52 protein-coding genes, 2 tRNA genes, 1 other RNA gene and 3 pseudogenes (2 of these 58 cut by a window edge) are annotated in these 56,280 nt (G+C 61.7%); 29 read left to right on the forward strand and 29 right to left on the reverse strand.

The window, feature by feature from the left end:
* Positions 1 to 538, reverse strand: the beginning of a protein-coding gene (locus ABR989_RS12700; protein ID WP_428129091.1) for a hypothetical protein. It extends 1,196 nt beyond the left edge of the window; the window shows 538 of its 1,734 coding nt (coding positions 1–538); its start codon is at positions 536 to 538; its stop codon lies beyond the left edge, outside the window.
* 226 nt (positions 539 to 764) lie between these two features.
* Complete coding sequence (locus tag ABR989_RS12705; RefSeq protein ID WP_428129093.1) at positions 765 to 1,904, reverse strand: XRE family transcriptional regulator; 1,140 nt, start codon at positions 1,902 to 1,904, stop codon at positions 765 to 767.
* A 42-nt stretch (positions 1,905 to 1,946) separates the two neighbouring features.
* Between ABR989_RS12705 and ABR989_RS12710 the strand changes: the two genes are divergently transcribed.
* Together ABR989_RS12710 and ABR989_RS12715 are read left to right on the forward strand one after the other, a co-directional pair.
* A complete protein-coding gene (locus tag ABR989_RS12710) occupies positions 1,947 to 2,840 on the forward strand; it encodes a hypothetical protein (protein WP_428129096.1) in 894 nt (297 codons plus the stop codon).
* 135 nt (positions 2,841 to 2,975) lie between these two features.
* Positions 2,976 to 3,182 (forward strand): TOBE domain-containing protein, encoded by a 207-nt coding sequence (locus ABR989_RS12715; RefSeq protein WP_428129098.1) that lies wholly within the window; start codon positions 2,976 to 2,978, stop codon positions 3,180 to 3,182.
* Between the two features lie 44 nt (positions 3,183 to 3,226).
* On the opposite strand, the gene ABR989_RS12720 is transcribed toward ABR989_RS12715, so the two are convergent.
* The 3 genes from ABR989_RS12720 to ABR989_RS12730 all read right to left on the reverse strand — a co-directional run bounded on the left by ABR989_RS12720 (position 3,227) and on the right by ABR989_RS12730 (position 5,383).
* Complete coding sequence (locus ABR989_RS12720) at positions 3,227 to 4,465, reverse strand: aldo/keto reductase (RefSeq protein ID WP_428129101.1); 1,239 nt, start codon at positions 4,463 to 4,465, stop codon at positions 3,227 to 3,229.
* 89 nt (positions 4,466 to 4,554) lie between these two features.
* Positions 4,555 to 4,965 carry a hypothetical protein gene (locus ABR989_RS12725; protein WP_428129103.1) on the reverse strand — a complete coding sequence of 137 codons (411 nt, stop codon included), beginning with the start codon at positions 4,963 to 4,965 and terminating at the stop codon, positions 4,555 to 4,557.
* A gap of 22 nt (positions 4,966 to 4,987) precedes the next feature.
* Positions 4,988 to 5,383 carry a hypothetical protein gene (locus tag ABR989_RS12730; RefSeq protein WP_428129104.1) on the reverse strand — a complete coding sequence of 132 codons (396 nt, stop codon included), beginning with the start codon at positions 5,381 to 5,383 and terminating at the stop codon, positions 4,988 to 4,990.
* A gap of 145 nt (positions 5,384 to 5,528) precedes the next feature.
* Between ABR989_RS12730 and ABR989_RS12735 the strand changes: the two genes are divergently transcribed.
* Positions 5,529 to 7,457, forward strand: a complete 1,929-nt coding sequence (locus ABR989_RS12735) for a hypothetical protein (RefSeq protein WP_428129107.1) — start codon at positions 5,529 to 5,531, stop codon at positions 7,455 to 7,457.
* 224 nt (positions 7,458 to 7,681) lie between these two features.
* Here ABR989_RS12735 and ABR989_RS12740 read toward each other — a convergent pair whose 3' ends face one another.
* The gene (locus tag ABR989_RS12740; RefSeq protein WP_428129258.1) at positions 7,682 to 7,936 is read right to left on the reverse strand and encodes a hypothetical protein; all 255 of its coding nucleotides are present in this window, start codon (positions 7,934 to 7,936) and stop codon (positions 7,682 to 7,684) included.
* 16 nt (positions 7,937 to 7,952) lie between these two features.
* Between ABR989_RS12740 and ABR989_RS12745 the strand changes: the two genes are divergently transcribed.
* Positions 7,953 to 8,456: a hypothetical protein gene (locus tag ABR989_RS12745; protein WP_428129261.1), complete on the forward strand. Its 504-nt coding sequence runs from the start codon at positions 7,953 to 7,955 to the stop codon at positions 8,454 to 8,456.
* Positions 8,457 to 9,037: 581 nt separating this feature from the next.
* On the opposite strand, the pseudogene ABR989_RS12750 reads toward ABR989_RS12745, so the two are convergent.
* Positions 9,038 to 10,456: pseudogene (locus ABR989_RS12750) on the reverse strand (thaumatin family protein); the annotation flags it as partial.
* Between the two features lie 142 nt (positions 10,457 to 10,598).
* On the opposite strand from ABR989_RS12750, the gene ABR989_RS12755 reads away from it, so the two are divergent.
* A complete protein-coding gene (locus tag ABR989_RS12755) occupies positions 10,599 to 11,654 on the forward strand; it encodes a phosphotransferase family protein (protein WP_428129109.1) in 1,056 nt (351 codons plus the stop codon).
* 19 nt (positions 11,655 to 11,673) lie between these two features.
* Here ABR989_RS12755 and ABR989_RS12760 read toward each other — a convergent pair whose 3' ends face one another.
* On the reverse strand, positions 11,674 to 12,555 hold the full coding sequence (locus ABR989_RS12760) for an alpha/beta fold hydrolase (RefSeq protein WP_428129111.1): 882 nt from the start codon (positions 12,553 to 12,555) through the stop codon (positions 11,674 to 11,676).
* 294 nt (positions 12,556 to 12,849) lie between these two features.
* On the opposite strand from ABR989_RS12760, the gene ABR989_RS12765 reads away from it, so the two are divergent.
* A complete protein-coding gene (locus ABR989_RS12765; protein WP_428129114.1) occupies positions 12,850 to 13,791 on the forward strand; it encodes a fatty acid desaturase in 942 nt (313 codons plus the stop codon).
* A 180-nt stretch (positions 13,792 to 13,971) separates the two neighbouring features.
* On the opposite strand, the gene ABR989_RS12770 is transcribed toward ABR989_RS12765, so the two are convergent.
* Positions 13,972 to 14,205 carry a hypothetical protein gene (locus tag ABR989_RS12770; protein ID WP_428129116.1) on the reverse strand — a complete coding sequence of 78 codons (234 nt, stop codon included), beginning with the start codon at positions 14,203 to 14,205 and terminating at the stop codon, positions 13,972 to 13,974.
* 251 nt (positions 14,206 to 14,456) lie between these two features.
* Here ABR989_RS12770 and ABR989_RS12775 point away from each other — a divergent pair, with 251 nt between their 5' ends.
* Both ABR989_RS12775 and mscL read left to right on the forward strand, forming a co-directional pair.
* Positions 14,457 to 17,129, forward strand: coding sequence for a S53 family peptidase (locus ABR989_RS12775; RefSeq protein ID WP_428129118.1), 2,673 nt, complete (start codon positions 14,457 to 14,459; stop codon positions 17,127 to 17,129).
* Positions 17,130 to 17,231: 102 nt separating this feature from the next.
* On the forward strand, positions 17,232 to 17,666 hold the full coding sequence (mscL, locus tag ABR989_RS12780) for a large conductance mechanosensitive channel protein MscL (protein ID WP_428129249.1): 435 nt from the start codon (positions 17,232 to 17,234) through the stop codon (positions 17,664 to 17,666).
* 116 nt (positions 17,667 to 17,782) lie between these two features.
* Here mscL and ABR989_RS12785 read toward each other — a convergent pair whose 3' ends face one another.
* From ABR989_RS12785 to zwf, 9 genes and pseudogenes are all read right to left on the reverse strand, one after another.
* The gene (locus ABR989_RS12785; protein ID WP_428129121.1) at positions 17,783 to 19,042 is read right to left on the reverse strand and encodes an aspartate aminotransferase family protein; all 1,260 of its coding nucleotides are present in this window, start codon (positions 19,040 to 19,042) and stop codon (positions 17,783 to 17,785) included.
* Positions 19,043 to 19,259: 217 nt separating this feature from the next.
* Positions 19,260 to 19,361, reverse strand: a pseudogene (locus tag ABR989_RS12790) (DUF190 domain-containing protein); the annotation flags it as partial.
* Positions 19,331 to 19,555, reverse strand: coding sequence for a CrcB family protein (locus tag ABR989_RS12795; RefSeq protein WP_428129251.1), 225 nt, complete (start codon positions 19,553 to 19,555; stop codon positions 19,331 to 19,333). The pseudogene ABR989_RS12790 and the gene ABR989_RS12795, both read right to left, overlap by 31 nt.
* Positions 19,556 to 19,770: 215 nt before the next feature.
* The gene (lpxD, locus tag ABR989_RS12800) at positions 19,771 to 20,790 is read right to left on the reverse strand and encodes a UDP-3-O-(3-hydroxymyristoyl)glucosamine N-acyltransferase (protein ID WP_428129123.1); all 1,020 of its coding nucleotides are present in this window, start codon (positions 20,788 to 20,790) and stop codon (positions 19,771 to 19,773) included.
* Between the two features lie 48 nt (positions 20,791 to 20,838).
* Positions 20,839 to 21,960 (reverse strand): lipopolysaccharide heptosyltransferase II, encoded by a 1,122-nt coding sequence (gene waaF, locus ABR989_RS12805; RefSeq protein ID WP_428129125.1) that lies wholly within the window; start codon positions 21,958 to 21,960, stop codon positions 20,839 to 20,841.
* Between the two features lie 165 nt (positions 21,961 to 22,125).
* Positions 22,126 to 23,037 carry a PhzF family phenazine biosynthesis protein gene (locus ABR989_RS12810; RefSeq protein ID WP_428129128.1) on the reverse strand — a complete coding sequence of 304 codons (912 nt, stop codon included), beginning with the start codon at positions 23,035 to 23,037 and terminating at the stop codon, positions 22,126 to 22,128.
* Positions 23,038 to 23,141: 104 nt separating this feature from the next.
* Entirely contained in the window at positions 23,142 to 24,377 is a 1,236-nt protein-coding gene (locus ABR989_RS12815) for an acetyl-CoA acetyltransferase (protein ID WP_428129130.1), read from the reverse strand.
* A 29-nt stretch (positions 24,378 to 24,406) separates the two neighbouring features.
* Positions 24,407 to 25,693: a 3-hydroxyacyl-CoA dehydrogenase family protein gene (locus ABR989_RS12820; RefSeq protein ID WP_428129133.1), complete on the reverse strand. Its 1,287-nt coding sequence runs from the start codon at positions 25,691 to 25,693 to the stop codon at positions 24,407 to 24,409.
* 261 nt (positions 25,694 to 25,954) lie between these two features.
* On the reverse strand, positions 25,955 to 27,478 hold the full coding sequence (gene zwf, locus ABR989_RS12825; RefSeq protein ID WP_428129135.1) for a glucose-6-phosphate dehydrogenase: 1,524 nt from the start codon (positions 27,476 to 27,478) through the stop codon (positions 25,955 to 25,957).
* A 176-nt stretch (positions 27,479 to 27,654) separates the two neighbouring features.
* Here zwf and ABR989_RS12830 point away from each other — a divergent pair, with 176 nt between their 5' ends.
* On the forward strand, positions 27,655 to 28,095 hold the full coding sequence (locus ABR989_RS12830) for a VanZ family protein (protein ID WP_428129138.1): 441 nt from the start codon (positions 27,655 to 27,657) through the stop codon (positions 28,093 to 28,095).
* Positions 28,096 to 28,234: 139 nt separating this feature from the next.
* Positions 28,235 to 28,702: a VanZ family protein gene (locus ABR989_RS12835; RefSeq protein ID WP_428129141.1), complete on the forward strand. Its 468-nt coding sequence runs from the start codon at positions 28,235 to 28,237 to the stop codon at positions 28,700 to 28,702.
* On the opposite strand, the gene ABR989_RS12840 is transcribed toward ABR989_RS12835, so the two are convergent.
* Together ABR989_RS12840 and ABR989_RS12845 are read right to left on the reverse strand one after the other, a co-directional pair.
* The gene (locus ABR989_RS12840) at positions 28,671 to 29,342 is read right to left on the reverse strand and encodes a glutathione S-transferase family protein (protein ID WP_428129143.1); all 672 of its coding nucleotides are present in this window, start codon (positions 29,340 to 29,342) and stop codon (positions 28,671 to 28,673) included. The two genes, ABR989_RS12835 and ABR989_RS12840, sit on opposite strands and share 32 nt — an antisense overlap.
* Entirely contained in the window at positions 29,342 to 30,031 is a 690-nt protein-coding gene (locus ABR989_RS12845; protein ID WP_428129146.1) for an HAD family hydrolase, read from the reverse strand. Before ABR989_RS12845 ends, ABR989_RS12840 begins: the two co-directional genes overlap by 1 nt.
* Positions 30,032 to 30,204: 173 nt before the next feature.
* Here ABR989_RS12845 and ABR989_RS12850 point away from each other — a divergent pair, with 173 nt between their 5' ends.
* The 3 genes from ABR989_RS12850 to ABR989_RS12860 are packed head-to-tail and all read left to right on the forward strand — an operon-like array spanning position 30,205 to position 31,703.
* Positions 30,205 to 30,378, forward strand: coding sequence for a hypothetical protein (locus ABR989_RS12850; RefSeq protein ID WP_428129149.1), 174 nt, complete (start codon positions 30,205 to 30,207; stop codon positions 30,376 to 30,378).
* A complete protein-coding gene (locus ABR989_RS12855) occupies positions 30,375 to 31,289 on the forward strand; it encodes an exonuclease domain-containing protein (protein ID WP_428129151.1) in 915 nt (304 codons plus the stop codon). The genes ABR989_RS12850 and ABR989_RS12855 overlap by 4 nt, the downstream gene beginning before the upstream one ends.
* A complete protein-coding gene (locus tag ABR989_RS12860; RefSeq protein ID WP_428129154.1) occupies positions 31,290 to 31,703 on the forward strand; it encodes a double zinc ribbon domain-containing protein in 414 nt (137 codons plus the stop codon). It abuts the gene before it with no gap.
* 536 nt (positions 31,704 to 32,239) lie between these two features.
* On the opposite strand, the gene ABR989_RS12865 is transcribed toward ABR989_RS12860, so the two are convergent.
* Complete coding sequence (locus ABR989_RS12865; protein WP_428129156.1) at positions 32,240 to 33,520, reverse strand: TIGR03668 family PPOX class F420-dependent oxidoreductase; 1,281 nt, start codon at positions 33,518 to 33,520, stop codon at positions 32,240 to 32,242.
* Between the two features lie 25 nt (positions 33,521 to 33,545).
* Entirely contained in the window at positions 33,546 to 34,631 is a 1,086-nt protein-coding gene (locus ABR989_RS12870) for a hypothetical protein (RefSeq protein ID WP_428129157.1), read from the reverse strand.
* 227 nt (positions 34,632 to 34,858) lie between these two features.
* Between ABR989_RS12870 and ABR989_RS12875 the strand changes: the two genes are divergently transcribed.
* On the forward strand, positions 34,859 to 35,167 hold the full coding sequence (locus ABR989_RS12875; protein WP_428129160.1) for a hypothetical protein: 309 nt from the start codon (positions 34,859 to 34,861) through the stop codon (positions 35,165 to 35,167).
* A 181-nt stretch (positions 35,168 to 35,348) separates the two neighbouring features.
* Positions 35,349 to 35,690: RNase P RNA component class A (gene rnpB / locus ABR989_RS12880), an RNA gene on the forward strand.
* A 164-nt stretch (positions 35,691 to 35,854) separates the two neighbouring features.
* On the opposite strand, the gene ABR989_RS12885 is transcribed toward rnpB, so the two are convergent.
* Positions 35,855 to 37,111, reverse strand: a complete 1,257-nt coding sequence (locus ABR989_RS12885) for an ArsA family ATPase (RefSeq protein ID WP_428129162.1) — start codon at positions 37,109 to 37,111, stop codon at positions 35,855 to 35,857.
* Between the two features lie 148 nt (positions 37,112 to 37,259).
* On the opposite strand from ABR989_RS12885, the gene ABR989_RS12890 reads away from it, so the two are divergent.
* Complete coding sequence (locus tag ABR989_RS12890; protein ID WP_428129165.1) at positions 37,260 to 38,588, forward strand: DNA recombination protein RmuC; 1,329 nt, start codon at positions 37,260 to 37,262, stop codon at positions 38,586 to 38,588.
* 21 nt (positions 38,589 to 38,609) lie between these two features.
* Here ABR989_RS12890 and ABR989_RS12895 read toward each other — a convergent pair whose 3' ends face one another.
* Complete coding sequence (locus ABR989_RS12895; protein ID WP_428129167.1) at positions 38,610 to 39,800, reverse strand: GNAT family N-acetyltransferase; 1,191 nt, start codon at positions 39,798 to 39,800, stop codon at positions 38,610 to 38,612.
* Positions 39,801 to 39,957: 157 nt separating this feature from the next.
* On the opposite strand from ABR989_RS12895, the gene clpS reads away from it, so the two are divergent.
* The 3 genes from clpS (at position 39,958) to ABR989_RS12910 (ending at position 42,971) form a co-directional block, all read left to right on the forward strand.
* The gene (gene clpS / locus ABR989_RS12900) at positions 39,958 to 40,332 is read left to right on the forward strand and encodes an ATP-dependent Clp protease adapter ClpS (RefSeq protein WP_428129169.1); all 375 of its coding nucleotides are present in this window, start codon (positions 39,958 to 39,960) and stop codon (positions 40,330 to 40,332) included.
* Between the two features lie 40 nt (positions 40,333 to 40,372).
* Positions 40,373 to 42,691 (forward strand): ATP-dependent Clp protease ATP-binding subunit ClpA, encoded by a 2,319-nt coding sequence (gene clpA, locus ABR989_RS12905; RefSeq protein WP_428129254.1) that lies wholly within the window; start codon positions 40,373 to 40,375, stop codon positions 42,689 to 42,691.
* A 73-nt stretch (positions 42,692 to 42,764) separates the two neighbouring features.
* Positions 42,765 to 42,971 carry a type II toxin-antitoxin system HicB family antitoxin gene (locus ABR989_RS12910; RefSeq protein ID WP_428129172.1) on the forward strand — a complete coding sequence of 69 codons (207 nt, stop codon included), beginning with the start codon at positions 42,765 to 42,767 and terminating at the stop codon, positions 42,969 to 42,971.
* Positions 42,972 to 43,134: 163 nt separating this feature from the next.
* Here the strand turns inward: ABR989_RS12910 and ABR989_RS12915 are convergent, their stop codons facing one another.
* Both ABR989_RS12915 and nadB read right to left on the reverse strand, forming a co-directional pair.
* Positions 43,135 to 43,728: a 2-hydroxychromene-2-carboxylate isomerase gene (locus ABR989_RS12915; protein ID WP_428129174.1), complete on the reverse strand. Its 594-nt coding sequence runs from the start codon at positions 43,726 to 43,728 to the stop codon at positions 43,135 to 43,137.
* Positions 43,729 to 43,757: 29 nt separating this feature from the next.
* Positions 43,758 to 45,389 carry an L-aspartate oxidase gene (gene nadB, locus ABR989_RS12920; RefSeq protein ID WP_428129177.1) on the reverse strand — a complete coding sequence of 544 codons (1,632 nt, stop codon included), beginning with the start codon at positions 45,387 to 45,389 and terminating at the stop codon, positions 43,758 to 43,760.
* 236 nt (positions 45,390 to 45,625) lie between these two features.
* Here nadB and pgsA point away from each other — a divergent pair, with 236 nt between their 5' ends.
* The 9 genes and pseudogenes from pgsA to ABR989_RS12965 all read left to right on the forward strand — a co-directional run bounded on the left by pgsA (position 45,626) and on the right by ABR989_RS12965 (position 51,151).
* The gene (pgsA, locus tag ABR989_RS12925; RefSeq protein ID WP_428129179.1) at positions 45,626 to 46,207 is read left to right on the forward strand and encodes a CDP-diacylglycerol--glycerol-3-phosphate 3-phosphatidyltransferase; all 582 of its coding nucleotides are present in this window, start codon (positions 45,626 to 45,628) and stop codon (positions 46,205 to 46,207) included.
* Between the two features lie 52 nt (positions 46,208 to 46,259).
* Positions 46,260 to 46,335: transfer RNA gene (locus ABR989_RS12930), tRNA-Gly, on the forward strand.
* An 85-nt stretch (positions 46,336 to 46,420) separates the two neighbouring features.
* Positions 46,421 to 46,654 (forward strand): annotated as a pseudogene (locus ABR989_RS12935) (phosphoketolase family protein); the annotation flags it as partial.
* A gap of 82 nt (positions 46,655 to 46,736) precedes the next feature.
* Complete coding sequence (pgm, locus tag ABR989_RS12940; protein WP_428129182.1) at positions 46,737 to 48,401, forward strand: phosphoglucomutase (alpha-D-glucose-1,6-bisphosphate-dependent); 1,665 nt, start codon at positions 46,737 to 46,739, stop codon at positions 48,399 to 48,401.
* Between the two features lie 10 nt (positions 48,402 to 48,411).
* Positions 48,412 to 49,590 (forward strand): acetate/propionate family kinase, encoded by a 1,179-nt coding sequence (locus ABR989_RS12945; protein ID WP_428129185.1) that lies wholly within the window; start codon positions 48,412 to 48,414, stop codon positions 49,588 to 49,590.
* Between the two features lie 19 nt (positions 49,591 to 49,609).
* Positions 49,610 to 50,296 (forward strand): SOS response-associated peptidase, encoded by a 687-nt coding sequence (locus ABR989_RS12950; RefSeq protein WP_428129188.1) that lies wholly within the window; start codon positions 49,610 to 49,612, stop codon positions 50,294 to 50,296.
* A 102-nt stretch (positions 50,297 to 50,398) separates the two neighbouring features.
* A tRNA-Cys gene (locus ABR989_RS12955) sits at positions 50,399 to 50,474 on the forward strand.
* Between the two features lie 106 nt (positions 50,475 to 50,580).
* On the forward strand, positions 50,581 to 50,802 hold the full coding sequence (locus tag ABR989_RS12960) for a DUF433 domain-containing protein (RefSeq protein ID WP_428129256.1): 222 nt from the start codon (positions 50,581 to 50,583) through the stop codon (positions 50,800 to 50,802).
* A complete protein-coding gene (locus ABR989_RS12965) occupies positions 50,783 to 51,151 on the forward strand; it encodes a DUF5615 family PIN-like protein (RefSeq protein ID WP_428129191.1) in 369 nt (122 codons plus the stop codon). Before ABR989_RS12960 ends, ABR989_RS12965 begins: the two co-directional genes overlap by 20 nt.
* A gap of 143 nt (positions 51,152 to 51,294) precedes the next feature.
* On the opposite strand, the gene ABR989_RS12970 is transcribed toward ABR989_RS12965, so the two are convergent.
* The gene (locus ABR989_RS12970) at positions 51,295 to 51,777 is read right to left on the reverse strand and encodes a hypothetical protein (protein WP_428129194.1); all 483 of its coding nucleotides are present in this window, start codon (positions 51,775 to 51,777) and stop codon (positions 51,295 to 51,297) included.
* The gene (locus ABR989_RS12975; RefSeq protein ID WP_428129197.1) at positions 51,774 to 53,723 is read right to left on the reverse strand and encodes a methylmalonyl-CoA mutase family protein; all 1,950 of its coding nucleotides are present in this window, start codon (positions 53,721 to 53,723) and stop codon (positions 51,774 to 51,776) included. The genes ABR989_RS12970 and ABR989_RS12975 overlap by 4 nt, the downstream gene beginning before the upstream one ends.
* Before the next feature lie 1,316 nt (positions 53,724 to 55,039).
* Between ABR989_RS12975 and ABR989_RS12980 the strand changes: the two genes are divergently transcribed.
* Positions 55,040 to 55,393, forward strand: a complete 354-nt coding sequence (locus ABR989_RS12980; RefSeq protein WP_428129198.1) for a hypothetical protein — start codon at positions 55,040 to 55,042, stop codon at positions 55,391 to 55,393.
* A gap of 54 nt (positions 55,394 to 55,447) precedes the next feature.
* Here the strand turns inward: ABR989_RS12980 and ABR989_RS12985 are convergent, their stop codons facing one another.
* A protein-coding gene (locus ABR989_RS12985) for an ArsA family ATPase (RefSeq protein WP_428129200.1) crosses the window boundary here: on the reverse strand, positions 55,448 to 56,280 show its 3' portion. The gene runs 133 nt beyond the window's last position; the window shows 833 of its 966 coding nt (coding positions 134–966); the start codon falls outside the window, past its right edge; it ends in the stop codon at positions 55,448 to 55,450.

Consider the following 56,280-nt stretch of genomic DNA (forward strand, 5'->3'; position numbering starts at 1 on the left):
AGGTACGGTTGATGGCAAATTCGTTGAAGGTACTGTTCCCTGGGCCAGGCCACTGCTGGTTGGCGTCCATGAACTGTGGACCGAACCCGGTGTGCGACCAAAAGCCGTAATATCCATACACCAGCGTGCCGATCGAGATCTTCTTGAACCACCGGTCGCCGAACTCGCGCGCGAACGGCTGAATCTCGGAGACCTGCTTGGCCATCTCGGCGTTCCACTGCTGCTGCTGCGCCTGTTTGGCGGCTTGGTCAGCCTGCATAGCGGCGCGTTCCTGATCCAGTTGCGCCTGCGTCTGCTGGGTGACTCGCCGCTCGACCTTGCGCTCGATCTCTTCGGTCGATCCGGCGGGGATGTACTCGCCGAGCTTGACGCAGTGCTTGCATCGCTTGGTGTACACCTGCCCTGTGCCTGGATCGGTGTACAGCGTGATCGTCTGTCCATCCGCGCTCCGCGCCGGCATCGGTGTGATCGCGACGGCGCCGAGCGTCAACGCCGCGCCAAACATCGATAGCGCAACCATTCGTATCGTTTGTCTCATCATCGTCCTCCCTGGACTCTCCTATTCCACGATGCGAAAACTCCCGCCGGCCCGAACCGGTTACGGCGAGAACCTTAGGACGCCAAAGGCCCCCATTCAGTACAGGAAACCGGCGTCCATCCTCCGCGGCAGGCGCAAACTAAAGAGGTGACGTTACGACATGATGAGTCGATTGTTACGGACGCGCGAAATTTAACGCCGCAAGGCGTCAAAGATTAGCGGAAATTCACAGCTCGGGAGCGGAGCGAGCGCGGATAATCTGTCCCATCTGCGCGGTGTCGTACGCGCATAACTGGCTGATTTCGTTCGCAAAGCGCCGCGAATTCAGAGCGTCGAGCATCGCCTTAATCGGCGTCGATTCGGCCTCTCGCTGCATGATCACGAGGTCGTAGCGCTCGTCTCGATGCGGAAGAAAATGCAGTCCGTAGGCATTTGCCCCCAGTCTGATAGTGACTCCGGCGTCCGCCAGTCCCGCCGCGATTGCAGCTGCGACTTCGAGATGGCCGCCGACTTCGAATTGGTATCCTGCGATGCGCTCTGGCTGGAGGCCGAGCTCGCCAAGCGCCTGGTCGAGAGCTGAGCGCGCTCCCGAGCCATCTTCGCGGTTCACGATTCTGAGACCGGGTCTCTCCAGGTCGGCGAACCCGCGGATCGCCAGCGGGTTGCCGGGCGCCGTCGCAAGCCCCAATTCCCACCGGGCAAAGTTCACGACTATCGAACGGCGATGGCCCAAAGCGCGGCTGATCGGCGCCAGGTTGTACTCGCCGCTCTTTTGATCCCGGAGATGCACGCCGGCCACGTGCGCGCGGCCATTGACTACTGCCCGCAAAGCTTCGCGACTCGAGCAGGAAAGGGCCACCGCGTGGACCGGCGACCGCCGGCGCGCGAGCCAGTCCACCAGAATCGCGACCGCCGGATCGCATCCGGCCATCAGGAGTGTCGAGTCAATTTCATCCGGCAGTTGAAACGTGGCGACGTCGGCGCGATGTCGCCTCGCACGCTGCAACACGCCAGCCGCGGGCACGAGCGTGAGATGCGTGGCAGGTTGCGCCACGGCCACGACTCTTCCGCCCACGCGCGCGAGCGCGACACGGGATTGCGAGCGGGCAGGGGGGCGTCGCTGGTCGTCGAACCAGGTGGCGTCGACGAGCGTTGAGGTCTCATCGTCGATTTCGCCGAACAGCGATTCCACGCTTGCGCCGAGCTCGCGCGCAAGGCGAATCGCGATTGCGACACCCGGATGATAGGCGCCCGCCTCGATCGCGCCCAACGCCTGCCGCGAGATTCCCGCGCGCCTCGCCAGTTCGGTCTGCGTGAGATCCCGCGCCATTCGCGCGCGCGCCAGAGCCTTGCCAATCGATGCCATGATACTTGTCAATTCGCTCTTAATATGGCATAAAACCGGACTATGAAAAACCTTGCAACCTGGTTCACCCTGCCGCGTGCGGTCTGTGCAATAATCGTTGTGGCCGTCGCGCTCACCGCGGCGACGCCGTGCCGAGCACAAAGTAGCTCGTCGTTTGGGTCTGCGATAGCGGACTACTTCATAAACTGGTTTCCACGTGTCACTGAAATCCAGAACGAGCAGCCCCACTGGGTAACCCCGCTGGTGACCGTTACCCCGCGGCTCGAAGAGGAGGTGCGCTACGACCAGTTATTCGAGTCGTCGAAAAACGGCGTCGCGACTAACAACTTCGGCAACGGCAAGGGACTGGAGCTCATCCCGTTTCAAGCTACTGAAATCATAGTCGGGATCCCGCCGTACCTGAACCGCAACACGCCGAAGAACACCGACGGCTTCGGCGACTGGCCGTTTCTGGTCAAGGTGCGGCTGCTCTCCTCCAACGAGGAGCACGACAACTACATCGTCACCGCCTTCATGGGGTTCAGCGTGCCGACCGGCTCGAACGTCAACGGCAACGGGCACGGGCTCTTCACGCCGACGCTGGCGGCCGGCAAAGGCTTCGGCGACTTCGATGTCCAATCGACGCTCGGCGTCACCTTCGCCGCCGGCGGTCACGCCACTCTGGACCGGCTGGGGATGCCGGTGGCCTGGAATACCACCTTCCAGTATCGCCTCTTCAAATATTTCTGGCCGGAGTTTGAAACCAACTACACCTGGCAGTCGTACGGCGGCGACACCGGGCACAGCACGCTCTACCTCACGCCTGGGATTTTGATCGGACGGATTCCGATTCACGACCGCGTCGGCCTGACGTTCGGCGCGAGCTACCAGGTCGCGGCGACGTATCATGAGAAATACAACCACAACCTCATTCTGACCGCGCGGATTCCGTTCTGAAATGCGGCGTCCGGATTGGCGAGCGATTTGCAGTGATTGAGCGCCGGCGATAGAGTCCGGCTCCGGCCGACAAACGCATCGAGGCCCCATGCTCACATTGGCAGGGGCCAAAAGTCACGTGAGGAGAAAATTTCTATGGCACTCAGCGCTCGCAACCATCTAAAGGGCGAAATTACCGAGGTAGTTCTTGGGACCGTTACCGCGCTCATCACTGTCAAGGTTGGCGACAATATCATCGAGTCCGTTATTACCAGGAAGAGCGCGGAAGAACTTCACCTGAAGAAGGGCGACAAGGTGGCCGCCGTCATCAAGGCCACGGAGGTCATGATTCAGAAAGGCTAGCGCGGCATTCGTGCGTCGAAAGCATTTGAGAGTCCGTTGAGCGGCTATGCGAGCATGCGATGCGTCGGCGCCAGCAACACTTCGGTCGCGATCCCATGCGGACACGCTCCTGCGCACGGCTTCGCATCGCAACTGAGACACGCTGCGGCGTTCTCAGAGAGCATCGCGTATTCGCTCCGCGCAAGGCGGATATCGCCGTAGTCTCGGGCGTACATCCGCGTGCGCATCACGTCGGCGATCGGCACGCCGTAGGGACATGCATTCGCGCACTCGTTGCACGCGGGACGGCACTGCGAATCACCGTTGAGACTCGCGTAGCGATTCAACAGCCGCAGGTCATCCGCGGCAGTTGCGCGCGCTCCCGACGCGCCCAGGTATTCGTCGATGAGCGGCAGGCTCGTCATCGAGACGATCAGCGCGTCCACGTTGGGATTCGACAATACCCATCGAAACGCCGCCTGCGAGAAGGTGGCGCCGCCGGATTCATACGGGCGCATATCGTTCAGGCGCGCGCCCATCAGGGTCTTCATCACAACCACGCCGACGCCGTGGCGGTTGGCCTTTTCCATCAGGCGCGGCAACTCGGGCTGAATCGCGACGAAATCGAAGTTCCGCGTGAAGCGCTGGTAGAAGCGCGGGTCCTGGCCGAAATTGTGCGCGCACAGGATTACGTCGCAGAGGCCGCTGTCGATCGCGTAGTCGAGGCATTCGGCGAGATTCCCCGCGTGGCCCGACATCCCGGTGAACCGAATCTTGCCCTGGCTGCGCGCCTGGGAGACGAATTCGTGCCACTCGGGATTTTTCAGCCGCGCCGGATCGTTGACCGCATGGTTGAAGTACACGTCGATGTGATCGGTCTGCAGGCGGCGCAGACTTGTTTCGAGCGCGGTCATCATCGAACCGCGGCTGTCGTCCGCGCGCGCCATCGTCTTCGAGGTCAGGAATACCTTGTCGCGCTTGCCCTTGAGCGCGTTGCCTATCGTAGTTTCCGATTCGCCGTCGGTGTACGTATCGGCCGAGTCAAAGTAGTTGATCCCGCAATCAAATGCGTGACGGACCAGGTCTTCCTTTCCGGCGGTCAGGCGGCTGGCGCCGAATGAGATGTCAGAAATCTTGAGACCGGTGCGGCCAAGCGTCGAGTAACGGCGAACGTGCGCAGCCGCCTCGACCGATGCGCTGGCGACGCCGGCCAGCGGCAGGATTGATACGCCCACGCCGGCAAGCACGCCCCGTTTCAGGAATTCGCGTCGTCCAATGATCGATCCGTCGCGCGATCGTTTCATCTGAGCACCTCGCGGAGCCGCGGGGCCGGTCCGTCGCGGCCAGCGCCGATTCTACCGCCAAACTATCGCCTGACGCGAGACGCATTCGCTCATTTGAGGTCGGCTTTGCGGCGGTAAAGAAGAATTGCTGCGCCAGACGACACGCCGATCGCGACGAATGGGTAGGGAACAAGGTAGGCCCACGAGTGCTCCTGCATCACCGCGGTGCCGTCGTACTTCAGTATGAACAGGGGCATGTTGATGATCACGTACGCCGCGTAAAAAATCCCGATCGGCAGCGCAAACTTGCGCATCGCCATGATTCCGTACACGTACACGGCGAGAGTGATCCTGAAAATCCGAGCGACAATCATGTTGGGCAGGCCCGAAAGGCGCGTGCCCAGGAAGACGAAGCCGACGCCGGGATGATCCGAGAATGGCTTGCCGAAATTGGAAATCGCCATCAGGGCGAGCAGCATCGCGAAGATCGTCAGAGTGGCGCCGCGCGACTTTATCGCCACCGTGGATACCTCCATAGGTGATTCATGTGAGATCGGCGCGGCGGCGACGCAGAACGATCGCCGATGCGAGCGGAACGCCAATCCCCACGATGGCGGCGGCAAGGTTGGCAGCGAGCGGCTGCGCGCTTTGGTTCTTGACAGCGAACAGAGTCATGTTGAGCAGCACCCAGAGCAAAAAAATGTACGCGATCGGTAATGCAAACTTCCGCATCGCCCAGATGCCATATACATAGACCAGGAGGAGGAACCCAAAGAGCGGACCCATGATCGCGTTGCCGGTGCCGGTCAGCTTGGTGCCTAGGAAAACGAAGCCCTCATTGGCCTCGAGATGAAATGGTTTGAGGAAGTTGGATATCGCAAGAACTGCGAACAGCAGCGCGAAGATCGTCAGAGCCGCGCCGCGTGGTTTCTTTTCCATCCTGGTACCCCTGGTTTTCGAGCTGGCTGCGCTACATCCTAGTCGGCGGGCGCGTGAAACGCATCAGGTCTTGCATATACATATTGAGACTTGATTGGATGCGCGGGGATCGATAGCCCCTCACGGCATCGGATTCGATCGAGCAATGTGGCGATTCATCGCGGTTGTGGCGCTCGCAGCGTGCGTATCATGGCTCTGGAAGCCAATTTGCGCCTTCGCTGAGACTAATCTGGTAAAGAACGGCGACCTTACCGCCGGCTTCGACGGCGCGCCGGCTGATTGGTACGCGCTGTCTTCCGACAGGAAGCTGAGCAAGTTTTCATGGACCTATACGCCGGCCGAGGGCGGCGCGCTTGGAATCTCCAATCTGAATCCGAACTATGCGAGCTGGCATCAGGCGCTGATACTACGGCCCGGGATTTACGAAATCAGCGCCGAAGTGAGCGTGGAGGGTGCGCAGCCGCATGCAGGCGGCGCGAATATAGCCGTCAGCACCTACGACGGAATCAAACTCATCTCGACACATCTGCACGGCACGACGGGCTGGCAGAAACTCTCATTCTTTCTGAAGGAAGATCGATGGGGCGATTCGACTGAATTGCTCTGCCAGCTCGGTGTGGCGGATTTCCCGGACACGGGCCGCGCGTCATTTCGCAATATCAAAGTGATCGCCGTTGCGAGTCCGCCGGTGAGCCGCGCGCGCGAATTCGATCTCGCCGCAATTCGCCAACATTACAAGGACCAGGCTCTTCAGCCCGATGTGAGAGGCTCGATCCGTGCGATGGGCGTCGTATCCGGCCTGATCCTGCTGGGGATGCTGGGATGGGCGCTCGCCGTAATCTGGCGGCCGGGGCTTGCGGCCGGGCGATCGGCGTGGATGCTCCCTGCCGGCCTCATGCTCGCGATCACCGCGGTCAAGTTTGCCGCGCTATTTCATTTCACCGGCTTCTACTGGGACATCTGGGCGAAGACCAATCGCGCCTTGCTGGCCACCGTTCTGGGCCCCTCACGAATTTACGATCCCGGTCTGCCGGTTGACGCCTATCCGCCCGGGTCGCTGTACCTGCTGTGGCTCTCAGGGTGGATCGGCAGGTTGATCGAGCCGACCGCAAACGGTTTCCGCGTGATCGTCGAGACGCCGCCGTTGATTGCCGATCTTTTCATCGGTCTCACGCTGTACTTTGCGGCGTGGCGCGACGGACGCGGCTTGCGCGCCATCGTGGTAATGATGCTGTTCGCGCTTAACCCGGCGCTTATCTTCGATACGGTGGTATGGGGCCAGAGCGATTCGATCGTCGCGCTGCCGATGATCGCCGCCGCGATCCTGATCCTGACCGGCCGCTATCGGCTGGGATGGAGTGCGGCCGCGATCGCGATCCTGGCCAAGCCGCAAGCGATCGCATTCACGCCGCCGCTGGGACTGTGGACGCTGTGCAACGCGGGAGTCGGCGAATGCGGATGGTCTGCGGGCGCATTCTTCGGCACGGCTGCGATTGGAATCATCCCGTATCAACTCGGACATTCGTGGGATTGGATAATCAACGTATATAAGGATCTCGGCACGCGATTCAGCGACGCTTCGGTGGGCGCGTTCAATTTCATGGGGCTGATCGGCGGGATGAACACGCCCGACACGGACAAAATCTTCGGCGGTGTTTCGTACAGCGCGTTCGGCCTTTCGCTGACGTGCGCCGTTTACCTGATCGCGTCGTATCTGATCTGGCGCGCGCGGTCCGCCGGCGGCGCGATGCTCGCGATTTTCGTCGCGCTATTCGGATTCTTCATGTTCGCGCCCCGGATGCATGAGCGATATCTGTACTACCCGATCGTATTTCTGATTCCGATCGCGCTGGAGAGCGGCTTTCTCACTTCGATCTTCGCCGTCGTAAGCGCGACGTTCCTGTTCAACCTCGTCTACATCAAGCATCTCAGCGACACCTCGTCATATTTTCCCGACCATCCGAACGCCGCGCTGATCGCGGCTGCTTCGATCAACCTGGCGGTCTTCTTCGCGGTGACGGCTTATGGATTGATCCGCACTCCTGCGCCGGCAGGCAGGGGTGAGCAGGGCTGAGCCCTGCACCCGACGTTAAGGCCGCGCCCGCCGTTGGCGGGCGCGGCCCCTTCCAACGGCTTAATACTGCGCTGCCGTCGCCACGGCGTCCCTGTTAGAAGGGTGATGGGGGAAGGGTTCGCCCTTATCTCGCCCGAGTTAGGATGTTGCGTTCCGAGCGACTTCTTGCCCGGTTCTCCTAATCGCGGCGTGGCGCGCGGTTCGCGCCACGCCGAATTTTACCATTAGGGCCGCCCCGTCTCCGCCGGCGGCACTGAAGCGCCGGCCAAAGTCACTGAGACGGTTTGCTTGCAAGTCTTTCCGTTGGAGATGAACTTTCCGGTGATCGTCAATTGCGCTTGCATGGCCTCGGAGCCCTCACCTTTAGGCTCAAAGGTAATCTTATAGGCGCAGGAACGGCTGCCACTTAGTTTAGGATTCGTCGTGCAAGTGCCGGCCTTCTTGCCTTTGTGGACTTTAAAGTCGTCCGCCTGTTTCATTCCACCCGAATTACTGATGGCCGTCGTCAACTTGAGCGTGTCGCTGAGGTTGTTGGTGACGGTAAGAGATTTAGTGGCCGATTGTTTATCGGGGACAGTCCCGAACGCGAGGGTGCCTGCGGGACTGGTGCTTAAGTATATGTTCACTGGGCACTTTTCAGCCGGGGTCGGCGTGGCGGTTGGCGTCTTGGTCGGCGTCGCCGTCTTGGTTGGCTTCGCCGTCGCGGTCTTGGTGGGCGTCGCGGTCCTAGTGGGCTTCGCGGTCTTGGTCGCCGTGGCAGTAGTGGACGGCGTGGGTGACGCGGACGGCGTTGGCGTCGGCGTTGTAGTCACCGTCGGCGTGGCGGTGGCAGTAGGCGTCGGCGTGGGTGTTGCCGTTTCGGTGGGCGATGAGGTCTCGGTTGCGGTAGCAGTCGGACCGGTCCCTGCCGCACAGAAGCCTATGTTCCACGAGGGTCCCGTCGTGTTTCCCGCGGGCGCGGCGCAGCTTTTGCCGCCCGCGGCGTCGTCGTACGCGTAGGCATAGACCGAGGGGCAGGCGTTGTGGAACAACTGATAGTAACCCTCAACACTAAATGAATTGGATGGGCTGCCCGCGGGGCCGGTTTCCCAATCATAGTTATGGGCTAGACAACCACAGGTGCCTTCGCTAACTCCGGTGCAGCATGAATATGGAGTGGCACTGCCGGTACAAGATGAATTGCTAATATTCCAAGACGGACAGCCGCACGTCACGTCAGCCTCCTCAGACGTGCTGGTTAGGTACGATGGGAATTGATTCGCATTGAGGGGTGAATACCCATAGAAACCTGGTAGCACGCATCCGTAGAGGTTGGTCCAAGTTGCGTTTGTAGCACCAGTATTCATGCAGGTGGCGGGGGAGCCGCTGCAGGCGAAGCCGGGCGGGCAGTCACAATTGCCGGTTCCGCTTCCGGTGCAACACGCAAGCGGCGTGGATGCGGCCGTACAGACGCTATTGGAGGTACTGGATGTGCTGCAAACGCACTGGCCGCTCGTGCAGGTCAGAGTTTGCGTCGCCGGGTTTAATTGGTTATAGGGGCATTCGGTAGTCGTCTCGCAAAGGAATGGCACGTTTCCGCCGCAATTAAGCACTGTTGGACCCGTAACGGCACAGGCCTTGTTCGGTGTATAGCAGCCCACCACCTTGCCGTCGAAGACATCCTGCAATTCGGCAGGACAGGATGTATAAAGGCTGTTGAAATTACTGCAATCCGCGCCGGGTGCCGCACATCCGGCCACGGAAGTGCCCGCAACCGGCGCCATCGACATCCCGATGTTGAAACCGGAAACCATGCTTATATCGTAGGAATCCGCGGAGGTATCCGTACCGGTGGCGTACGGCGGCAGCAATGTCATCTCAGCCAGCGTCGAGGGTGGAGGCGGGCCGACGGTGCACTCCACATCGCCCTGGCAGCCCCCGGTCTGGCAGGACAGGCTGGTGCCACCCGAGTAGGTACATCCCGAGCGTCCCCAGAAATTGCCGCCCCATGTGGCCGCGAAGTAGCACTTACAATTGCTTGGAGCCGTGCAGGTGCCTGTCCCCGTCCCGGTGCAACACGACGGAAAAGGGCCGACGCAAGTGCCGGCCCCACTCCCGGTGCAACAGGCATATGGCGAGCCGTTGCCAGTGCATGCTGAGTTATCTGGAGTGTTGGTGCAAAATGAATTTTCCGTGCAGGTGCCCATACCAGTCCCGGTGCAACACGAATAAGGCGTGGCGCTGCCGGTGCACACTGAATTCGGATCGTTGCCTTCGCCAGCAAGGCAAAGGTCGCCTTGTACTTGACTCGGAAACATGCCTGAGGTCGGTCCGCTGCTTTCGCAAGCGTTGCTGATGCAATTCGAGTTTTGGGCGCAGGCGGCCCCAAATGCGTCCGTTCCTCCGGTTGGCCCCGTTCCTCCCGTCGGCGCCTCGGGAACGCAAATTTGGGCTTGTCCGCCATTCGCCGGAAGGTCCCAACCGGAGGGCGGCGCCGGGGTGGCTAGCGGGGTGGGTTGGTAATAATCAAAGAAACACTTGTAAATCGTGTTTCCGCTTTTACCCAGGAATCCGCCATCCACACACGCCTGATTTGGGCCACAGTCGGGAGCATTCTGGGTGCCGCGATCTGAGCAGGTGATTTGGCACAATGTGCTGTTGTCGCAGGTCGTACCCGGAGCGCATCCGTAGTTGTCATTGTACACATTTGTGGGGTCGGGGCAGGTTGGAGGTCCTCCTTGGGCGGCGGAAGGATCCTCGGCGAACCACACGTCATAACTGCAGTTGTTCGTCAAATTCAGCGCGCGGTAACCCGCAGGGCAGGTAGCGGCCGCGGCCGGCTGCGCGAACGCCGTCGTGGAAAGCGCCGCGAAGAGAAACAGGAGCGACAACCCGAGCGCCGCGATCGCGATCGGCCGTCGCCGACAGCTCTCGCGACACGAACGGAGGTCGGTCAGTGATTGTTCGGTCGATACGTAGTCGGATGTACTACGCTGCTGCCGGCAGTCCGTCCCTGGCATGCCCTGTCCTCCCAAGTGACGCAGATGGCTGCTTTTATCGAGTATTCGACCGCGAAACAACCAGTGTCCTCACGGTTGACGGAGCGTAGAACTCGACTAGTGGTCATCGATCGCGCAAGATTGAAATTCAGCAGCGCCGACGATGCCTCAGCGAATTTACGAAACTTCGAAACGGCTCGGACCGATTAGTCACGACCAACTGAGCCGCGCGCTGACCCGGTTCGAGCTGGGCGATTTGCTGACGGTCGCGCCCGTGCCACTCGGCCTTTTCGGGCAAAACCTGTTCGTTACCTCGAGCGTCGGTGAGTTCGTGTTCCGCGGAGCGCCGCTTGGACCTGCCCAGTTTCCGACCGAGCGCTTCTTCACTCGCCTGCTCCACGAGCGGACGAGCGTGCCCGTGCCATGGCCATATCAGATTGATGATTCTTGCGACTTTTTTCCCTGGAGCTACGTGATCATGCCCCGGATGCCGGGGCTGCAGGTCACGGACCGCAAGGTGCGACGCGACCTGACCGGCGCCGAGCTGCGCGCGATTGCGCGGGCGATGGCATACAACCTCGTCGCGATGCAGCAGGTCACAATGCCTTGCTGCGCGCGCTACGATCCGGACCGGGATATTGTCAGACCGGTGCCGGTAAAGGATCACGCCGATTGGCCCTTCAATAACGGCTACGGCGAAGTGATTCAGCCGCCGTCGCATCGCGAGCTCGTCACCGCGCGCATCCGCCGCATCCTCGAACGAGCGCATACCGCGAGCGATCGCACGACAACGGCTGATGTCGAGTGGGCCGAAGAATTGATCGAACGCGCGGACGCCGCGTTAGCAGTGCCTTTTACTCCGTGCTTCACGATGGAGGACTACAAGGAAGGCAATGTAGTACTGAGTCGGACACCCGATGGATGGCAGGTCAGCGGGGCCTTCGACTTCATGGGATGCTATTTCGGCGACGGCGAGACCGATCTGTCGCGGATAACGGCCGAATATTTCGATCAGGATCCGGAGGTGGCGCGCGAGTTTCTGGCCACCTACCTGCAGCTCCGCGCACCGCGATCCGGTTTCCGCGAACGCTTTTCTCTCTACATGCTGCTCGACCGACTGATCATCTGGGAATATATCCAGCGCCACGAGGTCGAAGTCGCGAGCAAGATGGGAACCCTGCGCGACTGGGCCGAACGATATACCCAGGTCGCGGGATGACGACGCAAAAAGTATCCGATCAGGATTTCAGGAACTTGAGCATCAGTTCGTTGACGCGATCGGGGCGCTCCTGATGCACGAAATGCCCGGCGCCCGGCACGACCTCGATCTTCAATCCCTTCGGGAACAGTTTCTCCATCCCGGCGAGCAACTCCGCGCCGATGCATCCGTCGTCGCACCCGTGAAGCATCATCGCGGGCACGTTGATCGGCGGCGCCATCGCGGCCGCCAGCATTTTCGGATCGACCGGCATGCTGAGCACCGGCCCGAGCGTGGCGCGATAGTAGCCGATGGCCGCCTCGAGCGTGCCCTTGGCCCGAAAGCATCGCTTGAGCGCTTCCATGTCGTCGGGTGCCCATTTCCAGCCCGGCGACCAGTCAGCCCAACACTTTTCCAGGAACGCGAAGTCGTTGAAACTCACCGCGGCCTCGGCAATCGCAGTCTGGAAAAAGAACATGTACCAGGAGCGGCGCTGCTGCGCGTAGTCGGTCACGATCGCTTCGAAAAATTTCGAGCCGTACGGGACTGCCGCCGTGACGAGCCGGCTTACGCGATCGGGCGATGCGGCCGCGGCGCCGTATGCCGCCACTGCGCCCCAATCGTGGCCAAACACGATCGCATCCTTGTAGCCGAGGGCGGCTATCAGGGCGAGCGCGTCCTCCGACAGTGCGGGCGAGTCGTAGCGGCCGTCGGGCGCGGGCTCGGTCGGCGAGTAGCCGCGCATGAAGGGCGCGACGCAGTGGAATCCCGCCGAGGCCAGCGCGGGCATCTGATGGCGGAACGAATGAGCAGTGTCCGGGAAGCCGTGCAGGCACAGCACCAGCGGTCCTTCGCCCATCTCGAGCACCGTGAAATTGAGGTTCGACGCGCGTACAACTCGTTGCTTCACTTGTGATGGCATAGCAGCTCGATTCATAGCGCACGCTTTCGCCAATGACAAAGCACGCCTGGCCGTGTTCATGCGATCCGATGTAGCGCAGAGCTTCGATATCCTGTAATATATTGGTTCGCAACGGCCCGCACATGGCGCCCTCTGCCTTACGATCGAGGGCATCCCGGTGAAAAGTGAAAATGTGCTGATGCTGGCGGCATTCAGGAATGCGCCCGCAGGCGCGCCTGTCGCCCGAAGCATCATCATCCGTGGAGCCAAACAGGCGTGTGCGGCGGTGTGGGCGAATATTATTGGGAGAGACGAATGGCAGCAGCTTTCACGAAGACGAGCACAACGGAAACAGAAAAAACCACAAAGATCGCGCCGTGGAAGATGCCATGGTGGCACGCCTCCTCGGCGCGCGACCTTTCGATCCTGTTCTGGATTTGCCTCATTCATATTACCGCCGCGATTGGACTGGTGCTTTATCCGATTCCCGGATGGCGTGTGTTGCTCGGAGCGATAGCGCTCGTATTCATCGGCGGATTGGGCACCACGGTCGGGTACCATCGCGCGATCACGCATCGCTCGCTCACGCTGAATCCATGGGCGCGCGGAGTGCTGATTTTCTTCGCGATGCTCAACGGTTCCGGTGCGCCGACCAGTTGGGCCGCCGGCCATCGCCTGCATCACGCCAAGGCTGACACCCCGGACGACATCTCGAGCCCGATTTGGGGCGGTTTCTGGTGGGCGCATCTACGATGGCTTTGGCAGGCTGACGAGCCGTCGGTCGATCATTACTGTCCCGATCTCAGCGGAGTTTCGTATCGGGCCTGGCGATGGTTCCAGACGCCGATGCTCGCGCTCTCATACCTCGGCGGTTTGTATTTCAGTCCGGCCGCATTTTTCTGGCTGGGCGCGATCCGTTTGTGCTTCGCACTGCACGCGCAATGCTTCGTCAACAGCGTTTGCCACACCGAACCGGGCGTCACGGTGGGCCAGGATTCCAGCCGTAACGTAAAATGGCTCGCGCTGATGCATCTGTTGCAGGGCGAGAACTGGCATCGTAACCATCACGCGCGCCCCGGTTCCGCCCGTCTCGGATGGAACTGGCGCCAGCCCGACGCCGGTTACGTGCTCATCCTGGCGCTCGAGAAGCTCGGCCTCGCCACCGACGTTCGCCATGGCATGCCGAGGGGCAGAGGCAGCCACGCCGACGCGAAAGATCCGCTGGGCAGGGGCGATATCCTTGATCCCGCCGCGTAATCGACAAGCGCAAAGGGTCTTTTTTCGTGTAACCGACGGTTCCGCCGTGCGTATTCCTTGTTAGAGGAATGCATATGAAAACCGCCGGCTTCATCTTTGCCGCGATCCTTTGCGCAGTCATCATGCTTGGGACGGTAATGGCAGCGGCCAACGCAGGCATGACGCAAATTGCGTCATCGTCTATTGTAACGATCCTATAATTTCTTCTTCTTCGCGCGAACTTGCCGCAGGCCACCGCGATTCACGATCCATTTTGAGCAAGCTCCTGAGCCCCGCAGGGATCTGCTCGCCGACGATCAACGAAGGCAGCTCCATCTTCGCTTCCAGATACGAGTAAATAATTCCCCAACCTTCCCCTCCCTTCACCAAATGGTTCAGAACGTCGATATCCCGCTCCGGCGAGTTGTCCTGCACAAGGGCCTGCCGCGCCTTAGCCGTGCGTATTCCTTGTTAGAGTCATAAGCGGACAGTCCGCAGTCAGCGGCGGACAGTCTGCAGTCAGCTTAGGACAGTCCGCAGTCAGGTTAGGACAGATTGCCGCGTATGCCGTAGCGATCGGAAGAATAATCCGATGGCACGCGTGGTGCTTTGTAGGAGGAATGCATATGAAAACCGCCGACTAATAACTTTATAGCTCGAACTTGCAGTCCTAGGGGGGCAAATCAATGAAAGGGCATTTCAAAGGCGTGAGTGTCGTCGCCATCTGCGCCCTGACACTGCTGACGTGCGGCTGGCCCGCCTTCAGTGCCGACTCGCGAATGTCGCCGCTCATCACCGCCGCGATCGACAAGAATGCGCTGATCACGCTCGCGGGCAATACGCGCCCAGAAGCGACGGCGGCCAATGATCGCGGCGCGGTTGCGGACGACGTTGCGATGGAGCACCTGATGCTCCAGTTGCGACGCGCGCCCGAGCAGGAGCAGGCACTCGAAAAATACCTCGATGAACTCGAGGACCCCAAATCGCCGAACTACCACCACTGGTTGACCGCGCAGGAGTTCGGAGAGCGCTACGGACTGGCCGGTCGGGACCTCGCGAAGATTACGGGCTGGCTTCAATCACACGGCCTCACCGTCAATGCGGTGTATCCCAACCGCATCGTGATCGATTTTTCCGGGACGGCTGGCGAGGTGCGGGAGGCCTTCCATACCGGAATTCATCGTCTTGAGGTAAATGGCGCGGCGCATATCGCCAACATGAGCGATCCGCGGATTCCCGCCGCTCTGGCGCCGGCCGTGGTTGGCGTCGTTTCTCTCAACGACTTCAGACCCCGCGCGATGAATCAGCCGCGCCCCGCGTACACCGTCGATAGCGGCACGCAACTGGTCATACCTGCGGACCTGGCCACCATCTATGACTTCAACCCGCTGTTTGCGGCGGGTTATTCGGGCCAGGGACAGACGATCGTGGTCGTCGAAGACAGCGACGTTTACAGCACCGCGGACTGGACGACCTTCCGTACAACATTCGGCCTTGCAAGCGCCTACCCGGAGGGCACCTTCACGCAGGTACATCCGCCTAGCAGCGCGCCGAACAACTGTAGCGACCCGGGCGTCAATGGCGACGACGCTGAGGCGGCCATCGACGTGGAATGGGCGAGCGCCGCGGCTCCCAACGCCGCGATCGAACTGGTCTCGTGCGCCAACACCGCCACCGCGTTCGGCGGGTTCATCGCGCTGCAGAACCTGCTCAACGCCTCAGGAACGCCACCGGCGATCGTGAGCGTCAGCTATGGCGAGTGCGAATCGGAGACCGGCGCGGCGCAAAACGCGTCCATCAATTCGTTGTATCAGCAGGCGGTTGCGGCGGGCGTGTCGGTGTTCGTGTCGTCGGGCGACGAGGGCGCGGCCAGTTGCGACGCCGGCTCGACCAATGCGACCCACGGCATAGGAGTCAGCGGACTCACCTCGACGCCATATAACGTGTCGGTGGGCGGCACCGATTTCGGCGATACGTTCGCCGACACGAACAGCACCTACTGGAGTACGAGCAACGGGATCAACGACGGTTCCGCGCTTTCTTACATTCCGGAAATTCCCTGGAACGATTCGTGCGCCAGCAGACTGATCTCCAGCTTCCTTGGTTATAGCGCCGCCTACGGCTCGAGCGGCTTCTGCAACAGCTGGCGGGGCGAAGAGGATTTCCTGGACATCGTCGCGGGCAGCGGCGGCCCGAGCGGCTGCGCCAGTGGAACGCCGTCGAGCGATGGCGTCGTCGGCGGAAGCTGTGCCGGGTATTCCAAGCCTAGCTGGCAATCGGTGCTCGGCAACCCGAGCGACGGCGTGCGCGATATCCCCGACGTCTCGCTGTTCGCCGCCAACGGAGTCTGGGGCCACTACTATGTGGCTTGCTATTCAGACTTGAGCAATGGCGGTGGTTCCTGCTTGGGTGCGCCCGATACGTGGGCGGGATTCGGCGGAACGTCGTTCTCCGCGCCGATAATGGCCGCGATTCAGGCGCTGATAAACCAAAGGACCGGGAGCCGTCAAGGTAATCCGAATCCCAGCTACTACTCGCTCGCCAATACCGAGTACGGCACGACCGGCAGCGCCTCGTGCAACTCGACGCTCGGCAACGGTGTCGCCAGCTCGTGCATTTTCTACGACGTGACCCAGGGCGATATGGACATGAACTGCACCGGCACACAGAACTGTTACACTCCATCGGGCACCTATGGCGTGCTGTCCACCTCGAACTCGGCGTTTTATCCCGCGTATCCGGCGACAGTTGGATGGAATTTTGCCACCGGGATCGGGACCGTCAATGTCCTAAACCTTGTGATGGCATTCGCCACGACCGCACCGACGCCCACTCCGACTGCCACACGGACTTCGACGGCTACACCGACACGGACATCGACGGCTACACCGACACGGGCATCGACGGCTACCGCGACTGCCACACAGACTTCGACGGCATCTCCGACTGCGACGCCCACTCCGACTGCCACACGGACTTCAACGGCTACACCGACACCCACATCGACGCCAACCAGGGTTCCCGAGTCGCTGAACGTCACACCGTCGGCGAAGAATTTCGGCAAAGTGAAAGTGGGGAAGGTCAAAAGCGTAACGCTGACGCTCAGCAATCCGGCCAAGAAGGGATCGCCGATCGTCTTCGGGAACCCGATGATGACGGTCCCGGCGACCAGCCCGCAGGTATTTGGGTTTCCGGCGAGAGTCACGAACTGCCCCGCGCAGCTGCTGCCGAAGGAAAAGTGCAAGCTCAACGTGCAATTCGCTCCGGCATCGCAGGGTGCGACGTCCTCCGCGGTAACCATCTTTGACAACGCGGGTAACGCGAACCAGGTGATCAAATTGCGGGGTACTGGGGAATGAGCAGGACACGAGCTTGAGCCGTTTTATTTAGGCGTGTCCCTATGCTTTTGTAAGCGAGGCTCCTCACCAATCTGGCGGGCTAATGGAGGACGCATCGTGTCGATACTCTCGGAGTTCAAGCAGTTCGCAATCAAGGGCAACGTGATCGATCTTGCGGTCGGCTTCGTAGTCGGCGCCGCGTTCGGGAAAATCGTTACCTCGTTTACCAACGACATTCTTATGCCGCCGATCGGCCTGGCGCTCGGCGCAGTCGATTTCTCCAACCTGTTCATCAATCTTTCGTCGAAGCATTACCCGACCATCGCGGCAGCGAAGGCTGCGGGCGCACCGACGCTGAACGTCGGATTGTTCATCAACACGATCATCGACTTCCTGATAATCGCGTTCGCAGTCTTTCTACTCGTCAAATGGGTGAATCACCTCGTCGGCGAAAAGCCCGCGCCATCCGCCACCAAGGAATGTCCATATTGCCTGAGCGCGATTGCGCTCGGCGCCACGCGATGTCCCCATTGCACGTCGGAACTGAAGGCGGCGTGAACAGTGAACAACATCTCCCGGCAGTGAAAAAGTGAAAAAGTGAAAAAGTGAAAAATGCGGAGGCGCACGCGGACTTGCCGCGCGCGGCTGCGGCACTGAGACGCCGATATTTGTCGCTACTCGCCGGCCTGCGCGACGTCGGCCATCGCCTTCGCCGCGCGCGCGCAAACCTCGCTCAGGACTTCGTCAGTGATCACGGTCGAGAGCGCGATCATCCCGCGGGGTGCGAGAAACAAACCCTGGTTGAGCGCCGCCAGATGGAAGTTGGCGATCGCGCGGGCGTCCTCGCGCCCGATCGTCGCGAGCGGCGGCTCTTTGAGGAAAAACACGTTCATCAGCGATCCGTAATGCCGCACGGAAAACGGCAGCCCCACCTGACGCGCCGCGCGCGCCAGCTCGGCGGCCAGCCGCTCGGCCTGCTTGGCCATCTTGTCGATTCGCGCCTGCGTCAGCTCGCGCATCGACACGACCCCGGCCGCGCAGGTGACCGGATTGCCGTTGAAAGTGCCCGAATGAACGATCGAGCCGCGATTGCGCGGATCGAACGCCGACATCACTTCTTCGCTGCCGCCGAGCGCTCCGACCGGAAATCCGCCGCCAATGATCTTTCCGAACATCGTCAGGTCCGGCTTGACGTCGAAAATCTGCTGCCCGCCGCCTTCGGCCAGCCTCAGCGTGATCACCTCATCGACGACGAACATCGCACCTGCGCTATGCGCCGCTTCGGCAACGCGCCCGAGAAATTCGGCCGGCGGCTCCACGATGCCCCCTGCGCCGAGAATCGGTTCGAGAAACACCGCCGCAATCTCCGCACCGCGCTCGTACAGCAGCGCCTCGAACACAGTCGCCTCGCCGAAGTCGGCGAGCATCGTGCGCTCGCCGTCCTGGCCGGTCAGCCCGACTTCCAAATCATCGTACGATCCATGATAGCCATAGCGCGCCATCAGGATGAGCTTGCGGCCGGTAAGGCGCCGCGCGACGTGTGTCGCGAGCATCCCGGCCTCCGTCCCTGAATTGCAAAATCGCACGCGATCCACAGATTCGACGCGCTCGCACAGCAGAGTCGCCAGCTCGATCTGCGCCTCCGATCGCGCCGGCCACGAGCTGCCGTCACGAACCGCCTTGCTCGCCGCCTCGACGATCGGCGGGTAAGCGTTGCCGTGAACCAGGCTGGTGGAGTTGCCAAGCAGATCGATGTACTTGTTGCCGTCAACGTCCCAAACGAAAGAACCTTCGCCGCGCTTGAGCGTGAGCGGGTAGGGCCGATGGTAGGCGCTGGTGCGGGTGTCCCCGCCGGGCATCACGCGCTCGGCGCGCTTGGCGAGTTGCGCGGATTTTTCGGTCGCGGCGCGATAGTGTTCCTCGATACTGTTCATGGTCTCTTCCCCCGACTCTTCATCGTCTCATCCCTCTGATGAGATATAACGAGCGTTTGCGCGCCCGCCGGCATTGTATTCCTCCATCATTTGCGGGTATCTCGCTGCCGCGAGTCAAGCTCCCCGCCGCCGGCAACGCCACGGACACACACATTATCGTTTATTCCGGCTGTTCGAGTGCGTCCTTCTCTCCTGGCAGAATGTTGAAAAACTCAGCTCAACTTTTCGATTTCGTGTCGCCGTATTGCAATACCTGTACCTTCTCGACCGTGATCAGCCCCGAGCCCATCATTTTATCGAGCACCGGCATGAATGCGTCGTGTAGCCGCCGCAGATTACCACCATCACGAACTGCCGCGCCGGCGTTCCGACCAGCAGGCGCGAGTCGGGGCCGGTCAGCGTCGCGAAAAATCCGATCACCAGGCATCCCGTGATATTCACGAACATCGTGCCGTACGGAAACGTGCCGCCGGTGAGCGTGGTAATCACTCCCGAAAAGAAATACCGTCCCATCCCGCCGAGCGCACTGCCAATCGCAATCAGGAAATACGCGAGCGCCCAGGAACCTCCAGACACTTACCCGGCCGCCGATTGCGCGAAATGGCCGTCGTTCGCCGAGTCCGTTCACAATCAGATGAAAATAGATGAGTCCGGGGTAAGGATGCCAACGCGATCGTTCCAATTGGTTGTCGCGTCTGCATCTCCACCGCCCCCGCCTCCGCCAAAAGTTACGCCTCGTTGCCGCCGATACCGACGTGATTCTCCAGCGCGCGCACTCGCCGTATTATTTCGGGCAGCCGCGTCAGCGCGGCCGCGTAGCGGCGCCACTTGCGCACGTCCACCGCCGGGATGCCTCCGACGATCGCATCGTCTTTCAAGCTGTTGTGGATCCCGGATTTCGCCACGACCATGACGCGATCGCCGATCGTCACGTGATCGGCGCATCCCGCTTGTCCGCCGAACAGGCACCATTTGCCGATTCGCGTCGAGCCCGAGATTCCCACGTGGCCCGAGAATCGCGAGTACTCGCCGATTTCGCAGTTGTGCCCGATATGCACCTGATCGTCGAGCTTCACGCCGCGATGCAGCACCGTCGCCCCCATCATCGCGCGATCGACCGTCGAATTCGCGCCGATCTCAACATCATCCTCGATTATTACGCCGCCGACCTGCGGAATCTTGATCAAGTCGCCCTTTTCCTCGACGAACCCGAAACCGTCGGCGCCGATTACCGCGCCGTTCAAAATCGTTACCCGATTTCCAATCACCGTGCCTTCGCGAATCGAGGCCTGGCTGTGCGCGGTGAAGCGATCGCCGATGCGCACGTTGGGGTAAATCGTAACGTTCGGATGAATCACCGCATCGCGCCCAATCGTAACGCCCGCACCGATTACCGCCGATGCGCCGATCGCCGCGTCCGGACCGATCATCGCGTCGGGCGCGATCGAAGCCCGCGGATCGATTCCCGGCGCGGGCCGGTACGGCGGGAAGAAAATCTCGAGCACGCGGGCGAAGTCGGCGTATGGATTCGCGCTGACAAGCGTCGCGCACTTCGCGCCCGCCGCAAGCTCGGCAGTTGTGATTGCCGCCGATACGTTGGATTGCAGCGCGGAGGCGTACTTCGTGCTCGCGACGAAGACGATCATGCCGGGACCGGCGGCCTCGATTGGAGCCGGCGCGAAAATCTCCACGCCGCCGTCACCGCGGATTTCGAGTCCCAGCTTCGATGCGAGTTCCTTGAGTTTCATCTTGATGCCCTGGTTTTCCGGTGAATGAAAGTTTTCAGTCTTCGGTATTCAACGCGACGCGCGCGCCGCGAGGATTGCGTCGGCGAGCTCCGCCGGCTCGATTTGCGTCAGGCAGTTGTAATGACCGAAGCGGCAGGTGCGCGCCAGGCACGGACTGCATTCGAGCTTGTGGTAAATCACGCGCGTCTTCGGCCCCAGCGGCCCGGTGCGATTCGGATTGGTCGATCCGAAAATCGCGACGGTCGGGATTCCCAGCGCTCCCGCCAGATGCATGCATCCTGAATCGTTGCCGATGAACCCGTCGCACAGCGACAACAATGCGATCAGCTCGCCGACATTGGTGTGCCCGGCTGCGATCATCGCGCCCGATTTGCTCGCCGCCGCAACTTCTTCGCACTTCGCGCGCTCCGACGACGCGCCAACCAGCACGACTTCGGCGTCCTCGCGATGCGCGATCAAATCGATCAACGCGCCGTAGCTGTCCGCGGGCCATTCCTTGGCCGGTCCGTAGGCCGACGCGGGAGCGATTGCAAAGACCGGACGGCCGGGACGCCTGCGATTCGCCGCGAGCCATTCCCGCATCCGCTCGCGATGCGGTCCGTGGACGTCGATTGCCAAATCATCGGCGCGGGTGTCGGCAACGCAAACGCCCGTCGCGCGCACCATCGCGAGCCAATAATTCACCTGATGGCCGGTAACCGCTTCGGGCGGCGGCGACGCTTTCAGCGTCAGCATCGCGCCGCGCGCATCGGCGACAAATCCGGCGCGCCGCCGGATTCCGGCCATCGCGATCCACAACGCCGACTCGAAACTGTTTGGAAACAACACTCCCAGGTCGAATCGCCGCGAGCGGATTTCTCCGACAATTCTGCGGCGATCGAAAAACCCGGAAAGACCGCGCCCAACCGAGTACGGTATCACCTCGTCGAGCCATCGGGCCCCGTCAAAGAAGCTCGCCAGTTCCTTCTTGATCAGCACCGCGAGATGCGCGCCCGGCCACGCGCGGCGGATTGCTCGAAGCGCGGGCGTGCTCATCACCAAGTCGCCCAGCCAATTGACCTCCTTGACCAGGATGCGGCCCGGCGGAGGCTCGAGCATGAGCGCGGGCGCCGACAGCGCCGGCGCACGCGAATCAAGCGCCTCGTGACGCCGACTATTTTCCGATTCCACGCTAATAATTGCCCGCAGCGCGCGTTCGATCCTGCCAAAGATTTCATCACGCGCGCGCCTCCAAATAAACCCGCGCGAATTCTGGAATCTGGCGGCGCGCACCGCACCGCGAAAACGCCCGCAAAACTGAAGCGGAGCTCGCGTCGAAGTGCGTTCATCGCCGCGCTAGAGGAACATCGCACCTTCGCCGACGATCGCGCATCGGCCGCCGATTCGGATTGCGAATGCGCCGCTGTTTTTGCGCACGACCTCGACGCGAATCTCGCTCGGCCGTCCCATCTCGACGCCTTGTTGGATCAAGAATGAAGCCGAGGGTGCGGGTTTGATCAATCCGTATGTGGCTGCGTACGCGCCGAACGGAGCCGCGGCGCTTCCAGTCGCCGGGTCCTCGGGAACTCCGTCTTGTGGTGCGAACATCCGCGATCGAGCGGAGAACTCGCCCGACTCGTTCGCGACAAACATATAAAAATAAGACGACTGCTCACCCGCCTTGAACAGCGCCGCGAGCGACGCCTCGTTGGGAGCGCATTTCGCGAGCGCGTCGAGGGCACGAAGCGGGACAAAGATGAACGGATTGCCGGTCGAGACACTCTGCATTGGCAGATCGTCGCGAATGTCCGCGGCGGAGATTCCAAGCGCCTTCGCGACACGCCCGCGATCGCGACGCTTCGCGCCGAATTCCGGCTCGCGATGCGCCATCCAGACAAAGTCCGGCTTGCCGCCAGCACTCGCGATCGTGACGGTCACCAGCCCGATTCCGAGTTGCAACGTCGCATCGACATTCGCCGACTCGAGCGCGATCTCGCCGCGACTCGCGAGCACCCATGTGGCGCCGACCGTGGGATGCCCGGCCATCGGAATTTCGCGCCTCGGCGTGAAAATCCTGACGCGCCGCGCGGCGCGGGCAGATTCGGCCGCCATCACGAACGTCGATTCACTGAAGTTCATCTCATGCGCCAGCTCCTGCATCTCGCTCGCGCTGAGCGTTGCCGCGTCGGTGAAGACCGCGAGTTGGTTGCCGCCGAAAGGCCGCGACGTGAAGACATCTACGAGGGTGAACGGAATTTTCCTGGACATCCGGCGATTGTGCCGCGGCGGCGCGCGCGAGCCAATCGGGAATTCAAATGAAAAGCGGCGATCCGTTTGGGGACCGCCGCTTCGACAATTTGAAATCGCCGCGCTTACTTGCCGACGATAAACACGCAGCTGGTGGTGCCGCTGCCGCCGATGTTCAGCATCGCAAATTTCTTCGCACCCTCGACCTGGTAGTCGCCCGCGCTATCCGTTATCTGCCGATGGCAATCGAGCATCTGGCGCACGCCGGTCGCGCCGACCGGATGGCCCGCGCCTATCAGCCCACCGCTCGGATTGATCGGCAGCTTGCCGCCGAGCTCGATCACGCCTTCCTCGACCGCCTTCCACGATTCGCCCGGCTTGGTGATTCCAAAATGATCGATCGCCATGTACTCGGAAGTGGTGAAGCAGTCGTGCGTCTCGATTCCCGAGAGCTCGGCGGCGGACGCGATGCCCGCGCGCTTGAAGGCGTCGAGAATTGCCTGGCGTGTATGCGGCAACACGTAGGCGTTGTCCCTGCTCTCGGCGACCTTGGTGTCGAATTCGATCGGCGCCGTGTGATGGCCCCATCCGAGGATGCGCGGAATGTCGGCGAGCGTCTTGCCGTTGCGTTTGGCCCACGCGCGCGCAAATTTTTCCGACGCGAGGAAAAGCGCGACCGAGCCGTCCGTGACCTGCGAGCAATCGCTCACTTTGATCCGGCCGCCGATGCGCATATTGAATTTGCTTTCGTGCTGCGCGTGACTCTCGCTCATGAACCAGTTGCGGGTCTGCGCGTTCGGATTGCGCTTTGCGTTGGAATAATTCACCGCCGAAATATGCGCGAGGTGTTCATCCTTGAGGCCGTAACGCTTGTCGTACTCGTCGCCGAGCCGGCCAAACAGTTTCGGAAACGGGAATTCGATTCCCTTGGCTTCGCGCTCGTACCACGCCGCGGTGCCCAGGATGTCGCCGCCGGTGGTCGAATCGACGGTCTTCATTTGTTCGACGCCGACCACGCACGCCAGGTCGTAGCGCGCGGCTTCGATATCGGCCGACGCCGCGATCAATGCGATCGAGCCCGACGCACATGCCGCTTCATGACGGCTCGTCGGCAGCCCGGAGAAAACGGGATCGATCTCGAGGAAAAATGCGCCGATATGGCCCTGCTTGGCGTACAGCTCGGCGGCGAAGTTGCCGACGTGAGCAGTTTCAACTTCGCGCGGCTCGATCCGGGTAGCTTCGAGCGCGCCCAAAGTTGCCTCGCGCATCATCGCCACGAAATGCTTTCCTTCTTTCGACCAATTGCGGGCAAAGTCGGTTTGCGCTCCGCCCAATACGTACACCGGCGCTGCTTTTGTCATCGCGCGCTCCTATCGGTCATCGAATTAAATCATCCAACAAAGGTCCGGCCGTATTCGAGTATGCCGCCGGAGAACATTCTAGCACCGCTCGCCGCAGCTTGCTCGACGACCGCCGGGACCGTCAGTTTCAGCTTTTGCAGCATCGCCACCGTGTTCTTCGCGCCGAGCAAATCGACGATCGCCGTGGGCGGCGCCCAGTTGAAGCCGTACGACATGATAGTGTCCACGTCGGCCGAACTCGCGGCCACTTCGCCGACGCGGTTCAGCGCGTAGCTGACGTAACCGAGCACAACGCGGCGGCATACGTCGGCATCCGCGCCCTTGGCTTCGGCGAGGACCTTCAACGCCTCGCCGTAGCGGCCCACGTGATGCAACTGTTTCATCTTTTCGACAAATTCGATCGGTGCGGGTTTCTGGTAGTTCTCGTGCCCGCCGGTCTTCGGATCGAGCACGAAGACTTGCTTGCCCGCGCGGCGGTAGAAGCCGCCCCGCTCGGGCGTCTTGTCGCCGAGGCATCCCTTGTGAAGCGCGACATTCATATACGCGGGCATCGCGAAGGACTCGTGCGCCTCGTCCTCGCAGTTGGCATGGACGTTGTCGACGATCGCCTTGTGCACGTCCCATCCGACCATGTCGACGGTCGCCAGCGGCGCCATCGCGCGCCCGGTATGCGGCCCGATCAAATAGTCTATAAACGCGACGCCGTGTTCTGCGGCCAGTTGCGCCGTTTCATTCAGCACCTTGAAGCCGACCCGATTGCCGACGAACGCGGGCATATCTTTGCTGACGATCACCTTGCGGCCCAGCCGTCTCGTCAGCATCGCGACGACGCCCTTTACCACCGCCGGATCGGTATCGGGTCCTGGAATGACTTCGGTGCCGACGATCACCTGCGGCGGATTGAACAGGTGGACGCCGAGGAAATTGCGGCGAAATGAATCGCTTCGTCCGCGCGCCATTTCCGCGACTGACAGTCCCGAGGAACCGGACGCCACGATCGCGTCGGGACGCCGGCTCTTGTCGATCAGCTCGAAGAATTGTCTTTTGAGCGGCAGATCTTCGGCGAGCGACTCGAAGATAATAGCGGCCTCGCTAACCGCGCGGCTGAGGTCGGTGTCGTACGCGCCCAGCGAGATCCGCTCCGCGATCGCTTCCGCGCGCGCGTCGTTCTGCGCGTCCGCTAATCCTTGGGCTGCTTTGTCGGACCTCCGCGCCAGCAGCGTGACGCTATATCCTCCCCCCGCTAATACGCATCCCGCGCCCGCGCCCATGGTGCCGTTGGCGCCGATAATTACGACCTTGTTGTTGTTGGCCAAGCAGCTCTCCGGTCCTGGCGGAATTATGGTTTCGTCAAGCGGCACTCCTGCCGCCGAGCTCTAATGCGCGCGCGATCATCCGAACTACCGCGCCTCAAAGCGCGGGCGCTCAAAGCGGTGTTGGGTCTCATCGAGGCTGCTTTGCAGCGCTGCGCCGTCGCAGCCGCGGGCCGCAACAGATGCTAGCCGAGGGCGGCTATCCGTGCCAAGCAGCGTGCGGCGGGCGAACGGCGTCCGCTGCTCCGCGAAAAAATTCCTGGGTCAAGGTTCATGCCATACTCGCCCTGCCGTGCCGATCAACTCGTCGGCCTCATTCGGTCCCCAGCTGCCCGCCGGATACTCGGCCATCGGCACGCGCGCGCCGTCGCTCCACGAATCCAATATTTCCTGCACGAACTCCCACGACTTCTCGACGAACTGCGCGCTGGGGAACAGCGTATGGTCGCCGTCCATCACGTCGAGCAGGAGTCGTTCGTATCCGTCGGGCGAGGCGCCGTCGCCGAACGCAGTCTTGTAGCTGAGATTCATCCGCACCGGTTGCAGCACCAGGTCCAGCCCCGGCCGCTTGGTCATCACGTCGAACGAAAAACCCTCGTCGGGCTGAATCCGAATCGTCAGCGCGTTGGCGGGAACCGCCGAATCGCGATTGAACAGAATTTGCGGCACGTCCTTGAACTGCACGTAGATCGAGCTCGCCCGCCGCTTCATCCGCTTGCCGGTCCGGATGAAAAATGGCACCCCCGACCATCGCCAGTTGTCAATATATGTCTTCAGCGCGACGAACGTCTCGGCGCGCGAATTGTCGGGGACGCCCGGCTCATCCATGTAACCGGCCACCGGCTTGCCGTCTGCGTCGATACCCGCGCCATACCGCGCCCGCACCGTAGTCGCGCGCGCATGCTCCGGCGTGATCGGACGCAGCGTGCGCAACACGTTGAGCTTCGCGTCCGTGATCGCCGTCGCGTCGAGCGACACCGGCGCTTCCATCGTCAGCAGCGACAGCGTTTGCAGGATGTGATTCTGCACCATGTCGCGCAGTGCGCCGGCACAATCGTAAAACGCCGCGCGGTTACCCACGCCTTCCGCTTCCGCCACGGTGATTTGCACGTGATCGACGTTGCGGCTGCCCCACAGGCGCTCGAAAATATTATTCGAGAAGCGCAGCACCAGCAGGTTCTGCACGGTTTCCTTGCCGAGGTAGTGATCGATCCGGAAAATCTGCGACTCGTCGAGATGCTTCACCAGCACGCGGTTGATTTCGAGTGCGCTCGGCAGATCGTGGCCGATTGGTTTTTCGACGACGACGCTTGAGAAGTTCGGCGCATCCGGCGGACTGATCAGGCCGGCCTGCGCAAGCCGCTCAACCGACTCGCCAATCGCTTCGGGCGGGATCGCCAGGTAGTAAACGCGATTGGGCGGGAGACCGCGGGCTTTTTCGATAGCTTCAAGTTTCACTTTAAGTTTTGTGAAACCGTCGGGATGGTCGAGCCCGGAGAGATAGTCGAGGCCGTCAGCGAACGTCGCCCAGCAACCCTCATCGACTTTCAGGCGCGAGAACCGGGCGGTCCAATCGTGCGCACTTTTGCGGAACTCGTCGAGCGACATTTCGCGCCGCGCAAATCCGAGCACCGCGCTTTTCGCCGGCATCATGCCCTGGCCGCATGCGACGAGATTGTACAGCGCCGGAATCAGCTTGCGCTTGGCGAGATCGCCCGACGCGCCGAATATTACCACCGTGCACGGCGGCGCCGGTTGGGCTCGTTGCATGGTCAGCAGATTGTCCATCTCGCGGCCCTCCTTATGAGATTGCCAGGCGCGTGGCCCCACTGGTAACTCCAAGCGATGATTGATAAGTGTGACACGTTCCCCATCTTCATGAAAAAGCTGCTCGCCCAGAATCTCCGCATGACTTCCGACTGCAACCCCCGGCGCGCATCGCTCATGAAAACGACAGCCAACTGATGGCGGCAGCGAAATCTTTGTCCGCCGCCTCGGAGCCCGCTCCGCTCGGCCAATGGATCCCGGTAGTTCTGTGGGGCGCGTTGATCTTCACACTCTCGACCTCGGCGTTTACCGCCGCCAACACGGCCAGGATCATCGACCCGATCCTGCGATGGTTGCTTCCCGTAATGACCGCCGCGTCGATTGACGTATGCCACAACCTGATTCGCAAGGCCGCGCATTTTACCGAATACGGAATACTTTTCTGGCTGCTGGTCCGCGGTCCGATGGCGCGGCGGCCCTACCTGGCGTTGTTGCTTTGTGTAGTGTACGCGCTGACCGACGAGGGCCATCAGGCGTTCGTGCCCGGTCGCACCGCGTCGCTATATGATGTCGCACTCGACTCGACCGGCGCGCTCTTCAGCCATTTCCTGACCACCGCAATCGCCGAAATCGCGTAGTAAGCTCTTTGATGACTGATAAGTGTGGCACGTTCCCGATCTTCATGAAAAAGCTGCTCGCCCAAAATCTCCGCATGACTTCCGACTCCACCCCCCGGCGCGCATCGCTCATGAATACGACAGCCAACTGATGCCGGCGGTGAAATCTTTATCAGAGGGCGCCTCGGAGCCCGCTCCGCTCGGCCAATGGATCCCGGTAGTGCTGTGGGGCGCGTTGATCTTCATACTTTCGACCTCGGCGTTTTCCCCCGCCAACACGGCCAAGATCATCCACCCGATGCTGTTGCTTCCCGGAATCACCCCCGCGTCGGTTGACTTTTGCCACAGGCTGCTTCGCAAGGTCGCCCATTTTATCGAATATGGAGTGCTTTTCTGGCTGCTGGTCCGCGGTCCGATGGCGCGGCGGCCCTACCTGGCGTTGTTGCTTTGTGTCGTGTACGCGCTGACCGACGAGGGCCATCAGGCGTTCGCGCCCGGTCGCACCGCGTCACTATATGATGTCGCACTGGACTCGATCGGCGCGCTCTTCAGCTTTTTCCTGACCACCGCAATCGCCGAAATGCGTAGCAAGCTCTTTACCCGGGCGGTTCCTCAATCGCTGAGCTGATCCGATCGACCCGCCCGAAGAACGCGCGCAGATTTTTCATGTCGGCGGGAATTTTCAGATCGCCCGTGAACGCCAGGTAGAACAACTGGCCATAGAGCGCGAAATCCGCCAGGCCGATCCTGCCGGTCAGAAACGGCATGCTCGCCAGTTGCTCCTCGAACGGCGCGAGAGCGGCGCGCGCGCGTTCCCAGTTGGCCGAATGCTCCGAGATAGTTCGATCGACGAAACCCGCGCCGTACTTGCGCTCGCGAATCAGACGCCATAGCGCGGCGCGATCCGCACCCTCCCGGATGTGAATCGCGAGTTCGTCGGCGAGCGCGACGCGATACAGCGCATCCTCGAGTTGGTTGTCGATGTAATCGGCGAGGACGAGATGCATCCCGCGCCATCCAGCGGGGAAAATCGTCGGCTCGGGATAAAGCTCCTCGAGTCGCATCGCGATTCGCGCGGAATCGACGATGGTCTCGCCGTTCTCGAGCGTGACCGCCGGCACCATTATCTGGCCCGAGGCGAGGAGCAATTCCTTGCGCTCCAGGTAGTCAACCTCGACGACTTCGAACTCGACGCTCTTGAACGCCAGCAGCTTGCGCACCTTGGCGCAGAACGGGCTGCCGAGAAACTGGTACAGCTTCGCCGCCATTATCGTCCTCCAAGTGCGTGGATTACGTCGTCGAGGTCAAGCCCGGAAATCGAATCGCGCACGACGTCGGCCGCCGCCAGATCGGCCGCCGGTGCGCTATGGCATAGCGCTATCACTTTCATGCCTGCGCGGTGCGCCGCCTCGATTCCGGCCCGCGTGTCCTCGACCACCACACATTCGTCCGCCCGGATCGGATCGCGATCCCAGTGGATAAATCCGAGCCGGTCAAGAGCCGCGATGAAAGCGTCGGGCGCAGGCTTGCCGCGCTCGACGTCCTCCGCCGCGATAATGTCGAGAAACAACTCGCGAAGTCCGGCACGGCGAAGAATCGCTTCGGCCTCGGCGCGCAGCGTACCGGTCGCGATCATCAGCGGAAACCGTCGCGCGCAATCGCGCGCGAACTTCCCGGCGCCCGGGTAGAGAACCTCGCGCTCGGCAACCATCGCTTGATAGACGACGGTCTTGCGCGCGATCAGGCTCGCGATGTGTTCCTCGCCCGCGTCCATCCGATTCTCGCGCAGCACCATGGCGAAGCAATCGTGATCGTTAAGTCCAATCAGCCGCGTGAAGTATTCGTCACGTGGGATTTCGATTCCTTCGGGCCGCAAAACTTGGTTGAAGGCCGCGAAATGCAACGGCTCGGTGTCGACGAGGGTCCCGTCGAGATCGAATATGACCGCGCGAATCATTCTCGAACTATGATTTACATGCCCGCCCCGCCCTTGGAAGCGGGCGGGGCGAGGATCGCGGTGCTCTCGCGCTGGCGCGTGGTTGATCTTATCGGTTGGCAAGAGCGCCGGGCGCGTCCGGCGCTTCAATAGCCCTTTGACGTAGCCGTACGTAAGTAGTAGCGCTCGCTTGCATGGACACCAAAGACGCGGGCCGGAAGGGCGGCCTGAAGAAATGGACGAAGGTCAAGAGCAAGCGCCAGCGCAGCGAGATCATGAAGCGCGTGCGCCGGGGAAGGAAGTTCACCAAGCCGCGGAGCGGTCGCGGCCACGGCGGCGGGAAACGCCGCAAGGACGCAGGCCGATGAACTTCGTCGTGGTTGATGTGGAAACGGCAAACCCCGACCTGTCGAGCATCTGTCAAATAGGCATTGCATGCTTCCGTGACGGGAGGCTGAAAAATTCGTGGGAGTCTCTTGTCAACCCCGAGGATGAGTTCGACCCTCTCCATGTTTCTATTCACGGCATCGACGAAGAGAAGGTTAGGGGTTGTCCAAACTGGGCCGCGGTCTACCCAGAAGTGAGTAGGCTTTTACAAAGCAACATCGTAGCTAGCCACACGCCCTTTGATCGCGTTGCCTTGCACCGAGCGTGCGAAAGATACCAACTCGTTCATTCCGAGTATCGGTGGCTTGACTCTGCCATGGTGGTCAGGCGCGCATGGCCGATGTTTTCTCGCTCAGGCTACGGTCTCTCAAATGTGGCGGCGGAGTTTGGAATTCAGTATACGCCGCACGATGCCCTACAAGACGCTTGCTGCGCGGGCGAGGTTCTTCTTCGAGCAATCGCGGAGTCCGGTATAAGCATTGATGCGTGGCTTGAGCGGGTAAAGCAGCCGATTAACCTGCCGGTACGGACAACCACTGAGCTCGCCAGTCCGCGCCCACCAAGGGCTTTGCCGAGGCCTGCGCCCGCAGTCGCTCGTTGTGGAAATCCAGAAGGACCACTTTTTGGCGAAGTACTAGTCTTCACAGGCGCCTTGTCAATGCCGCGCCATGAGGCGGCTGACGCAGCGTCCGCTGCGGGTTGCGAAGTCGCTACCAGCGTGAGCAAGCACACGACCCTGCTTGTGGTAGGCGACCAGGATATTCGCAAACTCGCGGGCTACGAAATGAGTTCAAAGCACCGCAAAGCTGAGGAACTGATGTCCCAAGGTCAGAACATTCGGGTCATCACCGAGAGCGACTTCAAGCGCATTACCGATCTGGTAAATGGATAGATGATAGCGAAAGGTAACCCGGTCCCTTCTGGTCTACCAAACTGCGCGCGGTGTGGCGCGGCGGCGCTTTTTCCCAATGCCCGTTTCTGCGGCCATTGCGGCGCGCCGCTAACCGGCGGTCAATCTGACTTGCCTGACTGGCAGCGGCCGGCGCCGGCCAAGTATCACCACGTCGTGATGAGCCGGCGAGCGATGAGCTGTCCCGAGTGCGGTTATCCGATGATGTGGGGGTTCAAGAAGGTCTGCCGACAATGCGGCGCGCAATTGGTGATGGTGCCACGGCTCTTCCATCCGTATCACGTGCGGGTGTTTGTAAAGGGGCCGCGTGCCGCGCTCTACGAGCTTGGCGTCGATCTGTTCTGGCTCGCGGTGATGCTCGGCGTGTTTGTGCTGATCGGTAAGGCGCTCAAGTGAGGTGATCGCGATGGCAACGAATCCGATCGGTGCCGCATTCACAAGCTGTCCGCGCTGTGGCGCTGAGAGGCGATCGCTGCGTTCGCGCTTCTGTTCGCGATGCGGATTGCGGCTTTCAAGCGAGCGGGCTTTGAACGTCGCCTGGTTCGTTTACGAGATTGGAGCAGTGCTCGTGGCCCTGATGTCGCTCGGACTGCTCGTATGGTTATTGCGGGTTCTGTGGTTGTCGAGGTCGGGGTTGTGGGAGTTCTTGAAGTGGTCCTGGAGTTGAGTGGGCACTGATTTAGGAGGCTCCAATGGCGCGCAAAGGCGGAAAGGATCGAGGAGTAATGGAGTGGCCGCAAGCCTCCGGCAAGTGGTGGGCTTCCTACGCTGGGGCGGACGGCAAGATGCACCGCGGTCTCGCTCGTTGCGGACCCAGGGGTTATCGGTCTGCCGCGCCCAGGTTTGAATCCATCTTGCGACCCTGACCGCAAGATACAAGGGGTTACCCCTGCCCAAGGGGGTGCGGAACCCACGGTGGGTTTCGCATTCAATTAAGTGATACCCGGCTTGGGTTCAAATCGCGCACCCCACACGTGCACGCTGACCGGTTCGACCTTGACGATTGGATTTTTCTCGGGCGTCAGACTCATCGCGCGGTACTGCAGATATTTGTCGCGCAGATGACGTATCGCGAGGAGGTATTCTTCGGCGTCTTCGACCACGCGGGCATTTCCACGAATCAGCACGTACGCGAGTTGCGACCAATCTTCTTCATAGTGATCGATCACAATGGCGACGCGCGGATTTTCCGCGATATTGCGCATTCGCTTGAGCGCCAAACCGGTTTGACGCTTGGGTTTCTCGTCGATCGCGAAGTAGATGCGCTCGCCGTCGAACCAGTAGCAGAGCGGGACGTTGTGCGGAGCGCCGACGCCGTCGGCGGTCGCCAGATGGGCGACGCGGGCGCCGGCGACAAACTGCTGCACGCGCGGATCGGCAAGCCGAGCGACCATATCGTTAAGTGGAGCGGCCGGAACATTTGCCGCGGTGCGTTTCGCTTTCGTTGCCATCACCGTTTCTCCAGCCGCGCTTTCTTGCCGATCTTTTTCCAGACGGTCGAGCGCGCCGCGCGCGGCACGCGCGAGCGACTCGTCGGAGCGGTCGGCCGCCGCGGACGCGAGCGCGGTCATGGCGTCCTCGGTTGGGCTTTGAATATTGCCGAGCGCCGAGGCTGCGGCGCGGCGCACGCCCGCATCCGGATCGGATTTGAGGCATCCGAGCATGATTCTCGCCGCCGCTTCCGGCGCATCGCGCATCCGCGACAGCACTGCCAACGCCGCCAGCCGCACGTGAACATTCGAGTCGTGCACGGCGCGCTCGACGACGGCGAACAGTTCAGGGCCGGCGATACGGAGGTCGCGGATGCAGTAGAGCGCCATCTTGCGCGCGTTGCGGTCGGTGTCGGGATCGGCAGCGAATTTGAGCAGGCGCGCGCGAATTTGCTGGAGATTTTCGCGTCCGAGGCGGACCATCAGGTCGGTCGCCGCCCACCTGACATCGCCGTCGTCGTCGGACATCGCCTCCCACAGCGCGTCCGCGCACTCCATCGCAAACGCGCCTGCGCCGATTTGGCCCAGCGCGAACGCGCCAGCCCATCGCACGCGGCGATTGGCGCTTGCGATTGCCTCGCGAAGCTTTTCAGTGACGACTGGGTTGCCTGACCCGGCAATTGCTACGAGTTCATCGATCGCCCGGCGTTGAACGGTTTTGCGCGCGTCGCCAAGTTCCCGCATCAGTTTCCCGACTAGGGCTGTGTCGGTTTGTTTTAACATTGGGTGCAGGGGTCACCCCTGCCTTTCAATTTACACCCGCGATAAGGCGCACGAGATTGGACAGTTCGCCCGCGCCGAGAAAGAAATTGCTGTTGTTGTTTTCGTTGTCGCCAAATGTCTTCGCGACTGCGTGCGAAACCGATGCCAGGTCGAGCGGGCGGCCGCAAAGTTCGCTTTCGAGTTCGGCGACAGCCGGCGAATTGGCGATGAAATCCCCGCTCAGCCGCACTGCCTCGATGGCGCCGTCGGCTTTGAGCACGACGGCAGCCTCGATGGCGCCGAGTTGCGATGCAATTCGATTCCTGAGCGTCGGCGATGCTCCCGCGACGGGTGGGTGTATCCAGTTTGAGATGTCAAGCCCGCCTCGTTGCCCGCGGTGATCCGCCTGGGCAGATTCGATCGCGGTCAACTCGCGGCGTCGAGTCGGGCCGAGCGAACTCCGGTAGCCGGACGCGATCGCGCCGGCGAGCTCGTCGAAAGAGACGTCGCGAGCAAGCTCGCGCACCACCTTGGTGGCGGACGCAGCGTCATACATGCGGCATGAAAGCGCGCCGTCGGGGTCGATGCGTTCCAAATCGTGGACGAGTTCTTCCATTCCGCGATTGTGCGCAATCGCCGCCTCGAAAAGCATCGCGCCCGAAGCGTCAGTCTCGAAAGTGCACATGGCAATCTCGCGCTGCTCGACGGTTATCGCGTCGCGGCCGGGGTAGAAACAATCGATTCCAAGCGCGCGCATCCCGGTCAGGAGGCCACGAGCGTAGCGATTCATGATCTGCTCGGGTTTCAGGTTATTCAGTTTTTTCGCTGGCGCGGTGTCCTCTTTCAGCAGTGCGGTGCGAGTCGGAAGAATGAGCGCAAGCCCGAGCCATCCATTGCCCGCGCCGACGACGCGACCACCGGTCAGACGCCGTATCACGTTGATTCCGTCGCGCTCGGGCGCTCCGCCAAATGCATGATAGCGGCCGATCGAGATGGAACGGCCCGGCGACGCGTAGATGAGCAGGACCGGCGCTGTCTGGCGCGTGGCGATAGCGTCGAGAAAGTGGAGCTCGAGACCGATGAGATCATCGGGAGCCAGCGCAGGGGCGACGATTACGTCGAGATCGGGCATCGAGCGATTATAGCAGGGGCGATCGCCATGGGCGCGGGACCATCCACCCTCCTGAAACTCAAACTGGGTTTCGGACTTCCTGTGTGATTAAAGCAAAAGAATCGGCGCCGCCGCGGGATGCGGACTTCGGACCGACAGTGTTATCTCGTTTGCCAAACTGATCCGCGATGCTGTAAGAACGAAAAAGTTATAGCGCGTTTAGATAAAAGGCCAATCCGAGGGCAAAAATGACACGTTCAAATTTCCCGATCATGCTCGCGATCCTGTTCGCGCTTTCGATTCTCGCGATCGCGCCGCTCTCCACGCCGGCGTGGTGCGCCGACTCACCCGCGATAGCCAAGGTACTTGCTTCGCCGCCCGCGGCGGATGTCGGCACGACCACCAAGTGCGCCGCCTGCGGAATGAAGCTTCATGTGAAGAGCGACACGCCCGCCGCCGAGTACGCGGGGAAGCGTTATTACTTCTGCGACAAGGAGGAGCGCGACTCGTTCATCGCGCACCCCGAGACGTACCTGCATAAGGCCGCAGACAAATGACCGGCGCTCTTCTGTCACCTTGTTGAAGGAGAGTTAGGTTTCTCAACCGGCAATTCAGAAGAAGGACTCGGGTCCGCAGGCACCGCTCGGGATGATGACACAAAATAAGAGCAGCCGGCGTCAGCTACGCAAAGATCCCAAGGGGGAGTGGGAATCGAAAAGATGCTAGTCTAATCGGGCCGGAGTGAGTCGGGCGATCGCTTCCTGAACAGGGAAGAGGAAAGTCCGGGCTCCATAGGGCAGGATGGCCGTTAACGACGGCGCGAAGCGATTCGCGGAAAGTGGCACAGAAAATACACCGCCCGAAAGGGTAAGGGTGAAATGGCGGGGTAAGAGCCCACCGGCGCGCGAGTAATCGTGCGCGCATGCCAAACCCCATCCGGAGCAAGACCAAATAGGAGGCTGAGCGGCCCGCTCTTAAGGCCTCGGGTATGGTCGCATGAGCCGGCGAGCAATCGACGGCCTAGAGGAATGATCGCCGCCCGCAAGGGCACAGAACCCGGCTTACAGACTCACTCCGGTTTTTTCAGTGAACGTGCTTTTTCAATGAACGTGCAATGTGCCGGCGTCGTGCAGGGTGCCGGAATCGGCGGAACAGCTGGCGCAGAACAGCCGGCCTTGTCGAATGCATCCTCTCTCCTGGCGCGCGCCTGCGTGGGGCACCGGAACAATCGCGGGGAGGGAAACCTAACTGCTTCCCTTGAGCGAAGGGGAACCGTCGCCTTGATGCGGGCGCGGGCGGGCGCGCAGTCGCGATGCAGCCGCCTCGAGCGGCTTCAGAATCGCGGTGCCTGAGGTCACGTAGCGGGAGATTCGCCAGAGTGCGGCCAGGTCGCGCACGCCGGCTTCGATTTCGGGCGCTATCGCGAGCTTGACGCCGGGCGGAAGTTCGCGCGCGAAGGCGGCGACGCGCTCGATCTCGTCGAGGGTCCGGTCGCGATACTCCTCGAAGTGATGGATCAGCCGCCCGAATCCGTCCGCATCCCCATCGCCTCTCGTGAGCGACGATCTCAATTCCGAAATTTCCGCGAGATGACTCAACGGACGCTCGGCAGAATCCGCGACGGCCGACCAGGTGCGCTCATCGAGGAACCGATTGATCACTATCGCGGCGAGCTTGAGTCCCTCGGAGTCCATCTGGCCGAGCAGCTCGCGCGCCTGGCGGATGCGATCGGGTTCCGTCGTCGTCACCATCACGAACCGGACGGCAGGCGAATGCAGCAGCGCTTCGGTCTTGTGCAGGCGGTCGACAATTGCGTCCATGCTCTCGGCGGCGGCTGCGAAGAAATCCGTGATGGTCGAAAGCACGTTGGCGCCGACAAAGCGCTCGAGCTCACGCACGACAAATCTCGCCGCCTTGCTCGCGACTTTCATCGCAATCCGCCCGGCAGAGAGCGACGGCGTAAAGAGCCATCGCGCAGTCCGCGAATCGAGCAGGCGAATCAGCCGCGCGGGTGTCTGCAGGAACTCGAAGGAGTGCGATGCGGGGGGAGTGTCCACGACTTCGAGCTCGAAGGCGCCGGTCTGATGAAGATCATAAAGTTGCTGGAGCGCGGCGAAGGCTTCGGAGCCGGCGAACTCGGCGGTCAGGCTTCGGTAGAATGGATTGTCGAAAATCCTGCGGCGCGTCGCCGGGTCGGCGATAAGGCGCTCGACGATGGCGTCCCAGGCGCCTGTCACGTCGAGCATCATCGCGGAGAGCCGAAGCTGGCGGTCAAGTCCGGCCGCGGCAAGCTGCCGGCCGCCGATTCGGGTCGGCTGGCCGCCGAGGTGCGCTAGGCCGAGCGCGTCACGCAGGCGCTCGGAAGGATCGACGGTTATCACCGCGGTGTTGAGATCGGCAGATGCGCCCGCGAGTCCGAGCGCGGCGGCGATAGTGGTCTTACCGACGCCGCCGGTGCCGAGCAGAATCGGGATCGAGCCTTTGGTCAGCAGGTCTTTCAAGCAGCAACTCCATTTTAGGGTCACGATAGCAGGCGCGGCGAAGGGGCGCATCGCAGGACAAGGGTTGTCATCGGGGCGGTGTAAAAGTGCGGATAGTCGATTAGACGGTCTGACGAATGGGGAATAGAATCCTGGCGGGGAATCAGGGGTGGAATTGATTGTTGCATTGATTGCCGGCGTGGCGCTCGGAGCGCTGATCGGATGGCTCTTTGCGCGCGCAAACGCCGCCGGCGCGATCGCAACGGCGGCGCAGGAACGCGCCCAGCGCGAAGAACTTGCGAGGGCTCTTGGCGAACTGCGCGACAAACTGGCGATAGCGCAGTCAGGAAAAGTCACAGCAGACACGGAGCTCAGGAACGCAAAAGAGAGAATCGAGCAGGAACGCACGCTGCTCGATGACGCGGAAAAGAGACTGACTGACACGTTCAAGTTGCTTGCGGCCGATGCGCTGCGCACCACATCGGACGACTTTATCAAGCGCGCCGACGAGAAGTTCCGCGCCGAGCGCGAAACGGCGGGGAAGGATTTCGAAGCGCGGCAAAAGTCGATCGATGAACTGGTCAAGCCGGCACGGGAGTCGCTGACCAAGCTCGACGGCGAACTGCGCAGAATCGAGAACGACCGGCGCGAATCGCAGGGGAACCTCAAGTCTCAGCTTGAATCGCTCGGCGCACAGACCGGCAGGCTGGTCGACGCGCTCAAAACGCCTGTGGTCCGAGGCCGGTGGGGCGAAGTTCAGCTTCGCAACGTGGTGGAGATCGCCGGAATGACCGACCATTGCGACTTCTTTGAGCAGGAAAGCGTCACGACCGATGACGGGTGGCTGCGGCCCGACATGGTTGTGCGCTTGCCCGGTGGAAAGAATGTGGTGGTCGATTCGAAGGCACCGCTGAAGGCTTACTTGGAGGCACTGGAGGTGGCGGACGACGCGGCGCGCAGGATTAAGCTCAAGGAGCACGCATCACAGATCCGCAAGCACGTCGAGCAGCTTAGCTCGAAATCGTACCAGGACGCGCTGAAACCGACGCCGGAATTCGTCGTTCTGTTTCTGCCGGGCGAGATGTTCTTCAGCGCCGCGCTGCAACAGGACCCCGCGTTAATCGAGGACGCTGCCGCGAAGAAGGTCGTGCTCGCCTCGCCGACGACGCTGATCGCCGTGCTGCGCGCGGTCGCCTACGGGTGGCGCCAGGAGCGGCTCGCCGAGAATGCCGAGCGCATCAGCGCGCTCGGGCAGGAGCTGCATGAGCGAATCGCGACGATGGCAGGGTACTTCGCCGACATGGGCGGAGCGTTGGACAGGGCGTTGCGCGAATACAACCGCACGCTGAACTCGCTGGAGTCGCGAGTTCTGGTCACCGCGCGTAAGTTCCGGGAACTCGGCGTCGCGAGCAAACAAGAGATCGCGGACACGAAGTTTATCGAGACCGCGACGCGCGAGCTTCCGGCGTCGATGATTGGCGAACCGAGGAAGGGGTGAAATCGCGCCCGCGTTTTTCACCTACTCCATCTCCGCGTCGGACGGGGGCGGAGGCTTCAGTTGGCTGCGCTCCTTGCCGGCGACGATCCATCGCTCGACTTCGTGACGCTCGCGCTTGAGGAATCCCGCGATCGCGCGCCTGAGATCCGGGTTGGAGACGTAGTGGATGCTGCGGGTGAGCGCGGGGTCGAAGCCGCGCAGCCATTTGTATTCGCCGCCGGCGCCGGGCTCGTAACGCTGAATGCCGCTGCGGATGGAATGCTCGATGCCCGCGTAGTAGCAGACGTTGAAGTGCAGGAAGCGGACCTCGCGGAAGCATCCCCAATAGCGGCCGTACATCACGTTCGCCTTGGCCAGGTTGACGGCGCCCGCGATCAGTTCGCGGCCCGCGTACGCGCCGATGAAAACCATATTGCGTTTGAAGGATTTGCGGATGAGGTCGAAAAATTCCTCGGTGAGATATCGACGGCCCCAGTAAAGCTTCTCGATCGTCGAGCAATAGATTCGATACATCTCGGGGAACATCCGATCGGGAATTTGCTGGCCCGCGACGACACGGATGTGGATGCCCTGCTCATCCATCGCTGCGCGTTCGTGGCGGACCGCGGTGCGCCGCTTGTGCTTGAGCCGGTTCAGATAGTCGTCGAAGGTCGCGAAGCCGGCGTTATGCCAATGGTACTGATAGCCGAGCCGCTCCATGAATCCGATCGGCGCGAGCGCGGCAGCTTCGTCGGGCTCGCAAAAATTGACGTGCACACTCGACAGCTTGTTGTCTTCGCAGATGGAGGTGAGCGCGAGGCCGAGCAGATTGATGAGGCCGGCTCGATCGACGCCCGGCGCGGTTAGAAATCGGCGTCCCGTATGCGGCGTGAACGGCACCCCGACCAGAATCTTGGGAAAGTAGCGGATGCCGGCGCGCTCGGCCGCGTCGGCCCATCCATGGTCGAAGACGAACTCGCCCATGCTGTGGGTCTTGAGGTAGAGCGGGGCTGCGGCGACGATTCGTTTTCGGGGCGCCTCTCGAACCACGAGATGATACGGGGCCCATCCGGTGCTGCGCACAGCCGATCCGGAGTGCTCCATCGCATACAGCCAATCCCATTCGACGAACGGGGAATCGTCGGGGGAGAGCAGGGCGTCCCACGCCGCGCGGGGAATCTTGTCGATTCCCTCGACGATGGCGACTTCGAGTCGGGGCGCGGGATCATTCATGGCAAAGTCTCGATCTCATCGCTTGCGCAAATCACAACGGTCAAAATATCAGACTTATCGCAACCGAACCGACTTTTGCCGGATGCTCACCACCCATGCTCGAATTTGTTATTATATTTGTCAGACGGAGCGAGGCGCTCCGCGCGACAGAGGTGCGATGGTGGATTTCGTGCGCAAGCGGATGGTTTTGGCGCGAATCACCGGCGCTGACGGCGACGGCCGCTCCGGCGGCGGCGATATCGCTACCGAGCGCAAGACCCGCACCAAGCCGAAGACTGCCAAACCGCCTCTGTACAAGGTGATTTTGCTCAACGACGATTACACGCCGATGGAGTTCGTCGTCGAAGTGTTGAAAGCGGTATTCCACAAGCAACACGCCGACGCGACCCGAATCATGCTCCACGTGCATCAGAACGGGATGGGCGTGGCGGGCGTGTATCCATTCGAAGTCGCGGAGACCAAGGCGCATACCGTCGAGGAACTCGCGCGTGAGGCCGAGTATCCGCTCAAGTGCGTCATGGAAAAGGAGTGACCAGGCCGTAACATCGATGCCTCCGTCGAATAACAACATCATGATCAGCCGCGAACTGCAGGTGACGCTGCAACTCGCGATGAGCGAAGCCGTCAACCGGCGTCACGAGTTTGTGTGTCTTGAGCATCTGCTGTTCGCGATGCTCCACGACGTGACGACGACCACGATTCTGAAACATTGCGGCGCCGATCTGGATTCACTGCGGCGCAAGCTGGCGCATTACCTCGACGAGCAGGTCGAGCGGATGCCCAAGGGCGAGGAAGTGTCGCCGCGCTACGCGATCGGGGTGCAACGGGCGCTGCAGCGGGCGGCCTTGCACGTGCAATCGGCGGGGCGGCAGGAAATCACGGGCGGTAACGTGCTGGTCGCGATGTTCCATGAAACCGAATCGCCGGCGATTTTCTTTCTGCAAGAGCAGGGCGTCACGCGTTTCGACGTGATCAATTTTATCTCGCACGGGGTTTCGAAGGCGGGCGCGGAAGACGACGAGGACGGCGAGGAATCGGACAAGGACTCGGTCGATCACGACGGGCACGAACACGAAGGCGGCGACGAAGAAGGCGAGCGCAAGCTGTCGCCGTCGAAGGCGCTCAACACTTACGCTATCAACCTGGCCAAGCGCGCGGCGGACGGAAAAATCGATCCGCTCGTCGGCCGCAAGAAAGAACTCGAGCGCGCGGTGCACGTGCTGCTGCGCCGGCGCAAGAACAATCCGGTGTTCGTGGGCGAGGCAGGGGTCGGCAAGACCGCGCTGGCCGAGGGACTCGCGCTGGCAATTCATAAGGGCGACGTGCCCGACGCGCTCAAGGGCGTCGAGATTTACGCGCTCGACATGGGCGCGCTGCTCGCGGGGACGCGGTTTCGCGGGGACTTCGAGCAGCGGCTGAAGGCGGTCATCAAGGCGGTGGTCGGCGACTCGAAGCGGATTTTGTTCATCGACGAAATCCACACGATAGTCGGCGCCGGCGCGGCTTCCGGCGGGACTATGGATGCGTCCAACCTGCTCAAGCCCGCACTCGCGTCCGGCGACCTGCGATGTATCGGATCGACGACTTACCAGGAATACAAGCGCTCGTTCGACAAGGACAAGGCGCTGGCGCGGCGCTTCCAGCGAATCGACGTCGTCGAGCCGACGCAGGACGAGGCCGTTCAGATTCTCAACGGCATCAAGTCGTACTACGAGAAGCATCACAACGTCCGCTACACGAATTCGGCGATCAGACTGGCGGTCGAGCTATCGGCGCGATACGTCAACGACCGGTTCCTGCCCGACAAGGCGATCGACGTGATGGACGAGGCGGGAGTCGCGGGGCATTTGCGCGGCGCGGGGACGACGGAACCGGTGACGGTGGGCACGCGCGACGTGGAGCGGACGGTCGCGCGGATGGCGAAGATCCCGGAGCGCACGGTGTCGGCGACCGATCGCGGACGGCTGCAGACGCTCGACGAGGACATGAAGCAGGCGGTGTTCGGCCAGGATGAGGCGATCAACTCGGTGGCGCGCGCGATCAAGCTCGCGCGCTCGGGGCTGAGCCATCCCGACAAGCCGGTCGGTGCGTTTCTGTTCGCCGGACCGACGGGCGTCGGCAAGACCGAAGTCGCGCGCCAGCTCGCCAAAGTGATGGGCGTCGAATTCATTCGCTTCGACATGAGCGAGTACATGGAGCGGCATACGGTTTCGCGCTTGATCGGCGCGCCGCCGGGATACGTCGGTTTCGACCAGGGCGGATTGCTCACAGACGCGATCAACAAGACGCCGCATTGCGTGCTGCTGCTCGATGAGATCGAGAAGGCGCATCCCGATTTGTTCAGCATCCTGTTGCAGGTGATGGATCATGCGACGCTCACCGACAACAACGGGCGCAAGGCGGATTTCCGCAACGTGATCCTCGTGATGACGACGAATGCCGGCGCACAAGAACTGTCGCGCGCGATGATTGGCTTCCACGGCGGAACCGGCCAGGGAAACCCCAAGGGCGTGCTCGAGAGGATGTTCGCGCCGGAGTTCAGAAACCGGCTGTCGGCGACGATCGAATTTGCTCCGCTGAGTCCGCCGGTTATGGAACGGGTGGTGGACAAGTTCATCGCGGAATTGCAGGAGCGCCTCGACAAGCAGAAGGTCACGCTCATCGTGACGCCGGCGGCGAAGAAATGGCTGGCGGAGCATGGTCACGATCCGCGCTTCGGCGCGCGCCCGCTGGGGCGGTTGATCGAGAACGAGATCGCGCGGGTGCTCGCGGACGAGGTGCTGTTCGGCCAGCTGACGAAAGGCGGGAAGGCGACGGCGGACCTCGATGGCGACAAGCTCGCGTTTTCGTACGAGCCGAATCCGGCCCGCCAGCCCGCGCCGGTGGCGTGATCGTCAACCGTGCGTGCGGCCCTGAGTCGAAAAGTGTAAGCTGGGCGTCAGACAGGTGAGGAGGACCAACCTCGTGGAACGCACCTTCACAGCTTACGTCGAATTTGACCCTGACGCGAAATTGTACGTGGGTACGGTTCCGGGGCTGAGCGGCGCTCACAGCCAGGGGGCCACGATGGATGAGTTGCGGGAGAATCTCCGCGAGGTCATCGAACTGATTATCGAAGAGAAGGCCGCGCGCGGAGAACCGCTTGAAGTCGAGCCCTTCGATCGCGAGTGAACTGCGCCCTAACGCGCGCCGGCCGTCTAAGCTAGAATCGCGGACGAGGTGCTGTTCGGCCAGCTGACGAAGGGCGGGAAGGCGACGGCGGATCTCGACGGCGACAAGCTTAAGTTTTCGTACGAACCGAATGCGGCCCGCCAGCCCGCGCCGGTGGCGTGATTTAATCCGCGGCCAGTCCTGCCTCGGTGAGGCGACGCTCGAGAATCGGGAGGCGGTCGTGGCCCCAGAACGGTTCGCCGTCGAAGAAGAACATCGGCACGCCGAAGACGTGGTCGGCGGCGGCCTCGTCCTGAGCGCGCTGATAGGCGACGGCGCCCTCGCCCGAGAGATATTTGCGATAGTCGTCGGCTGACATGCCGAGACTTGCGACTACGTCCGCGACCGCGTCGGGCTCGTCGGCCTCGAGTTCGCGGCGAAAGAACATCTCGTACACTCGACGGCTGTAATCGAGCAGGCGGCCGTGCTGCTGCGAGAAGAGGCCGCCGATCAGCGCCGGCGTCGTGTCGTAAACTTTCAACGGCCCTCGAATCACCAGGCCGCGCGGCTTGGCCCATCGCCGCGCGTCGAGATACGAGTATCGCGCCTTGTATTCGGAGTAGAGACTGCGCTCGCCTTTGCCCTTGATTCGAAGCTGGAACGGAATCCATCGGATGCGAATCCGAAATCGCTGTTCGAGGGCGAAGGCGGGATCGAATGCGAGGTAGGCGAACGGACTCTTGTAGTCCGAGTACATCTTCACTTCCTTCGCTTGCATGAGATCGATTTCGCGGCGCGGGACTTTTTTCAGATCTGATCCGCGGGCTTTTGCAGTATCGTCGGATGGACCCATTCGGGGCCGCCCGTTTCGGGATGATCGATGTTGTAATGCAAGCCGCGCGACTCACGCCGGCTCATCGCGGATCGCACGACCAGTTCCGCGACCTTTGCCAGGTTGCGCAACTCGATCGTGTCGGCGTCGAGCAGGTGGTCCCAGTAGTAGCTGTGGATCTCGTCCTTGATCATCTCGATGCGCCGAAGCGCGCGCTCGAGTCGCCGGTCGCTGCGCACGATGCCGACGTAGTTCCACATCAGGCGGCGAATCTCGTCCCAGCTCTGCGTGATCATCACGCGCTCCTCGCTGCGGATCGCGCGCCCGGGATCCCACTCGGGAAACTCGGGCGGCGCGCCGCCTCCCGACGCGACGATTTCGCGCGCCGCGGTAAACCCGCGCCGGCCCATCACGGCGGCCTCGAGCAGCGAGTTCGACGCGAGCCGGTTGGCGCCGTGCAGCCCGGTCATCGCGACCTCGCCGGCTGCGTACAGGCGCGGAATCGAGCTGCGTCCGTCGAGATCGGTCTGCACGCCGCCGCACATATAGTGCGCCGCGGGCACCACCGGGATTGGTCCTTTGGTCAGGTCATATCCAAAGCTCAAGCATCGCTTGAAGATAGTCGGGAACCGCCGCCGGATGAAATCGGCGTCGCGATGGCTCAAATCGAGATACACGAAGTCCAGCCCGCGACGCTTCATCTCGGAATCGATCGCTCGCGCAACCACGTCGCGCGGCGCCAGCTCGGCGTCCGGATGGTAGCGCTTCATGAACGCGGTGCCGTCGGGCAATTTCAGAATCGCGCCCTCGCCGCGAAGCGCCTCCGAGATGAGAAAGGACTTGGCGGCGGGATGATACAGGCAGGTGGGATGGAACTGATAGAACTCGAGGTTTGCGACCGCCGCGCCCGCCCGATACGCCATCGCGACACCGTCGCCCGACGCGATGTCGGGGTTGGTGGTGTAGAGATAGACCTTGCCGGCGCCGCCTGTCGCCAGCATCGTGGCGCGCGAAATCACTTTGCGGATTTCGTGAGTGTTGCGGTCGAGCGCATAGACGCCCCAGCATGCGCCCGGCTTTCCCGCGGTGGCAGTCTCGACCAGCAGATTGATCGCGACATGATTTTCCAAAGTGCGGATGTTGGGCCGCGCGGCAGCGGCCTCGGTCAGCGCACGCATTATTTCGCGGCCGGTCAGGTCCTGCGCATGAAGCACGCGGCGATGGCTATGCCCACCCTCCTGACCCAGGTCGTACTCGAGTTCGCTGTCGTCGGGTCCGCCGGTCTCAACCCGGGTGAAGCGAGTGCCGAGCCGGATTAATTCGCGCACCGCCTCGGGACCCTCGCGAACTATGGTCTCGACCGCGGCGCGATCGCACAAGCCGGCGCCCGCCCGCAGCGTGTCCTCGATATGCGATTCGAACGAGTCGTCGACGCTCCACACACTGGCGATACCGCCCTGCGCGTAAGCGGTGTTGGCCTCGGAACTGCCGGCCTTGGTGAGAACGGTGACAGTGCCCGCTTCGGCCGCCTTGATCGCGAAGGTCAGGCCCGCGATGCCGCCGCCGATTACCAGGAAGTCGCTGGACAGTTGCGCATTATGCCTCATCAGGTGGCCTCGGGCGCGCCCGCGGGGTGAATCGAGGAGCGCGCGTTGTGTCAAAATGACGCTACTCGGTCTGCGCTCGGCCAGTCAAGGCGATCGAGCGGCTGCGATTTGCCACCTTGATCCGATTCAAATATTCTCGAAGGTGCGGATCGCAACGAACAACGAAAAACGAAAAACGAAAAACGAAAACTCCGCTTCACAGTTCGTCGCGCCCCCGATAGGCCAAGCCCGTGCCGATGACGCCGCCAAATATTGTCACGCTGCTGCGGATAGCGACCGCGCCGATCCTGGTCTGGGTCCTGATGCACAGCGGGCCGGCCGCTTCGTGGCTTGCGGCCGGGGTGTTCTTCATCGCAACGGTCAGCGATTATTTCGACGGCTACCTCGCGCGCAGTTACGACTCGGTCACCACGCTCGGCAAGTTTCTCGATCCGATGGCCGACAAGCTGGTCGTCACGACGGCGCTGATCATGCTCGCCGGGATGACGCGAACGCCGCACGTGCCGGCGTGGATGGTGGTCGTGCTGGTGGCGCGCGAAATAATGGTGACGGGACTGCGGGCGGTCGCCGCGGTCGAGGGGTTAATCGTGGGCGCCGAGGAGCTCGGCAAGTACAAGATGGCGTTGCAGTCGATCGCGATTCAGGGTCTGCTGATTCATTACACGTATTTGCACGTCGACTTCTTCGCCGCCGGGATGTTCGTGCTGTGGATCGCGATGGCCGTGAGTGTGTGGTCGTGCGTCGATTACTACGTGCGCGTGGTCGCGGCGCTGCGTCCAAAGCCGGTGACTGCGGCGGGTAAGCGGGCGGCGATTTGACAGACGCTCCCGCGCCGGATAATCAAGTGGATTCGTCGTGCCGGTTTGGAGAGCGGGTGTAGCTCAGTTGGTAGAGCGCGTGCTTGCCAAGCACGAGGTCGTCGGTTCGAAACCGATCACCCGCTCCATGTAAATCGCGATGGACGGCCTCGCCCGGCTATGCACCCCTTGTGAATCGACGCATATCACACCGGGGGATGAGGTCTCTTCTCTATGTCGGAACCGCTCTCAGACGAGCAGTTTTCTCTCATCGACGCCTACTGGCGGGCGTCCAACTACCTGACCGTCGGCCAAATCTACCTGATGGCGAATCCTCTGCTGCGCGAGCCTCTGCGGCCCGACCACATCAAGCCGCGCCTGCTCGGCCATTGGGGGACCTCACCGGGACAAAACTTTATCTACGTGCACCTCAACCGGCTGATTCGCGAGCACGACGCCAACGCGCTCGACGCCCACCGCAAATACATAGTCGAGGCTTTCGAAGACATGCCTGCGATTCGCAACTGGAAATGGACTCCGGATTAATCTGATGAAAGTAAGCCCACTGGCCGGAAAACCTGTCGATCAATCGCAGCTCGTCGATATCCCCCGTCTGATCACCGCTTACTTCGCCTGCAAGCCCGACGCCGGCAATCCCGCGCAACGAGTCGCGTTCGGCACCTCGGGGCATCGCGGCTCCTCGTTCGACACCGCGTTCAACGAAGCGCACATCCTGGCGATCAGCCAGGCGATCTGCCTCTACCGCAAAAGTCAGAATATCAACGGTCCGCTCTATCTCGGAATGGACACGCATGCGCTCTCGGTCCCGGCGTTCGCCAGTGCGCTCGAAGTGCTGGCTGCCAACGGGGTCGAGACGATGGTGGATAGCGAGGGCGGGTACACGCCGACGCCGGCGATATCGCATGCAATCCTGACTTACAATCGCGGCCGCAAGAGCGGGCTGGCGGATGGGATCGTGATCACGCCGTCTCACAATCCGCCGTCTGATGGCGGCTTCAAGTACAACCCGTCCAACGGCGGCCCGGCTGATACCGCCGTCACCGATCGGATTCAGAATACGGCCAACGAATTTCTCAAGGCCGGCCTCGCCGGGGTGCTGCGCGTTCCGTACGAGCGGGCGCGCAACGCCGCGACGCTTCATAAGCACGATTACATCGGCGCCTACGTCGGCGACTTGGGCAACGTCGTCGACATGGAGTCGATTCGCGCCACGGGCGTGCGGGTCGGAATCGATCCGCTCGGCGGTGCGGCGGTGCGCTACTGGCCGGCGGTGATCGAAAAGTACGGAATCAAGGCGACGGTGGTCAGCGACGTGGTCGATCCGGCATTTCGCTTCATGACCGCCGACTGGGACGGGAAGATCAGGATGGATTGCTCGTCGCAGTACGCGATGACGCGCTTGCTTGTGATTCGCGATCGTTTCGACGTCGCGTTTGCCAATGACACCGATGCGGACCGGCACGGAATAGTCACTCGCTCGAGCGGACTGATGAATCCGAATCACTATCTTGCGGTTGCGATCTCATACCTGTTTCGCAATCGCACCCGCTGGCGCAGAGATGCGGCGGTCGGCAAGACTGTGGTGAGCAGCAGCATGATCGATCGCGTCGCGGCGAGCATTGAACGCAAGCTCGTCGAGACTCCCGTCGGCTTCAAGTGGTTCGTGGACGGGCTGATCGATGGTTCGGTCGGATTTTGCGGCGAAGAAAGCGCCGGCGCGTCATTTCTGCGCACCGATGGAACCGTGTGGACCACAGACAAGGACGGACTCATCCTCGGCTTGCTTGCGGCCGAGATGACCGCGCGCGCGGGCCGCGACCCCGGCGCGACGTACGATGACTTGACGCGTGAGTTCGGTGCGCCAGCGTACGAGCGCATCGACGCGCCTGCCACGCTCGCGCAGAAGGAAATTCTAAAGAAGCTGACACCCGGGCAACTGAATGAGCGCGAACTTGCGGGTGAGAAAATTCTCAAAACATTGACCGTTGCGCCCGGCAACGGAGCGGCAATCGGCGGAATCAAGGTGATCGCGGAGAGCGGATGGTTCGCGGCGCGTCCGTCGGGCACTGAAGAGGTTTACAAGATATACGCGGAGAGTTTTCGCGGGGTCGATCATCTGCATCGGATTCAGGCCGAGGCGCAGGAACTCATCGCGCGAGTCTTCAAGCAGGCCGAATCGACCGGCGGCAACTGAGGAATCAGGCTTGCCGGCTCCTCACACCATACTCTGCATCAACGTCGGTTCGTCGTCGTGCAAGTTCGCGCTGTACTCGGTTTCCAGCGGCGCCGAATTGGTTGTGGCCGAAGGCGTGGCGGACCGGATCGGCTCGAGCGGCGGTAAAATCAGGGTCCGCGACGCCAACGGCCGCTCGATCGCCGAATCGGATCGCGAGCTTGCGCGCCCGCAAGTCGCCGTCGATTCGCTGTTCGAGGAGTTCGAGCGCTTGAAGCTGCCGCGCCTCGACGCGGTGGGACATCGACTCGTCCACGGCGGCGCGCATCATGCCGCCCCGGAGATCGTCACGCCCGCTCTGATCGCCGATTTGAAACGGCTGATCGCATTCGCACCGCTGCACATGCCGGGAGGAATCGAAGGTATCGAGGCGGTTGCCGCGCGGCATCCGAAACTTCCGCAGGTCGCGTGCTTCGACACCGCGTTTCATCGTGGAATGCCCGCGCGAGCTGAGCGCTTCCCGTTGCCGCGCGAACTATGGGACGCTGGAGTGCGGCGCTACGGCTTTCACGGGATCTCTTATGAGTACATCATGCAAGCTCTGGGAACCGACGTCCCGCCGCGCCTGATAATCGCGCACTTGGGCAACGGGGCGAGCATGGTCGCGGTCGAAAACGGCCGTCCGCTCGACACCACGATGGGATTCACGCCGGCGGGCGGCTTCATGATGGGGACGCGGCCGGGCGATCTCGATCCGGGCGTGATTCTTTATCTGCTCGAGGGCAAGGGTTACGACGCCGCGCAACTAAGCCGGCTCGTGAATCTGAAGTCCGGGTTGCTCGGAGTCTCAGGACTCAGTTCCGACGTGAAGACATTGCTGGACGCGCGGGGATCGAACGCGGATGCGGCAGAGGCGATCGAGATGTTTTGCTATCAGATTAGAAAAGCGATTGGCGCACTGGCAGCCGCGCTCGGCGGCTTGGATTTGCTCGTCTTCACCGGCGGGATTGGCGAGCATGCCGCCGCGGTACGCGCGGAAGCCTGCCAGGGGCTGGCGCATCTCGGGCTTGCGATCGATCCTCAGCGCAACCGCTCCAACCAGGACACGATCAGCGCCGCTGACAGCCGATGCCGCGTGCGGGTCATCCCCACCAATGAAAATTTAATGGTCGCGCGGCACGCGGCGCGGCTGGTATTTCCCGCCGGCTGACCCAACTATTTGCTGGCCTATGTGCGGACGATTCACAATCACGCGCCGCGACGGCAATTCGCTGGCGGCCGAGCTCGGCGTCCCGGCGGACTCGTTTGTCGATTATCGGCCGCGCTACAACGTCGCGCCGATGCAGAAACATTTCATAGTCAGGATCAAGTACGAAAATCGCGAAGCGATTCCCGCCAGGTGGGGTTTGGCCAAAAGTGGCGCGAAAGACGCCAGCATGGCGGCCAAGTGCATCAACGCCCGGTCGGAGACGGTCGAGGCGCGGCCCGCATTTCGCGACGCGTTCCGTAAGCGGCGATGCGTGGTGCCGGCCGACGGATTCTTCGAATGGACCGGGCCGAAGACTGCGCGACAGCCGGCCTGGTTCCATCGCGAGGATAGCCGGCTCGTCCTGTTCGCCGGACTTTACGAGGCATGGCAGAGAGAGCAGGGCGAGTGGGAGACGACGTTCACCATTCTGACGACGGCGGCCAACGCCGTGGTCGCGCCGTATCACGATCGGATGCCGGTGATACTGGCCGATCGCGACGCCGACGACTGGATGGACCCGCGCGCGCCGGATCCGCTTGCGCTCAAGCGGCTGCTGGTTCCCGCGCCGGCTGACTTGCTGATCGCGACTCCGGTCTCGCCCAAGATCAACAATGTACGTAACGATTCGCCGGATCTGCTGGAGCCCGCCGGACAGCTTTTCCACTGAGGCACTGAGTCTGTCGATCCGAAGTGGCCAGGCGGACGGATGCTCAATTGATGCGGTTTCGCGCGCGTGATAGTTGATTGGGTCCGGTCGCGACTACGACAGGGCGGCGTACCCAAGTGGTTAAGGGAGAGGTCTGCAAAACCTCCACGCATCGGTTCGAATCCGATCGCCGCCTCCAGGTATCTTCCCATGACAACGCCAGGGGAACGACACAGTGCTGAATCTGTGGTAGCTTCTTTCCAAGCGCAGGAGGCGCAAGGATGGAAGTCTTTCCAGGCATTTCGATGGATCCCGCAGTTCGTTTCGGAAAGCCCTGCCTCGCCGGGACCCGAATCGATGTTGCGACGATTCTTGGCGATCTAGCCTCCGGAGCTTCCGCTGAGGAGATCGAGGCGGAGCACCGAATCTCTCGCGAGCAAATCACCGCGGCTCTCCGTTACGCCGCTCACGTGGCGGCGCATTTGCCGCCGGCCGTGGGAAGCTCGGATGAGAATCCTTCTCGATGAAAATTTCCCGCTAGCACTGCTGCGTAGGTTGCAGGAAGAGGGGCATCAGGTCGATCACATCATCCTGCTTGGCCTGCGTGGCGCGCCCGATCGTGACATCGTTGATCGGCTGAACTCCGAGGATCTTCTCTTGCTGACGCATGACCAGGAGTTCCTTGACCTGTCACTCTCTCGCTCGCGTGTCATAGTCTCGCGGGTAACCCAAAGTCAGCCGATAGCGGTACGCGTCGAGATTTGGCTCAAGGCAGTTCGCGAGTACTTCTCTTGCGATTGGCGTCAGACGCTCTTCGAGGTATTCGACGACGGAAGGCTGCGCCCCTGGGAGAAACTCCCAACCGAGCAGCCCTGATAAAAGGGGATACCGAGGGAACGCCGTGGGACCGCTCGCAGCCGTCTGCTTGCTCTGATCAAGTTTCAGGGCGGGGGAGCAAAACCTCCATGCATCGGTTCGAATCCGATCGCCGCCTCCAGTTATCTTCACGCGGGGCGGTTCTAGGGGGCGGGGGAGGACGGCTGAGCCAGGTGGTGGTCGGGTTTCACCTGTAGCTTGACGAGGCAGGGGGGGCCGTCTTCGCCGTAACAGAGGTTGCTTAATTCGCCCAGTTTTGAATCGCGGTCGTCGTGTGTGTAGTCGGGACATATCCAATGGCCGCCCGATCCCCGGTAAAGAGCGACCGCGAAATATCTGCCCGCCGCGAGATTCCCGGCCACTGGATCGCCGCGCGTCGCGATGTCGCGCGAGTTGACGATATCGAATCCGTCGTGCGCCGCGTCCGGCGAATACTGCATGAAGAAAATTCGCCATTGTCGTCCAGGCCGCGCGGTCACCTGGTATTCCATCGAGCGATTGTACGAGAACACCGGCTTATCGCGGCATAGCCACGGCCGCGCCTCCACCGCGAAGGCGGGGCTTGCGATCAGCATCGCAATCGTCGCGGCGATCGAGAAGTATCGTCCAATTCTCAAAATTTTCATGTCCTATCCGGACCCGCGATCGCGATGATACGGCCGACGATCTCACCGAGGTTGGAGTCCTTGGGCGTGAAGACCGCCTTGACGCCAAGCTCGAGCAGCGCTTTGCGATCGGCTTGCGGTATTATTCCGCCCATCACGAGGCTTATGTCGCCGGCGCCACGACTTTTCAGCAGGCCGATTGTCTCCCGTGCGATGGACATGTGGGCGCCCGCGAGGCTCGAGATCGCTAGTACGTCTACGTCTTCCTCGAGCGCCGTCGCAACCATCTGCTCCGGCGTCTGCTTGAATCCCGCGAGGACCACTTCCATCCCGGCCTGCATGCACGCGTGTGCGAGCAGCTTTATCGCGTTGATATGTCCGTCGAGGCCGGCCTTGCCCAGCGCGATGCGGATTTTGCGTGCCGCCCGCGCAGCCGGCACGTTGAGCGCGCCGACGCTGACGCTGGTTTCGAGAATCGGCGGCGTATAGCGGCCGCGGCTGACGCGCACCAGCGAATCCGTCCATTCGCCGACGGTGCCGCCCGCGCGGGCGAGCTCGATAGTGGCCTCGATTAGTCCGCGGTCGCGGTCGTTGTTATTTGCGGCGGCGCGTTCGAGCGCCTCGCGGGCTTTCGACACGGCGGCCTGGTCGCGCGCCGCGCGCCATTTTTTTATCGACTCGATGCGTTCTTTTTCCTTGAGCGCATCGGCGGCGTGATCCGTGTTCTGTTTGGACGGGGGCGTGAGTCCGACTTCGCCGGTAAACGCGTTGACGCCTATTTGCACGATCTCGCCCGACTCGACTTTCCTGTAACGCTCCGCGAGCTGGCGCGTCAGTTCGCCGCTGACTATTGAAATGGCGCGCGAGTAGCCGGCCTCGCGCAACCGGATGGCGATTTCGCGCGCGCGCGCCGCGGTTTCGGCGGTAAGCTTCTCGATAATTTTGCTGCCCTCGAAAATATCGCCATAGCCTGCGAGTCCCGTCTCGTGCATCAGAACCTGCTGGGTGCGCAAGCTGAGCGTCTGCTCGGACTGGTCGGGGATGGCGAGCGCCTCGCGAAAGCCGGGCAACTGGAGCGCGTTCACGCGCGCGTCGGCCGAGATGACGACCGGGAGCGCCTCGTACGCGATGCGGATGATGTTAACTTCGGGCTGCGGTTCGGTCAGCGTGAGCGAGCGCACCTGGCATCCGGCGCGAAAGGCGACGTTATCGACGCCGTATTCGGAAGAGCAAAGCTCCGGCCAGAGTTTGAAGTACGCGCGAATCTTGCAGATCTCGGGGACCAGCTCGATGCCGCTGTTGATAAAAAATGAAATGCGGCGGATGGTCTGCTCGAACGCGGCCGCGTCGAGCCTGGGGCGGAGCGCGTCGAGAATCAGCAGCGCGTTGCCGAATGCGTAGCCGATTTCCTCGGCGGGACCGGCGCCGCTCTCCATGTAGTGGTAGCCGCAACAGTTGATCGGATTCCAGTTAGGCACGCGCTCGACCGTGAATCGAATCAACTCGGTGGAAAGGCGAAACGACAACTCCGGGTGAAAAATCGACGTGCCGCGCGCGACGAATTCCTTGAGCAGATCGTTCTGCGTCGTGCCGCGCAGCTCAGTCCATGGCACGCCGTGCTTTTCCGCGACGACGAGGTAAAGCGCCAGGATGAACGGCGCGGTCGCGTTGATCGTCATCGAGGTATTGATCGACTGAAGCGGGATTCCCTCGAACAGCCGCTCCATGTCGTTCCAGTGGCAAATCGAGACGCCCGCTTCGCCGACTTCGCCGCGCGCGACCGGGGCGTCGGGGTCGTAGCCGTTTTGGGTGGGCAGATCGAACGCGATGGAAAGCCCGCGCTGGCCCTGCTTCAAGTTTGCCAGGAAGCGATCGTTGGCCTGGCGCGCGTCGCCGAAGCCGGCGTAGGTGCGGATGATCCACGGTTCACGGGTCTCAGGGCGAGTTTTTTTTCCGGGCTCGGGCATTGACACAAGGTTAGTTGCCGAAGCGCCGCGATTCCAGCCGGTATCCGACGGCGGTAGTGCCCTAATTTGTGGAAGACCGCGAAAATTAAGGAGAATCATGCCCGGCAAGATCGCAATCACTCCAACTCAAGAAGATCGCCGTGATCTCGCATCGGCTAACGGACAAACACGGGCTTGCAATGCTCATGATCTTGGTACGTGATAGTGGTGTGTACAGGAACGCATACAGGAGCGTGCACACGGATGTATACGAGGGATGTACTATCCTGCTTGACGTGAATCTGTAAATTATGGCAAGTTGGTAATTGACTTGTTGGTGCTTGTTTGGTGTCAAGAGAACTAAGACAAGTGAGGTTCAATGCCATGCAGGGTGGATCAGGAAGCGGAAAGTAAGAGAACCGAGGCCCACAACGCCGGTGCACGCATCGGCGGAGGCGCGCAAACCTTAAAGGGGCCTCGGCTCTAATTTATCGTAGCGTTTCTGTTGGCGGAGGGGAAGGGATTTGAACCCTTGATGCCGTTCGCGCGGTATGCCTGATCCTAAGTCGGGCGGTTTGAACCAATTCACCCACCCCACCGCCGTTGGAGCGAGGGCTCAGGCTCGGTAGCGCCGCTGGCGTGCGGCACACTCTGCCTGTCCCTCCCTCGCTCTGATTCTAGTTTAGCGCGCCAAGTAATCTTCAACAAGCAACATATCCACACCCTCTGAATAAAAGGGTAGCGGTTTGGCGGATCGGCACAAGGGGGAAACTAAATTTCCCCTAAGCCAACGCAGCGCGATGCGCCAACATCGCGGCTGCTTTCGCCTCGCGTAGCGCGACTGTCCGTAGCCACGCAGGCTGCGGTCGCACTGCACTTCGCGCACTATAATCTGGTTCGGATTCATAAAACGCTGCGCGTTACGCCAGCGATGGCGGCGGCCATCAGCGACCGACTGTGGAGCATGGGCGATTTGATCGAAGCGGCTCTGTGATCGAAAGATAGGAGAGGGGAGGCCTAAAGCCTCCCCTCTGTATTAATTGGATGGATTAATTGGAAGTTCGCGCCGCTTTCGCGGCGGCCTGTAGTAGCTGCCAAAATTTATTTGCCGGGTCGGCAGCCGCTTCGCAGGATCGGACCCGGCTCCAAGCCCGGGGAGAGGGTAAAGTTACCAGCGTTCGATCATGGAGTCAAATTAGAGCACTGTCCCGACGGCGTGCGATCAGCGCCGATGCGTCGCGCGGGCCGCGCCCTCTCCGCCAAGCGAGGTAACCGCAAACTCCGTTCGCTCGGCCACCTATTTCACGATGCCATCTGTATGCGATAAAAGCGAGACTATGAATCCCCGCCACGCCGCCGCGCTCGCGCTTGTGGTCTGGCATCTGATGGTGCCGCCCGGCCCAAACAATGGCGCACCCGACCTCAGCGCCCCGTTATTACAATGGACCGATTCTGGCAGCTTTGACAGCGCCGAGGAGTGCGAACGAATGCGTGATAGCCGGACCGATTTGGGCGTACGTACAATCCACGAGATGAATGAAAAGATAGATGCGTTGGCTCAACAGAAAGCTACTCCAAGCGAGGACAATTTGCGGACACTTCGCGAGAACTTTGAAAAGGCGCGGACCTTTTGGATTCAATACTCCAACTCTCAATGCGTTGCGTCCGACGATCCGCGCCTAGCGAAATGACGCCACTTCCCGTCAGCGGGGCTGAAATGACGCCAGTACTCCGACGGGCCGCGATCAGCGGCGATGCGTCGCGCGGGCGGTGGTTTCATCTTCACGATTGCGGGCAAGCTCAAGCTCGGCGGCGATGCATTCGATGAGATCGATTCCCGAGAGACCGCCATGCTCGGCGATCTCGAACACCGGCGCCCCGGTCTCGGCCCGGATTTTTGCGACCGCCTTGCGCGCGTCGGCGGCGAGATTGAGCTCCGACTTTGCCAGCTCGGCGAGATGCTCGAGGTCTTTCTTTCGCAAATGGGGTCCGCGGCGGCTCATCAGCGCCGATATATCATCGGCGTCGAACTCGGATCGCGGCATTCGATTGAAAAGCACGACCGCCGGGGCGAGATGAATGCGGCTCAAATTGGCGTAGGTCTCGATAGTCTCCGATATCGCAAGACTGTCCGCGGTCGTGACCTGGATGATTGCGGTAATCCGCCGGTCACGCATCATCCGCGAAATGTTGCCGGCTTCCACTCCGACGATGCTGGCGCCGAAAGTCGCGCGCGCGGCAGTCGGCATCTTGAGCAGGCTCATCGCCTGGCCGCTGGCGGGCGCATCGACGACTATAATGCGGCGGCCGGGTAGCTTGGGGTCGGTCAGCCCGGCTTCATGGTAAATCTTTCCGAGCGCCATCAGTTCGCGCAGCCCCGGCGCCGCTTGAACGAAAAATTGATAGAGGCGGCTGGCGAACACCGCTTTCAGCAGCATCCGGCCCGGCACGACGGTTCGCAGATATTGCTCGAGTGCGCTGCGCCCGTCGAGCGCCATGAGCGCGAGATTGGGCGCGACCTCGGTGGGCACGAACGACGGTGCGACGGCGAACGTCGCGGCCAGCGGCGCCCGCGCGT

This window comes from Binatus soli (SeqCode), from assembly GCF_050015535.1.
Lineage (GTDB): Bacteria > Desulfobacterota > Binatia > Binatales > Binataceae > Binatus > Binatus soli.

Coding starts and splice junctions, on each gene's coding strand:
- ABR989_RS12705 (WP_428129093.1), bottom strand. CDS start 1,904: ATGGCATCGATTGGCAAGGCTCTGGCGCGCGCGCGAATGGCGCGGGAT.
- ABR989_RS12710 (WP_428129096.1), top strand. CDS start 1,947: ATGAAAAACCTTGCAACCTGGTTCACCCTGCCGCGTGCGGTCTGTGCA.
- ABR989_RS12715 (WP_428129098.1), top strand. CDS start 2,976: ATGGCACTCAGCGCTCGCAACCATCTAAAGGGCGAAATTACCGAGGTA.
- ABR989_RS12720 (WP_428129101.1), bottom strand. CDS start 4,465: ATGAAACGATCGCGCGACGGATCGATCATTGGACGACGCGAATTCCTG.
- ABR989_RS12730 (WP_428129104.1), bottom strand. CDS start 5,383: ATGGAAAAGAAACCACGCGGCGCGGCTCTGACGATCTTCGCGCTGCTG.
- ABR989_RS12735 (WP_428129107.1), top strand. CDS start 5,529: ATGTGGCGATTCATCGCGGTTGTGGCGCTCGCAGCGTGCGTATCATGG.
- ABR989_RS12740 (WP_428129258.1), bottom strand. CDS start 7,936: ATGAAACAGGCGGACGACTTTAAAGTCCACAAAGGCAAGAAGGCCGGC.
- ABR989_RS12745 (WP_428129261.1), top strand. CDS start 7,953: ATGGCCGTCGTCAACTTGAGCGTGTCGCTGAGGTTGTTGGTGACGGTA.
- ABR989_RS12755 (WP_428129109.1), top strand. CDS start 10,599: ATGCCTCAGCGAATTTACGAAACTTCGAAACGGCTCGGACCGATTAGT.
- ABR989_RS12760 (WP_428129111.1), bottom strand. CDS start 12,555: ATGCCATCACAAGTGAAGCAACGAGTTGTACGCGCGTCGAACCTCAAT.
- ABR989_RS12765 (WP_428129114.1), top strand. CDS start 12,850: ATGGCAGCAGCTTTCACGAAGACGAGCACAACGGAAACAGAAAAAACC.
- ABR989_RS12775 (WP_428129118.1), top strand. CDS start 14,457: ATGAAAGGGCATTTCAAAGGCGTGAGTGTCGTCGCCATCTGCGCCCTG.
- ABR989_RS12785 (WP_428129121.1), bottom strand. CDS start 19,042: ATGAACAGTATCGAGGAACACTATCGCGCCGCGACCGAAAAATCCGCG.
- ABR989_RS12795 (WP_428129251.1), bottom strand. CDS start 19,555: ATGGGACGGTATTTCTTTTCGGGAGTGATTACCACGCTCACCGGCGGC.
- lpxD (WP_428129123.1), bottom strand. CDS start 20,790: ATGAAACTCAAGGAACTCGCATCGAAGCTGGGACTCGAAATCCGCGGT.
- ABR989_RS12810 (WP_428129128.1), bottom strand. CDS start 23,037: ATGTCCAGGAAAATTCCGTTCACCCTCGTAGATGTCTTCACGTCGCGG.
- ABR989_RS12815 (WP_428129130.1), bottom strand. CDS start 24,377: ATGACAAAAGCAGCGCCGGTGTACGTATTGGGCGGAGCGCAAACCGAC.
- zwf (WP_428129135.1), bottom strand. CDS start 27,478: ATGGACAATCTGCTGACCATGCAACGAGCCCAACCGGCGCCGCCGTGC.
- ABR989_RS12830 (WP_428129138.1), top strand. CDS start 27,655: ATGGCGGCAGCGAAATCTTTGTCCGCCGCCTCGGAGCCCGCTCCGCTC.
- ABR989_RS12840 (WP_428129143.1), bottom strand. CDS start 29,342: ATGGCGGCGAAGCTGTACCAGTTTCTCGGCAGCCCGTTCTGCGCCAAG.
- ABR989_RS12845 (WP_428129146.1), bottom strand. CDS start 30,031: ATGATTCGCGCGGTCATATTCGATCTCGACGGGACCCTCGTCGACACC.
- ABR989_RS12850 (WP_428129149.1), top strand. CDS start 30,205: ATGGACACCAAAGACGCGGGCCGGAAGGGCGGCCTGAAGAAATGGACG.
- ABR989_RS12855 (WP_428129151.1), top strand. CDS start 30,375: ATGAACTTCGTCGTGGTTGATGTGGAAACGGCAAACCCCGACCTGTCG.
- ABR989_RS12860 (WP_428129154.1), top strand. CDS start 31,290: ATGATAGCGAAAGGTAACCCGGTCCCTTCTGGTCTACCAAACTGCGCG.
- ABR989_RS12865 (WP_428129156.1), bottom strand. CDS start 33,520: ATGTTAAAACAAACCGACACAGCCCTAGTCGGGAAACTGATGCGGGAA.
- ABR989_RS12870 (WP_428129157.1), bottom strand. CDS start 34,631: ATGCCCGATCTCGACGTAATCGTCGCCCCTGCGCTGGCTCCCGATGAT.
- ABR989_RS12875 (WP_428129160.1), top strand. CDS start 34,859: ATGACACGTTCAAATTTCCCGATCATGCTCGCGATCCTGTTCGCGCTT.
- ABR989_RS12895 (WP_428129167.1), bottom strand. CDS start 39,800: ATGAATGATCCCGCGCCCCGACTCGAAGTCGCCATCGTCGAGGGAATC.
- clpS (WP_428129169.1), top strand. CDS start 39,958: ATGGTGGATTTCGTGCGCAAGCGGATGGTTTTGGCGCGAATCACCGGC.
- clpA (WP_428129254.1), top strand. CDS start 40,373: ATGATCAGCCGCGAACTGCAGGTGACGCTGCAACTCGCGATGAGCGAA.
- ABR989_RS12915 (WP_428129174.1), bottom strand. CDS start 43,728: ATGCAAGCGAAGGAAGTGAAGATGTACTCGGACTACAAGAGTCCGTTC.
- nadB (WP_428129177.1), bottom strand. CDS start 45,389: ATGAGGCATAATGCGCAACTGTCCAGCGACTTCCTGGTAATCGGCGGC.
- pgsA (WP_428129179.1), top strand. CDS start 45,626: ATGACGCCGCCAAATATTGTCACGCTGCTGCGGATAGCGACCGCGCCG.
- pgm (WP_428129182.1), top strand. CDS start 46,737: ATGAAAGTAAGCCCACTGGCCGGAAAACCTGTCGATCAATCGCAGCTC.
- ABR989_RS12950 (WP_428129188.1), top strand. CDS start 49,610: ATGTGCGGACGATTCACAATCACGCGCCGCGACGGCAATTCGCTGGCG.
- ABR989_RS12960 (WP_428129256.1), top strand. CDS start 50,581: ATGGATCCCGCAGTTCGTTTCGGAAAGCCCTGCCTCGCCGGGACCCGA.
- ABR989_RS12965 (WP_428129191.1), top strand. CDS start 50,783: ATGAGAATCCTTCTCGATGAAAATTTCCCGCTAGCACTGCTGCGTAGG.
- ABR989_RS12970 (WP_428129194.1), bottom strand. CDS start 51,777: ATGAAAATTTTGAGAATTGGACGATACTTCTCGATCGCCGCGACGATT.
- ABR989_RS12975 (WP_428129197.1), bottom strand. CDS start 53,723: ATGCCCGAGCCCGGAAAAAAAACTCGCCCTGAGACCCGTGAACCGTGG.
- ABR989_RS12980 (WP_428129198.1), top strand. CDS start 55,040: ATGAATCCCCGCCACGCCGCCGCGCTCGCGCTTGTGGTCTGGCATCTG.